The organism is Pedobacter sp. UYEF25, assembly GCF_054061655.1.
Map to the genome: position 1 here is coordinate 57672 of NZ_JBSSEL010000014.1, position 57671 is coordinate 115342.

The 57671-nt window shown below is 38.1% G+C and carries 49 protein-coding genes and 1 tRNA gene (2 of these 50 cut by a window edge); 16 read left to right on the forward strand and 34 right to left on the reverse strand.

Going from position 1 to position 57671, the window contains the following annotated elements; all coding sequences use genetic code 11:
• The 6 genes from ACVWYG_RS13685 to gltX all read right to left on the reverse strand — a co-directional run.
• Window positions 1–581, reverse strand: the 5' portion of a protein-coding gene (locus tag ACVWYG_RS13685) for a CheR family methyltransferase (RefSeq protein ID WP_457270795.1). 241 nt of this gene lie to the left of the window's left edge; 581 of the gene's 822 nt are visible here — the first part of the coding sequence; its start codon is at window positions 579–581; its stop codon lies off the left edge, out of view.
• Entirely contained in the window at window positions 582–953 is a 372-nt protein-coding gene (locus ACVWYG_RS13690) for a response regulator (protein ID WP_457270796.1), read from the reverse strand. It abuts the gene before it with no gap.
• A gap of 5 nt (window positions 954–958) precedes the next feature.
• On the reverse strand, window positions 959–4549 hold the full coding sequence (locus ACVWYG_RS13695) for a response regulator (RefSeq protein WP_457270797.1): 3591 nt from the start codon (window positions 4547–4549) through the stop codon (window positions 959–961).
• Window positions 4550–4566: 17 nt separating this feature from the next.
• Window positions 4567–5703: a hybrid sensor histidine kinase/response regulator gene (locus tag ACVWYG_RS13700; RefSeq protein WP_457270798.1), complete on the reverse strand. Its 1137-nt coding sequence runs from the start codon at window positions 5701–5703 to the stop codon at window positions 4567–4569.
• 108 nt (window positions 5704–5811) lie between these two features.
• The gene (ypfJ, locus tag ACVWYG_RS13705; RefSeq protein ID WP_457270799.1) at window positions 5812–6657 is read right to left on the reverse strand and encodes a KPN_02809 family neutral zinc metallopeptidase; all 846 of its coding nucleotides are present in this window, start codon (window positions 6655–6657) and stop codon (window positions 5812–5814) included.
• A 109-nt stretch (window positions 6658–6766) separates the two neighbouring features.
• Window positions 6767–8275 (reverse strand): glutamate--tRNA ligase, encoded by a 1509-nt coding sequence (gene gltX, locus ACVWYG_RS13710; RefSeq protein ID WP_457270800.1) that lies wholly within the window; start codon window positions 8273–8275, stop codon window positions 6767–6769.
• Window positions 8276–8410: 135 nt separating this feature from the next.
• Between gltX and ACVWYG_RS13715 the strand changes: the two genes are divergently transcribed.
• The 3 genes from ACVWYG_RS13715 to ACVWYG_RS13725 are packed head-to-tail and all read left to right on the forward strand — an operon-like array spanning window position 8411 to window position 10527.
• Window positions 8411–9616 carry a sensor histidine kinase gene (locus ACVWYG_RS13715; protein WP_457270801.1) on the forward strand — a complete coding sequence of 402 codons (1206 nt, stop codon included), beginning with the start codon at window positions 8411–8413 and terminating at the stop codon, window positions 9614–9616.
• Window positions 9597–10106 carry a DinB family protein gene (locus tag ACVWYG_RS13720; protein WP_457270802.1) on the forward strand — a complete coding sequence of 170 codons (510 nt, stop codon included), beginning with the start codon at window positions 9597–9599 and terminating at the stop codon, window positions 10104–10106. The genes ACVWYG_RS13715 and ACVWYG_RS13720 overlap by 20 nt, the downstream gene beginning before the upstream one ends.
• Complete coding sequence (locus ACVWYG_RS13725) at window positions 10096–10527, forward strand: hotdog fold thioesterase (RefSeq protein ID WP_457270854.1); 432 nt, start codon at window positions 10096–10098, stop codon at window positions 10525–10527. The genes ACVWYG_RS13720 and ACVWYG_RS13725 overlap by 11 nt, the downstream gene beginning before the upstream one ends.
• A gap of 415 nt (window positions 10528–10942) precedes the next feature.
• Here ACVWYG_RS13725 and ACVWYG_RS13730 read toward each other — a convergent pair whose 3' ends face one another.
• The 4 genes from ACVWYG_RS13730 to ACVWYG_RS13745 all read right to left on the reverse strand — a co-directional run bounded on the left by ACVWYG_RS13730 (window position 10943) and on the right by ACVWYG_RS13745 (window position 16288).
• Window positions 10943–11134 carry a cold-shock protein gene (locus tag ACVWYG_RS13730; RefSeq protein WP_354359232.1) on the reverse strand — a complete coding sequence of 64 codons (192 nt, stop codon included), beginning with the start codon at window positions 11132–11134 and terminating at the stop codon, window positions 10943–10945.
• A 105-nt stretch (window positions 11135–11239) separates the two neighbouring features.
• The gene (locus ACVWYG_RS13735) at window positions 11240–12163 is read right to left on the reverse strand and encodes a hypothetical protein (RefSeq protein ID WP_457270803.1); all 924 of its coding nucleotides are present in this window, start codon (window positions 12161–12163) and stop codon (window positions 11240–11242) included.
• Window positions 12164–12437: 274 nt separating this feature from the next.
• Window positions 12438–14936: a zinc-dependent metalloprotease gene (locus tag ACVWYG_RS13740; RefSeq protein ID WP_457270804.1), complete on the reverse strand. Its 2499-nt coding sequence runs from the start codon at window positions 14934–14936 to the stop codon at window positions 12438–12440.
• Window positions 14937–15037: 101 nt separating this feature from the next.
• A complete protein-coding gene (locus ACVWYG_RS13745) occupies window positions 15038–16288 on the reverse strand; it encodes an aspartyl protease family protein (RefSeq protein ID WP_457270805.1) in 1251 nt (416 codons plus the stop codon).
• Window positions 16289–16335: 47 nt separating this feature from the next.
• Between ACVWYG_RS13745 and ACVWYG_RS13750 the strand changes: the two genes are divergently transcribed.
• Window positions 16336–17661: a D-alanyl-D-alanine carboxypeptidase/D-alanyl-D-alanine-endopeptidase gene (locus ACVWYG_RS13750; protein ID WP_457270806.1), complete on the forward strand. Its 1326-nt coding sequence runs from the start codon at window positions 16336–16338 to the stop codon at window positions 17659–17661.
• A 1-nt stretch (window position 17662) separates the two neighbouring features.
• Complete coding sequence (locus tag ACVWYG_RS13755) at window positions 17663–18460, forward strand: alpha/beta hydrolase (RefSeq protein WP_457270807.1); 798 nt, start codon at window positions 17663–17665, stop codon at window positions 18458–18460.
• A 141-nt stretch (window positions 18461–18601) separates the two neighbouring features.
• Here ACVWYG_RS13755 and ACVWYG_RS13760 read toward each other — a convergent pair whose 3' ends face one another.
• The 17 genes from ACVWYG_RS13760 to ACVWYG_RS13840 all read right to left on the reverse strand — a co-directional run bounded on the left by ACVWYG_RS13760 (window position 18602) and on the right by ACVWYG_RS13840 (window position 38244).
• Entirely contained in the window at window positions 18602–19288 is a 687-nt protein-coding gene (locus tag ACVWYG_RS13760; protein ID WP_457270808.1) for a M15 family metallopeptidase, read from the reverse strand.
• A gap of 82 nt (window positions 19289–19370) precedes the next feature.
• Window positions 19371–19688, reverse strand: a complete 318-nt coding sequence (locus ACVWYG_RS13765; protein WP_457270809.1) for a hypothetical protein — start codon at window positions 19686–19688, stop codon at window positions 19371–19373.
• A gap of 56 nt (window positions 19689–19744) precedes the next feature.
• Entirely contained in the window at window positions 19745–20974 is a 1230-nt protein-coding gene (locus ACVWYG_RS13770) for an alanine dehydrogenase (protein WP_457270810.1), read from the reverse strand.
• A 144-nt stretch (window positions 20975–21118) separates the two neighbouring features.
• Window positions 21119–21535 carry a tRNA (adenosine(37)-N6)-threonylcarbamoyltransferase complex ATPase subunit type 1 TsaE gene (tsaE, locus tag ACVWYG_RS13775; RefSeq protein ID WP_457270811.1) on the reverse strand — a complete coding sequence of 139 codons (417 nt, stop codon included), beginning with the start codon at window positions 21533–21535 and terminating at the stop codon, window positions 21119–21121.
• Between the two features lie 363 nt (window positions 21536–21898).
• Window positions 21899–23296 (reverse strand): transglycosylase SLT domain-containing protein, encoded by a 1398-nt coding sequence (locus tag ACVWYG_RS13780; protein WP_457270812.1) that lies wholly within the window; start codon window positions 23294–23296, stop codon window positions 21899–21901.
• 193 nt (window positions 23297–23489) lie between these two features.
• A complete protein-coding gene (gene gatA / locus ACVWYG_RS13785) occupies window positions 23490–24911 on the reverse strand; it encodes an Asp-tRNA(Asn)/Glu-tRNA(Gln) amidotransferase subunit GatA (protein ID WP_457270813.1) in 1422 nt (473 codons plus the stop codon).
• Between the two features lie 18 nt (window positions 24912–24929).
• Entirely contained in the window at window positions 24930–25130 is a 201-nt protein-coding gene (tatA, locus tag ACVWYG_RS13790; protein WP_457270814.1) for a twin-arginine translocase TatA/TatE family subunit, read from the reverse strand.
• 37 nt (window positions 25131–25167) lie between these two features.
• Window positions 25168–25665 carry a Sec-independent protein translocase subunit TatA/TatB gene (locus ACVWYG_RS13795; RefSeq protein WP_457270855.1) on the reverse strand — a complete coding sequence of 166 codons (498 nt, stop codon included), beginning with the start codon at window positions 25663–25665 and terminating at the stop codon, window positions 25168–25170.
• Window positions 25666–25713: 48 nt separating this feature from the next.
• Entirely contained in the window at window positions 25714–26997 is a 1284-nt protein-coding gene (locus ACVWYG_RS13800; RefSeq protein ID WP_457270815.1) for a peptidoglycan DD-metalloendopeptidase family protein, read from the reverse strand.
• 269 nt (window positions 26998–27266) lie between these two features.
• Complete coding sequence (locus ACVWYG_RS13805) at window positions 27267–28058, reverse strand: DUF4292 domain-containing protein (protein WP_457270816.1); 792 nt, start codon at window positions 28056–28058, stop codon at window positions 27267–27269.
• On the reverse strand, window positions 28036–29727 hold the full coding sequence (locus ACVWYG_RS13810; protein WP_457270817.1) for a tetratricopeptide repeat protein: 1692 nt from the start codon (window positions 29725–29727) through the stop codon (window positions 28036–28038). The genes ACVWYG_RS13805 and ACVWYG_RS13810 overlap by 23 nt, the downstream gene beginning before the upstream one ends.
• A gap of 95 nt (window positions 29728–29822) precedes the next feature.
• Window positions 29823–31316 (reverse strand): lipopolysaccharide biosynthesis protein, encoded by a 1494-nt coding sequence (locus tag ACVWYG_RS13815; protein ID WP_457270818.1) that lies wholly within the window; start codon window positions 31314–31316, stop codon window positions 29823–29825.
• 61 nt (window positions 31317–31377) lie between these two features.
• Window positions 31378–31668 (reverse strand): acylphosphatase, encoded by a 291-nt coding sequence (locus tag ACVWYG_RS13820; protein WP_457270819.1) that lies wholly within the window; start codon window positions 31666–31668, stop codon window positions 31378–31380.
• A gap of 101 nt (window positions 31669–31769) precedes the next feature.
• On the reverse strand, window positions 31770–32717 hold the full coding sequence (locus ACVWYG_RS13825) for an NAD(P)H-dependent flavin oxidoreductase (RefSeq protein WP_457270820.1): 948 nt from the start codon (window positions 32715–32717) through the stop codon (window positions 31770–31772).
• A gap of 10 nt (window positions 32718–32727) precedes the next feature.
• Entirely contained in the window at window positions 32728–33894 is a 1167-nt protein-coding gene (locus ACVWYG_RS13830; RefSeq protein ID WP_457270821.1) for an amidohydrolase family protein, read from the reverse strand.
• A gap of 325 nt (window positions 33895–34219) precedes the next feature.
• A complete protein-coding gene (locus ACVWYG_RS13835) occupies window positions 34220–35536 on the reverse strand; it encodes a glycoside hydrolase 5 family protein (protein ID WP_457270822.1) in 1317 nt (438 codons plus the stop codon).
• A gap of 2 nt (window positions 35537–35538) precedes the next feature.
• Window positions 35539–38244 (reverse strand): TIM-barrel domain-containing protein, encoded by a 2706-nt coding sequence (locus ACVWYG_RS13840; RefSeq protein WP_457270823.1) that lies wholly within the window; start codon window positions 38242–38244, stop codon window positions 35539–35541.
• 404 nt (window positions 38245–38648) lie between these two features.
• Between ACVWYG_RS13840 and ACVWYG_RS13845 the strand changes: the two genes are divergently transcribed.
• The 4 genes from ACVWYG_RS13845 to ACVWYG_RS13860 all read left to right on the forward strand — a co-directional run bounded on the left by ACVWYG_RS13845 (window position 38649) and on the right by ACVWYG_RS13860 (window position 45163).
• On the forward strand, window positions 38649–41744 hold the full coding sequence (locus ACVWYG_RS13845) for a SusC/RagA family TonB-linked outer membrane protein (RefSeq protein WP_457270824.1): 3096 nt from the start codon (window positions 38649–38651) through the stop codon (window positions 41742–41744).
• Window positions 41745–41763: 19 nt separating this feature from the next.
• Window positions 41764–43128, forward strand: coding sequence for a RagB/SusD family nutrient uptake outer membrane protein (locus tag ACVWYG_RS13850; protein WP_457270825.1), 1365 nt, complete (start codon window positions 41764–41766; stop codon window positions 43126–43128).
• Window positions 43129–43294: 166 nt separating this feature from the next.
• Window positions 43295–44353: an isoaspartyl peptidase/L-asparaginase family protein gene (locus ACVWYG_RS13855; protein ID WP_457270826.1), complete on the forward strand. Its 1059-nt coding sequence runs from the start codon at window positions 43295–43297 to the stop codon at window positions 44351–44353.
• Between the two features lie 384 nt (window positions 44354–44737).
• Window positions 44738–45163, forward strand: a complete 426-nt coding sequence (locus ACVWYG_RS13860; protein WP_457270827.1) for a hypothetical protein — start codon at window positions 44738–44740, stop codon at window positions 45161–45163.
• 958 nt (window positions 45164–46121) lie between these two features.
• Here the strand turns inward: ACVWYG_RS13860 and ACVWYG_RS13865 are convergent.
• From ACVWYG_RS13865 to ACVWYG_RS13885, 5 genes are all read right to left on the reverse strand, one after another.
• Window positions 46122–47705, reverse strand: a complete 1584-nt coding sequence (locus ACVWYG_RS13865; RefSeq protein WP_457270828.1) for a right-handed parallel beta-helix repeat-containing protein — start codon at window positions 47703–47705, stop codon at window positions 46122–46124.
• Between the two features lie 338 nt (window positions 47706–48043).
• Window positions 48044–48211 carry a hypothetical protein gene (locus tag ACVWYG_RS13870; RefSeq protein WP_457270829.1) on the reverse strand — a complete coding sequence of 56 codons (168 nt, stop codon included), beginning with the start codon at window positions 48209–48211 and terminating at the stop codon, window positions 48044–48046.
• A 59-nt stretch (window positions 48212–48270) separates the two neighbouring features.
• Window positions 48271–48358: transfer RNA gene (locus ACVWYG_RS13875), tRNA-Ser, on the reverse strand.
• A 9-nt stretch (window positions 48359–48367) separates the two neighbouring features.
• Complete coding sequence (gene pyk, locus ACVWYG_RS13880) at window positions 48368–49798, reverse strand: pyruvate kinase (RefSeq protein WP_457270830.1); 1431 nt, start codon at window positions 49796–49798, stop codon at window positions 48368–48370.
• A gap of 129 nt (window positions 49799–49927) precedes the next feature.
• Window positions 49928–50347 carry an IPExxxVDY family protein gene (locus tag ACVWYG_RS13885; RefSeq protein WP_457270831.1) on the reverse strand — a complete coding sequence of 140 codons (420 nt, stop codon included), beginning with the start codon at window positions 50345–50347 and terminating at the stop codon, window positions 49928–49930.
• A 158-nt stretch (window positions 50348–50505) separates the two neighbouring features.
• Between ACVWYG_RS13885 and ACVWYG_RS13890 the strand changes: the two genes are divergently transcribed.
• The 3 genes from ACVWYG_RS13890 to rnc all read left to right on the forward strand — a co-directional run bounded on the left by ACVWYG_RS13890 (window position 50506) and on the right by rnc (window position 52837).
• Window positions 50506–50742: an acyl carrier protein gene (locus tag ACVWYG_RS13890; protein WP_008508386.1), complete on the forward strand. Its 237-nt coding sequence runs from the start codon at window positions 50506–50508 to the stop codon at window positions 50740–50742.
• A gap of 25 nt (window positions 50743–50767) precedes the next feature.
• Window positions 50768–52021: a beta-ketoacyl-ACP synthase II gene (gene fabF / locus ACVWYG_RS13895; protein WP_457270832.1), complete on the forward strand. Its 1254-nt coding sequence runs from the start codon at window positions 50768–50770 to the stop codon at window positions 52019–52021.
• An 84-nt stretch (window positions 52022–52105) separates the two neighbouring features.
• Window positions 52106–52837: a ribonuclease III gene (rnc, locus tag ACVWYG_RS13900; protein ID WP_457270833.1), complete on the forward strand. Its 732-nt coding sequence runs from the start codon at window positions 52106–52108 to the stop codon at window positions 52835–52837.
• A gap of 99 nt (window positions 52838–52936) precedes the next feature.
• Here rnc and ACVWYG_RS13905 read toward each other — a convergent pair whose 3' ends face one another.
• Entirely contained in the window at window positions 52937–53650 is a 714-nt protein-coding gene (locus ACVWYG_RS13905; protein ID WP_457270834.1) for a hypothetical protein, read from the reverse strand.
• A 188-nt stretch (window positions 53651–53838) separates the two neighbouring features.
• Between ACVWYG_RS13905 and ACVWYG_RS13910 the strand changes: the two genes are divergently transcribed.
• The 3 genes from ACVWYG_RS13910 to nadD are packed head-to-tail and all read left to right on the forward strand — an operon-like array spanning window position 53839 to window position 55956.
• On the forward strand, window positions 53839–54702 hold the full coding sequence (locus ACVWYG_RS13910; protein WP_457270856.1) for a YicC/YloC family endoribonuclease: 864 nt from the start codon (window positions 53839–53841) through the stop codon (window positions 54700–54702).
• A gap of 55 nt (window positions 54703–54757) precedes the next feature.
• Window positions 54758–55327 carry a guanylate kinase gene (gene gmk / locus ACVWYG_RS13915; protein ID WP_457270835.1) on the forward strand — a complete coding sequence of 190 codons (570 nt, stop codon included), beginning with the start codon at window positions 54758–54760 and terminating at the stop codon, window positions 55325–55327.
• Between the two features lie 56 nt (window positions 55328–55383).
• The gene (gene nadD, locus ACVWYG_RS13920) at window positions 55384–55956 is read left to right on the forward strand and encodes a nicotinate (nicotinamide) nucleotide adenylyltransferase (protein WP_457270836.1); all 573 of its coding nucleotides are present in this window, start codon (window positions 55384–55386) and stop codon (window positions 55954–55956) included.
• Between the two features lie 45 nt (window positions 55957–56001).
• Here nadD and ACVWYG_RS13925 read toward each other — a convergent pair whose 3' ends face one another.
• Complete coding sequence (locus ACVWYG_RS13925; RefSeq protein WP_457270837.1) at window positions 56002–56703, reverse strand: SAM-dependent methyltransferase; 702 nt, start codon at window positions 56701–56703, stop codon at window positions 56002–56004.
• A 275-nt stretch (window positions 56704–56978) separates the two neighbouring features.
• Between ACVWYG_RS13925 and ACVWYG_RS13930 the strand changes: the two genes are divergently transcribed.
• Window positions 56979–57671, forward strand: partial view of a DUF6600 domain-containing protein gene (locus ACVWYG_RS13930; RefSeq protein WP_457270838.1) — the beginning only. 819 nt of this gene lie beyond the right edge of the window; 693 of the gene's 1512 nt are visible here — the first part of the coding sequence; the start codon lies at window positions 56979–56981; its stop codon lies off the right edge, out of view.

Here is a 57671-nt window from a genome sequence, read left to right on the forward strand (position 1 = left end):
ATCTTCTCCCCCAATATCTGGTCAAATTTAGCGAGGGAATAGTTCGCAGTATAATAACTAGAGAAATCGCATTGACCACCAGCTTCCCTATAGTTTTCTGAATACAACTTTATATAATTAAGCGGAAAAATAGCTGCCTTGGCGCTTTCTAATACAGCAGGATTGATATCTGTTGCGTATATGATAGATTTACTTAACAAACCTAATTCGTTTAAAATGATAGCAAGAGAATAAGCTTCTTCGCCGGTGGAGCAACCCGCTACCCAAATTCTAATGAATGGATAGGTACCAAGATTGGGTAAGACATCCTCTCTCAGCGATTTATAGAATGATGGATCACGGAACATCTCGGTAACGTTTACTGTTATCTCTTCTAAAAATCTTTTAAAATAAGCCTTATCAGATTTTATAGCATATCTAAACTCGGCAAAACTTACAAAGTTATCTAGAGAATAGAGCCGTCCAATTCGTCTCTTTATTGATGCGTGAGAATAGCCAGAAAAATCATATCCATAATTCTCTAACACATCATCTAACAATGTTTTTACCTGTTCATTATCGATGCCATCTTCCGTAACCACCTAAATTAGATATTTCTTAATCTCTATCAACAAATCATCTACATTAACGGGTTTAGATAAATAACCAGAAGCACCTGCCAGTAAGCAATGTTCTTTATCGCCAACCATTGCTTGTGCGGTGATGGCTACAACAGGCAAATGCTGCATTTCTACATTTCTTTTCATAAATGCAATTGCCTCGTATCCATCCATCTCAGGCATCATCATATCCATTAATACTAACTTTATCTCAGGATTTTTCGCAATGCAAGAAAAACCTTCTTTTGCACTTATTGCAGAAAAACACAAAAACCCCTTTGCTTGAAGAACAGCTTTTAGTGCAAAAATGTTTCTTGGGTCATCATCAATTATCAGAATAAATTTATTAGGCATACTTTTTAAGAACGTTTAATATTTGGACGATTTTCATATAACCAAACCCGCAATAGCGAGCTGAGTTGATCCATGTCTACAGGTTTACTTATGTAATCTGAAGCGCCTGCGGCAATGCACTTTTCTCTGTCGCCCATCATTGCTTTTGCGGTAACGGCCAAAATAGGCAGGTTTTTATACCTCACATCCTCTCTTATTTTCTTGGTGGTTTCATACCCATCCATTTCCGGCATCATCATGTCCATCAACACAACGTCTACTTTGCTTATGTTTTCGTCTAAAATTTTAAGCGCTTCCTTGCCATCAGTTGCAGTTAAAACATGCATTTTATGTTGCTCGAGTATTTTAGATATTGAAAAAATATTTCTAACATCGTCATCTGCAATCAAAACCGTTTTACCAGCCAGTACATCCTGTAGTTCGCCAAAACGCTTCGAACGAATTATTTTTTCATTTCCTCTTTCTTCCACCAAATGGAGAAAAAGACCTGCTTCATCTAATATTCTTTGATAAGAATGTGCGGTTTTAACTACTATAGAATCTGCGTATTGTTTAATTCTTTTCTCCTCTCCCTTTGATAGATTCTTGCCCGTGAATATGATGATGGGTAAATTCTCCAAACCTGGATTTTTTTTAATCACCTCAAGTGTTTCGTAAGCAAGTCTATCTGGCACACCCATGTCTAAAATAACACAATTAACATCTGGCTTAGCGAGCACTTTAACACTCTCCTCTACATCCCTAACCAATTCTGTCTGAATGTTAAAGTTGCTTAAATAATAGCTCAATGCTTTTGCGTGTTGCTCGTTCTCTTCTACAATTAATACCTTTTTGGTCTTACCGCTTAGCGCATCTTCCAGCTTGCTAAACATTTCTTGCATGTGCTCAAAAGCAAAAGGCTTGTTAATAAACTCTACTGCGCCCTTTTGTAAACTTTCTTTTCTTACGTGTAAAGACGACATGATGTGTACAGGTATGGGACGCGTTCTCGGGTCAGCTTTTAGTTCTTCCATTACCTGCCATCCATCTTTTATGGGAAGTTGAATATCCAAAAGTATTGCCTGCGGCAAAAAAGTTTGTGCAAGTTCTATTCCTACATCACCACGAACGGCAACCAAACCTTTATAATCTTTATCTCGTGCAAATTTTAACAAAGTTTTTGCAAAACCAGTATCGTCTTCAACAATTAATATAACTTTATCGTCGGCGGTAATGTTGTCTCTGTCGTCGTCTACGTCTTGCGGAATCGCCATTGTTGTTAAATGCTTAACCACCGATTTAATAGCGTCTTTTTCAACCTGCTCTGGCTTTAGTTCACCTTTTTCTAAAATAACATGGTCGGCAATTGGTATAGTTAAGCTAAAATTGCTGCCCTTTTCTTCTTCGCTATCGAGTGATATATACCCGCCCAAAAGCCTAGCAAGTTCTCTACTAATAGAAAGGCCGAGACCTGTACCTCCAAATCTTCTTCTTGTAGAGCCATCTGCTTGTTGGAAGGCCTCGAAAATTAAACCTTGTTTGTCTTGAGGAATGCCCAATCCGGTATCAGACACCGTAAATACAATTGCGTTTAATGCATTGTTTTTTTCTAGTTTGAGCTTAACTGATCCGTTGGATGTGAACTTAACCGCATTAGAAAGTAGATTTTTTAAAATCTGCTCCAGTCGCATTCTATCGCTATTGAAGATGGTCGGAAATTCTGGATGCGCTTCTATAGTAAAGTCCAATTTCTTCTCGTTAGCCACAGGCTTAAACAAACCACGCATGGTGGCAATTATTTCTTCTGTTGCGATGTCTGACCTATCCAGCTCCATTTTCCCAGCTTCTATTTTCGACAGATCCAGAATCTCATCTATCAAACTTAAAAGTCCTTGACCTGAGCTTTGAATTACGGAAGCGAATTCTTGATGTTCTTTGTCCATTTCCTCACTCTCTGACATTAACCTGGATAGCAGAAGGATAGAATTTAATGGCGTCCGCAACTCGTGAGACATATTTGCCATGAACTCAGATTTATACTTTACACTTAACTGTAAAGCCTCGGCTTTTTGTTGAATATCTAAATTTCGCTCATTAATCATTTCATTCCGTTCTTCCAATAAGCTCGAACGTTCTTCTAATTCTTGATTGGCCTGTAACAACTCTTCTTGTTGTACTTTTAATTCTTCTTCTGAGGCTTGAAGTTTTTGTGTTTGCGCTTCTAACTCAGCATTCATTCCTTCCAATTCGCCGTGCTGAACTTGCAATTCCTCTGTTTGTGCTTGGGTTTCTTCTAGTAGCGATTGCAATTGCTGTCTGTTTTGGGCGCCAATAAGTGCTGTTCCAACATCAGACATCACAGATTTAAGAAGTTCTATTTCTACTGAAGTAAAAGAACCAGTGGTACCGAGTTGAATGCCTCCAACTGAAATTTCATTCCTAATAATCGGAATAACGATAATCTCAACAGGCCGAATGGTTCCTGTAGAATAGCTGATCGTGAAGTCATTTTGGGGAACGTCTTTTACCAAAATAACTTCGCCCGTTTTTACCGCTTGCCCTAACAAACCTTCTCCCAACTCCAAGGTTTGTTGAAGATTTTTAGATAAAGTTGCATATTGTCCCTTTAAATGTAAAAGACCATCACCTTTGAACATGTATAAAACACCAATTTGGGCGTTTACGTAAGTGGCTAAAAAATGAATAATATCTTCAGAAAGTTCAAATATATTTTTTTCTCCAACCATCCTGACGTTTAAACCCGCCACCCCCGCCTGCATCCATTCCTTCTCTGTTAAAGTATTAAATGAGTGTTTAAGCGCCTTAGCCATATTGTTTAGAGATCCGGAAAGCTCGCCAATGTCATCTTGTGTCTGGTTGTCCAACCGCATGTCATAATCACCTTTTGATATCCGATAAGCGATATCTTTAATGGCAATAAGTCTATTTTCAATTTCTGATTTCTGGCCCTCGATTTCTCGCTGAAGTCTAACTCTGTCGTCAAAATCGACCGACACTTTGCGGTAGAAAAACAAGGTTATGATGATGGCTAAAATAGAAGCTATAACGATTAACACGGGCGTATAAGTAGTTAATTTATTTAACTCTTGAGTCCTTTCACCGAGTAGTCGCCGCTCCTCTGCGCTCATCTTAGCCACTAATTTTCTCCCATCATCCATATACGACTTACCCCGCAGCAGAATGGATTCGTCTATTTGTTTTCCAGAAGCTTTTAAATCAATCGCACTTTGGAGCACATCAAATCGTTTGTTAAAAACCGTTTTAATTGCGCCAACATAATTTCGCTGAACAGGGTTCTCTCTAGTGTCATTCGCTACCTTCGCTAAAATTGAGTTTATGCTATCTCTTGCACCAAGAAAAGGCTCTAAAAACACCTTATTTCCGTTTAGAAGATAGCCACGCTGTCCTGTTTCTGCATCTATCATTTTAGAGAGTGCATGTTGGATATCCAAAATAACCTCGTCGCTCCCTTTTACCATATCGGTACTTTTTATCAGATTGCTGATGCTGATGTAAGAGGCCAGAGAACTTATAAAAAGAATAATAAGTGAAAGTCCGAGGCCTAGACGCAGATTGTTTTTTAACGTTGTCTTCATTAATTTATCAGAATATTTTAATCGAAGTTTGTTTGATTAACATCTTTGATGTCGACAGGAATATCAAAATAAAACTCGGAACCCCGACTTGGAGAGCTGTGCACCCCGATTGTTCCCTGATGCCTTTCTACAACAGTAGAACAGATGTACAAGCCTATTCCCAGGCCATTAAAATGTGCACTATTTTCTTCCACTCTGTAAAACTTTTCGAAGATGTAGGGCTGCTCCTCTTCAGGAATTCCAATGCCATAATCTTTCACTGAAATCCGCAGACGACCATCAAGTATGCCTATTGAAACGTTAATTTGATCTGTATTCGGCGCATATTTAATTCCATTGGTTATAAAGTTGATAACGACTTGCTCCAACCGCCCTTCATCTCCATAAACCAATTCATCACAATCTCCAATTTTGTGAATGGTGAAGTTAGGATAAGCGCTTTGCATCATTTCTATAGCATTGTCTACCACATTATTTGCAGGAAAATACTGCATGTTAAACTTAAGTTTACCGCTCTCTATTTTAGATATATCTAACAGATCTACAATAAGTTCGTTAAGCTTTTGGAGCTGGGTGTTTGCCTTATTCAAGTGACTAATTGCAGTGCTGGTGTCGCCTTTATTTAAACTGCGTTGCAGCAGCTGAATGTAGCCCTTAACGCTTGTTAAAGGAGTTTTTAACTCATGACTAGCAATGCTGATAAATTCGTCTTTTTTATGCTCTGCTTCTTTTCTAGTTTCTATCTCAGCCAACAATCGTGCTTGCATTTCATTAAGCTTTCTATTTTGCTCATAGATACGGTAGAAAGTCTTTATTTTTAGTAGTAAAATGCTAACATCTACAGGTTTAGTGATGTAATCTAAGCCGCCGCTGTGATAACCCTTTGTTATAAATTGGGGCTCTGTGTTCGCCGCTGAAAGAAAAATGATCGCAGTGTCTTTAGATTTGCTAAATCCAGAAATGGCTTCTGCAACTTCAAAACCATCCATTTCTGGCATTTGTACGTCCAAAATAATTAATACATAGCTCTGCTTCAAAACTTTCTTCAAGGCTTCTTCGCCAGATGAGGCTGTATCAACTTCGAAATTATGGGCTTGAAGCACTCTTTGCAACGAAATTAAATTTTCCGGCAAATCATCAACTAATAAAATCATTCTTTTTGTTGGATGTAAATGTTGAGTAGCAATCTAACAAATTTTGAAGCTAACAACGCAAAATGCTAGGATTAACATTGCACGTTGAGCAAATGTTTTTTATTTTTTTTATAAGAACTTATCGTTAAAGGTATCGCCTTGACTTACGTCGCCAGTTTCATATCCTTTTTTAAACCAGTACATACGCTGTTTAGAAGTTCCATGCGTAAACGAATCTGGATGGACTTCGCCGGTTGCTTGCTTTTGTAACCTATCATCTCCTATCGAATTAGCGGCATTTAGCGCTTCCTCAATATCGCCAGGATCTAATTTAAAGTCATTTAAATTTTTAGCATCATGTGCCCAAACACCAGCAAAAAAATCTGCCTGCAATTCTAATTTTACTGATAGTTTGTTGTACTCTTCTTCACTTAACTGACCACGTGCACGATCCATTTTTTCTGAGGTGCCCAGCAAGTTTTGCACATGATGGCCAATTTCATGAGCAATTACATACGCTTGCGCAAAATCACCAGCTGCGCCAAATTTATTCGCCAACTCGTCGTAAAAAGTTAGATCGATGTAAACCTTTTGATCTGCGGGGCAATAAAAAGGACCAACTCCTGCACTTGCGTTGCCGCAACCGGTTTGCACGGCATCTGTAAATAACCGCAAAGTGGGCTCTTCATAGGTTTTCCCCATTTTTGAGAATTCGGCTGTCCAAACTTGTTCTGTAGATCGCAGTATTAGTCCCATTTGATTGCCTGCAGAATCCGTTGGAAGACCTTTGGACACTTTTACATTTTCTGAATTTGAGGTTTGCGAGACCAACCCAGTAAAATCTTTCCCAAAGAAGAGCCCAACAACAACAACCAGAAGTCCAATGCCTCCGCCGAGAATGGTTTTTCCACCTCCGCCGCCGCTACTTCCTCGGCTGTCCTCTATATTGTTGCTGCCTTTTCCAAATATCTGCATGGTTAATATAATTATCGTTTGTCGAAGATAAAATAAAAACTTTTAAACCCATTAAAATTTAGCGAAACATCCCTTAAAAAAACGCGCTTACTTCGCTTGTAGTTCGGTATTAGGCATTAAAGACTTCCAACGCTTTTTCTATTCGCAATTGTGTTTTCTCTACCCCAAGTGCAGTCGCTATATCGAAAACACCAGGTCCAAATTTCTCTCCAACAAGCATTATCCTAAAAGGAAGCATCAATTCTCCGGGCTTAAAACCTTGTTTTTCGGCCAACGATTTAAATAAATTTTCTGCGACTTCTGCATTGGTTAAATCAACATGATCGGCATAAGCTTCAAAAAAAGCAGACTTTTCAGGTGTCCACTTAGCTTTTACTGCTGCATCATCATACGTTTTCGGCAATCGGAAAAAATAAGCAGACTGAGCAATAAAATCGGGCAATAGAAAGCATCGGTCTTTAATCATCTCCAAAACTTGAATAAGATAATTGTCGCTTTCCACTTCAATGTTCGCTTTCTGCAGTTCTACCTTTACCATCCTACACAACTCGGCTGCAGGTGTAATTTTAATCCATTCATGATTAAACCATTTGGCTTTTTCAAAATCGAACTTAGCTCCCGCTTTGCTTATTCGCTCTAAAGAGAATTTTTCTTCGAGTTCATTCAAGTCAAATATTTCCTGCTCAGTTCCGTCATTCCAACCTAACATAGCCAACATATTTACGAAAGCACCCGGCAAAAAGCCCAGCTCCTTAAATCCTGTTGTTACAATTTCTGTTTTGGGATCGGTCCAGTTCATGGCGTACACCGGGAAACCAAGTCTATCGCCATCACGCTTACTAAGCTTTCCATTTCCATCTGGCTTTAAAATAAGTGGTAAGTGTGCCCACTGCGGCATAGCATTTTCCCAGCCTAAATATTTCCAAAGTAGCATATGTACAGGCGCAGATGGAAGCCATTCTTCTCCTCTAAACGCATGAGAAATTTCCATCGCTTTGTCATCTACCACTACCGCCAAATGATAAGTAGGCATCCCATCCGCCTTTAACAAAACTTTGTCATCAATTCCACTTGTTTCGAAAGTCACATCTCCTCTTATCAAATCTTTAAAAGAAACATTTTCTCCCTCCGGAATTTTTATTCTAATGACATGAGGGGTATTCCTTTCTAAAAGCGAAAGCATATCTTCGTGGTTTAACGTAAGCGAATTGCGCAGGTGCATGCGTGTTGCCTGGCCATATTGAAAATTAGGAATCTCTTTTCTTTGCTCTTCTAATTCTTCGGGTGTATCAAAAGCATAATACGCATGCCCCTCAGTTACCAACTGTTCAGCAAATACTTTATAAGAAGCTTTACGTTCGCTTTGGCGATAAGGTCCAAAAGCGCCCGGATTGCCCGGACTTTCATCGGGCATTATTCCGCACCAGTTTAAACAATCAATAATATACTCCTCTGCACCATCTACAAATCTATTTTGATCGGTATCTTCTATTCTTAAAATAAATTTTCCGTTGTGTTTTTTGGCAAATAGATAGTTAAACAATGCGGTACGGACACCTCCCAAATGTAGGCCGCCCGTTGGACTTGGGGCAAATCTCACCCTTACTTCTTTTTCCATAATTGGGAATGTTGCGCTTTCGATCCCATACATTTGGTTCGTCGAAAGTTAATCGCCCTACCAAACGGGCAGGTGCTACAAAGATATGTTTTTTATGTTTTTTTCGTTTTCTTATTGTACTTTGCCTTCGTAAGCATGAATCCATACCAGAAAAAACGACGCTGGAAGTTTTTCCTCCTCATTTTTGCAATCTTAATTGGCATTGCGTCCATTTTTTACACCGATTCATTCGTGAAAAAAATGGAGCGCGAAGAAGCAACTCAATTTCAGCTTTGGCTGAAAGTTACAGAACGCTCTATGTTTTTGATGGATAACGACAATTATACCGGCATCATGGATGCTGTTCGAGAAAACATGAAGATGCCCGTTATTTTAACGGACAGTACAGGGAGAATTACTTCTTCAACCGGGTTGGACAGCACAAAAACGATGTATGCGGACAACACAAAACTTACTTACGATAGTCTGTATTTTGTACGCCAATTGGCGATGATGAAGAGACAACATCCACCTGTAACCATTACTATTTTAGGGGATAACTTAAATGCATATTACAAAGACTCCTTTATTTTAACACAATTGAGGTTTTTCCCATACATTCAAATGGGTGTCATTTTTTTGTTTCTATTAACTGCATATACAGCATTTAGCTCAGCAAGAAAAGATGAACAGGACCAGGTTTGGGTTGGTTTGGCAAAAGAAACCGCTCATCAATTGGGTACACCTATCTCTTCTTTAATGGCTTGGGTAGAATTAATGAAATCTAAGTTTGACGCAGAAGACGATCCGTTAATTGCTGAGATGGAGAATGACATCAGGCGATTGGAGATTATTACCGATCGGTTTTCAAAAATTGGCTCAAAACCGATGTTAGAAGACCATGTGGTTTTTACCGTAGTACATAATTTCATAGAATATTTTAAAGTACGCACCTCCGATAAAGTGAAGTTTTCTATCACTGGAGATGAACAAGTTAGGGCTTTGCTCAATGTGCCCTTATTCGACTGGGTGACAGAAAACTTGCTAAAAAATGCGGCGAATGCGATAGATAATGCAGGCACCATTTCTGTAAATATAATAGAAAATCTAGCAAAGGAACAAGTTTTTATAGATGTTACCGATAGCGGTCGCGGCATACCCAGATCCAAATTCGATGCCGTTTTTCAGCCTGGATTTACCACTAGAAAAAGAGGTTGGGGACTTGGACTTTCGCTTACCAAACGCATCGTCGAAAATTACCATAGTGGAGAAATTTTTGTAAAAGATTCTGAAATTGGAAAAGGAACAACGTTTAGAATTATCTTAAAAAGCAGCTTAACTTATGAACCGACCACAACCTAACGAATACCCAGCTTGGGGCGAAACTTACATCAGCAAAATAAAAAATGATGTTTTTGACGCACTAACAGGCCAAATTACTGAGCTACCAACCTTATTATTAAACAACCAAGACAAAGAAAATTTCGCTTACGCAGACGGAAAATGGACGGTGAAAGAACTGCTTGGGCATTTGATAGATACCGAGCGCATATTAACTTATCGGCTTACGTGTTTCGCAAGAAATGAGCAACAACCGTTAGTTGGTTTTGACGAAAATGCGTATGTAACAGAAGCTCATTTTGTAAATAGAAGTTACATAAAACTTGCAGAAGAATTTGCAGCTTTACGAAAAGCAAACTTGTATCTTTTTGAATCGCTAAAAGAGGGGGAATTAGATAGAAAAGGAATTGCTTCTGATAGAGCAATAACAGTTAGAGCTTTGCTATTTGTAATTGCAGGGCATGTTGAGCATCACATACAAATTTTAAACGAACGTTATGATGTGGTTTAAAGATTTCTCGGTAGAAGAATTGAACGGAAAACCAAAAAATCACATTGGGGGCTTATTAGATATTGTATTTACTGAGATTGGGGTTGATTTTTTAGTTGCTACCATGCCTGTAGATCAGCGAAACCATCAGCCTGCGGGCATTCTACACGGAGGCGCTTCGGTGGTTTTGGCAGAATCACTTGGCAGCGTAGCTTCTTTTATGTGTATAGATCCAGAGAAATATGTTCCAGTTGGTTTAGAAGTCAATGCAAACCACTTGCGTCCTGTAAAAAGCGGATTGGTGAGGGGCGTTTGCACTAAAGTACATATCGGCGCAAAAACTCACATTTGGGACATTAGAATTTACAATGACCGAGGTAAAATGAGCTGCATCAGCCGATTAACGGTTGCTATTATAAAAAATTTCGGCCAGCGATTTTAAATTTGTTACTACATTGTTTAAGCGCCTTGCTAACGCTGCCCATTGGAACGGCAATCATTCCATTGTTTTTTACCAAAGAAAGATCAAGTGGAAGCGGAAAAAAAGCGCCCAAATTAGTAAGGACTTCAAAATTAGAATTTCGCGCTTATGCGCCATATTGCTTAAATAACCTTTACGTTTTTCGACTGTACCCACTTTAAACAAATGGTCTTATCAACTAAAAAGGTTAGTGCTGAACAAAATATTTAGATAAAACACACATATATTCCATCTTTAACAACAGGTATTTAAGTAAGACACGCGAACCATATTTAACCGAATAGATTCGATAAAATTGTTGCCTGAATTAAAATCTTTATCAACAAAAAAGCCTGCAAATTAACTTTGCAGGCTGTCTTTTAAATATGATAATAAATTAAATTACTTTCACATTAACAGCATTTAAGCCTTTTTTTCCGTTGGCAACTTCATATTGCACTTTGTCGTTTTCACGGATCTCATCAATTAAACCCGTAGAATGAACAAAAATTTCTGCGTCGCCGTTAGATGGAACGATGAAACCAAAACCTTTTGTTACATTGAAAAATTTTACTGTACCCTCTTGCATTGTATTTAGTATTAGATTGAGCTGGCAATATAGGAGATAAAATCATTAAAACAAAAAAACATTTAACATTTTTTAACAGCCCTTTGAAAGTTAACCAACAGACTGTTAGGGCTTTTTATAAGCTTTTCCTGTAATTCCCAAGGTAATCTCCGTGTTGTGTGGTATGCCCAATGTAGTTCCCGGCTGCACGGTAAAAAAACTATATATATAAATATCTGCAATGGCTTGTACTACCTTTTTCTTATTCTCGGCATTTTCCGGCAATACCCCCAAAACATCCTTAATATGTATACGACCCGTTACATCTACTATTGCTCGGCAGAAAAAATAAAAGTCTTTATACGCTTTGTCTATCTTAATTTCATATTGTGGAAACATATAATCGTATGCTTCGGTTCGTTTTACCAACGGATCTACCGTAGTTATTTTCTTAGCACTGACCGTGTTGTTTTTTGCGGTAATTATAACTGGATCTGTTGCCGCAAAAGCGCTATCGACATTTTTATTTATCATTTTCGCCCTATCGCTTATAAATGCAGTATCGCCGATACTAGGTCTTTGAAGTATCTCTGCAGATGTTTTAAGCTTACTTTTGATGTAATCTTGAGCATAAAAAGTCATGTTCACATCAGAAGCCATACCTTTTACAATATTTCTGCCGTCTACCTCCACCCTTCTAAAAACCAAGCTATCTTTGCTCACATGTTGCACTTTAAAAAATTCCGCAGCAAAATTATATACATTTCCGTGATCATACTGCATGTAAAAACGCTGCATCATTTGCTTTTGCGGGCTCCAAGCCAACATGGTATCTTCTGCGGCTACTTCAATAATCCACGATGGCTTTTGCATAAATCCCTCTGGATTAAACGATAGCCCCGAGCTAAATCTCCGCTTAACTTCTGTATAACGAATGCCCTTTACCGGCGCAAAAGTAAATTCCCTAAGAGAAGCATCATTGGTTTTTGTATTATTACAAGCTGCAAATAAAAATGATAAAAATAAAAAAAACAGACAATAGCGAAACATAGGGGTTTTTATATGGTGCAAAATAAACAATAAAATTTTGTTTTGAAACCGATATGTAAGACTTGCATTATGCAATTTAAAGCCTGTTAATCCCTAATCGCTTTTTACCAATAATACATTTATCAGCTTCTTTTACTCATTCTGTCCAAATTTTTTATCGTCTGATGGATGGTATCCAAGTTTATTTTCTCAATAATCTTTTACATAGCGGCTTTGTAAAACAAAACGGGATAACCTTTAAAGGATTATCCCGTTATGAATAAAATTACTTTTACTACTTTTTAGGATTCAGAATGTCTTTAATTCTGATGCTTAAATCATCGTAATGTGCTTTAGAAATAGAATCACCGCCATTTGCCCTTGATCTTGTGGCAATCAACAAATTATTTAATTCCATTCTCACTATTGGTCTTATGTCAGAAAGGCCAACATTAATTGGAGTATATCCATAACCAGCCGCAGCATCGGCAGATAAGCTTCCCAGAAGATCAAGATCTTTTGTCATCAAGTTGCCTAAATCTTCTACATATGCCCTTTGTAAATTTCTTTTAAAATCATCAGGTCTTGCAGAAGAGAAGACAGAAGACCTTAAGTCGACAAACATATCTGTAAGTGTGTAGGCTTTTGTTGTGCCATTTTTAATTTGATTATCTAACAAACGCGCAATCCGAGTGGGAGAGAGCAATGAGCCCAATGTATTGGTTTGCACGGATTTGATCTTATTTAAAAGCGTACCATTGTCAAATTTTCCCAATTCTTCGGTATTGATCAACCAAAGTGGAGTGACAAAAAGATTTTTATTAAAAAACGATACCGCATCTTCTTGTGTCGCTTTAGGCAGGTAGGAATACACTGGCCCACTTTGTTCGTAGTTTTTAAAATTTTCACTTAAGCCACCTACGTTGGTTGCCACGTGCCCCATGTAGCGGTTAAATTGATTAACCACTTCATTATATACCTCTTTTAAATCGCTATAGTCTTTTCCTTGTCTGTAAGTCCATTTTTCTACATTAGGCAAGATGCGTTTCAAATTTGCGATGCCATAAGCACTTGCTTTCATGGCATTATCTCCCAAATCTTCACTTTGCAAGCGCGGATCTAAACTTGTGCCCTGTCTGCCGTAAAAATAAAGTGGATTGCCAGCGTTCTTTAAAGTCCATTTATCCAAGATATCTCTTTCTTGTTGCGGCGATTTATTGCCTGGAAACCAAGTATAACCCCATTTAATCGCCCATTTATCATATTCTCCTATTTCGGGATGTAATTTTGTAACACCATCGCCAGGTTGGGCGATGTAATTGAAGCGCGCATAATCCATTATAGATGGAGCCGTTCCGTGTTTATCAGTAAAGGTTTTAGAACGCAATGAGTCCACTGGATAAGCGTAGCTTGATCCAAAATTATGCGGCAATCCAAGAGTATGACCAATCTCATGCGACGACACAAATCTTATAAGTTCGCCCATTTCTTTATCGGTAAATTGTGCTTTACGCGCTTCTGGATTTACCGCAGCGGTTTGTACAAAGTACCAGTTGCGCAATAAGTCCATTACGTTGTGGTACCAGCCAATATGGGTCTCTAAAATTTGCCCAGTGCGTGGATCGCTAATGTGTGGCCCGTATGCATTTGCAATGTCTGAGGCAAAATACCTCAATACAGAATAACGAGAATCATCGACACTAAATTCAGGATCTTCTGCTTTAGTTGGTGCAGCTTTACCCATAATTGCATTTTTAAATCCTGCAGCTTGGAAAGCTACCTGCCAATCATTTATACCTGCAATTAAATAGGGAACCCATTTTTTCGGCGTTGCCGGATCAATATAAATAACGATGGGTTTTACTGGCTCTACCAGTTCGCCACGTAAATAAGCGGCGGTATCTTTAGGTACTAAATTCCATCGGTGGATATAGGCCGTGCGCTCCGCCTTTTGTGCATCTGTTCCATAATCCGTTTGAGATTGCCCAAAATAGCCAACTCTCTTATCCATTAGTCGAGCTTTTACCGGTGTTTTTGGCAACAACATCATAGAAGTGTTAAACTCAAAGGTCACCGCGGCATTGCTCGCATCAGTTGGCGAATCTTGTGCTTTATAGGTTTTTTCTGTTCTAACCTCCATATTGATTGGAAATGTTTTGATGGTATCGATGTAAGAACGGCCAGCATCATAAGATTGAATCTTATAAGCCTTTCTTAAGTCGTCTGTTGCACCAATTGCCATTACATCTCCATTGTAGAAATCTGTTACGTCTATTAGTACGCCAGTTGTATCTTTATTGTATGCTTTAATATCAAAACTGGCCAAGATTTGTGACAAGTTGGAGTTTTTAACAGATTGATACATATCGCTAGTAGAATCTGCGCGTACGGAAAAACTAGGCACACGAATAAAGATTTTCTTTCCATTACGTTCCCAATTCCAAACTTGATCATTCAGTTCTTCGCCACCGTATTGTTGGTTTCCGACCTTTATGCCTGCAGGTGCTTTTGACAACCGTGTTACCACCAACATATCTCTATTCAATAAGCTATCCGGAATTTCGAAATACCATTTGTCATCCACCTTGTGGGTTTTAAACATTCCGTTGAGGGTTTTCGCTTTATCGGTGACCACCTCTTTGTAAGGCTTTATTTCTTCTTGCTTTTTTGGTGGAGTTGCCGTGGCCGCAGCTCCTAGTTTGGCCGTTGGTTTTTTGTGAGGAAAAATGGTCTTGCAGCTAGTTATAGAAAGCGCCAATGCCGCAGCCGCTAAAATTTTAAAATCGAATTTCATAAAAATAAGTAAGTAGTTATTTTTTTTGGTCTAAAAAATAAAGATATAAGAATGTTGACGTTTTTGAAACTTGTAACTATAAAATTACTGCTTAGAAAAAATCATATTCGATTTTCGGGCGTAACGAAACGAAAAATTACCCTTCCGCCCCTGGCAATTTCAAAAATAATTGTTTTTTTCGTGCCAGATTTGAACATTTCTGTAAGTTCATCTAACGAATATCGACTTATGTCTGTTAGATTGATACTTAAAACTTCGTCGCCAGACAAAAGGCCGGCCCGATCTGCTGGCGAATCCTCATCTACTTCTGCTATTAAATAACGCTTAAATTTATCTTGATCTAGATACAAAACTGCGCCAACCATGTCATAATCGAAAGGCTTTGTGGCGTAGTTGTTAAGTTTCAAATAAACAGCATTATTTGCATAATCAAACTGGAGATCAAATCTTCTTAACAGTTCGGCACCAAGATTACCATTGCGTTTGCTGTCTGCAATTTTTGCGATGATGGCCTTATAATTTGGAAAACCTGCAACCACATTTTTGAACGTATGCCCACCAAAGTTGACGATATTAATTCTACCGACATAGCCCTTAATTCTGCCACTTAGGCTCATCCCCAAATTGGCAGGTATTTTTTTTTCGGGCATTGGAAAACTGCCATTATCCAACGTTTCCATCGATAATGCGTGACTTGCGCCGGTATCGATCAAAAATTTTGCGGCAACCTGGACACCATTCGATACAGCAATTTGCGCCATGATGTAGGGTCGTTGATTATAAATCTCAAGCGGAAACCGTTCGCCACGGAATTTTATTTTTGCATCGTCGCTGTAGATAATTAGTCGACTTTGACTATACCTAATGTCTACAACAAAACTGTCAAACAATGAAAAGCCTATAATGCCATAAATTTTTCTACCCAAATAGCCTGATAAATTAAAAAGATCGTCTTTTAACACAGCAGTCGGGATGCCGGATATCTTAGCGCGTCCGATCTGTGCATTAATGGTTTGAGATACATATGCCATTACCGTATCTGCACCTAATCCAGAAACCATAACTTTTTTAAGGACGTTAAAATCCATATCTCCCAGAATTATAGGGTCTGTGATAATCATTGGACCCACCCCCGTATCCAAAATAAAATCATAAGGGCCTTTTCCGTTTACAATTACGGGCAAGACAATAAGGTTTTTAACGCTTTTAAATGAGATTGACTGACGTTTTCTGTTTTGCGGAAGTAGGAAATCTTGCGCAGCGACAACCTTGGAAAAAAACACCAAAGTGCAGAGACAAAAAAATCCATTTTGAATGGTTTTAATTACAATAGTTTTGTATTTGGCCAACATTAAATTAAATTTAGCAATTTAGTTCAGATATTAACGAATGGTAAAAGATGTCGCCGAAACCGCATAAAAAATTGTCCTCATGCATTCTTTGTCTAATTATTTTTCTTGGAACTAGCTGTGGGATACGTAAAACGATCTCAAATAAGATTTCAAAGGAATTTAAAAGCGCTGCTGTTCTAAGAAACAGCACCTACGGTTTCGCCCTTTACGATTTACAAGGCAAAAAAATGATTTTCGAAAAAGATGCGAACAAATATTTTGTCCCCGCTTCTAATACAAAACTATTTACATTTTATGCGGCGTTGAAAATGCTGCCTCAAAATATTGCCGCTTTAAGGTACGAAGAAAGAAACGACTCCTTGATTTTTTGGGGAACTGGAGATCCATCTTTCCTCCAAACAGAAATAAAGGATCAAAGCGCGCTTAAGTTTTTAAAGGCAAGCGAGAAAAAGCTGTTTTTCTCACCTGGCAGATATCGTGGAAATAAGCTGGGCGCAGGTTGGGCTTGGGACGATTACAACGACTATTATCAGGCAGAAATTAACGAACTACCGATTATGGATAATACGTTACAAGTAACGGGGAATGAGCGCGGAACTTTTACGCTTTCCCCAAAAATTTTTTACAGCTGCTTCATCAAAGACAGCGCTAACAACAGTAATTTTTCTATTAAAAGAAATCTATTGAGTAATGAATTTCATTATAGCAATTCGGTGCCCTCAACCAACTATAAAGAACGCATTCCCTATTTGATAAGCACCCAAACTACGCTCAATTTACTTAGCGATACATTGCATAAATTTATTGGAGTGGTTGATACACCGATGCCAAGAGATGCGAAAACGATTATTGGTGCTGATAGGGATGCTGTGCTTACCGCGATGCTATTGCCTAGCGATAACTTTATTGCAGAACAATTGCTATTGTTATGTAGCAATGAAATAAGTGATACCCTGGAAACCAAGAAAGCAATAGATTATGCAGTAAATACCTATATGAAAAGCTTACCAGACAAGCCAAATTGGGTGGACGGTAGCGGGCTCTCCCGCATGAATTTGTTTACGCCGAGAGATGTGATTAAGGTTTTAGAACTCATTTATGATGAAGTAAATAACCAAAAAAAATTATTTGACATGTTGCCCGCTGGGGGCAAAACGGGCACGTTAAAAAATGCCTATCCAAAAACTGACGTCCCCTTTGTGTTCGGAAAGACCGGCACACTTACTGGCGTACACAATCAAAGCGGATATGTTGTTACCAAAAAGGGTAAGACTTATCTGTTTTCCTTTATGAACAATAATTTTATTGAGCCTACCAGCGCCATTCGTGCTGAAATAGTAAAAACCATTACTTTAATTCACAATAACTTTTAATATGAAATATTCCACCGTCCTACTTATTTGTTGCTTCATTTATCTTTCGGCTTCTGCTCAAAAACAACTAATCTTTAACTCTAAAAATCTGCCTCGTACCGATACTGTTTGGGTTTTTATGCCTCATAAAATACCGAAGAATAAAGTTTTGCCAACAGTTGTTTTACTACACGGCTATAGCGGAAATTACAAACAGTGGGATGGCATTATGGACGCGCAGAAGTATGCCGATGATTTTGGCTATATTTTGGTTTGCCCAGATGGTTTGTTTAGTAGTTGGTACATCAATAGTCCTGCAAAAAAAAATTCTCAGTATGAAAGCTTTTTCTTTGAGGAACTTCTGCCAAAAATAAAAACTGATTTCCCGGTAGATACTGCCAATGTCTTTATTACTGGATTAAGTATGGGCGGCCACGGTGCTTTATATCTTTTTTTAAAGCACCAAGAGTTATTTAGAAGTGCAGGCAGCACAAGCGGAGGCGTAGATTTAACTGATCCAATTGGCCAATTTGGGGTGCCAGATTTATTGGGCAAACCAAGTAAGGATAGTGACATTTGGTTAAAATATTCTGTTATTGGCAACATTGACAAACTGCAAGGAAGCAAAAAGCAAATTATTTTTGACTGCGGAAACAGCGACTTCTTTTACCACGCCAACAACAATCTGAAGAAAAAATGCGACAGCTTAAAAATAAACGCTACTTACACCACGCAACCTGGAACGCACAATACAGACTATTGGCGAAAATCCATTAAACAGCAATTTGCTTTTTTTAAGAGGATCGTTGAGGAGGAATGAGCAGCAAAGACTTAGAAAACCAACGCGCACTAAAATCTATGCTGCGTATGAGACTTGAAGAAGTATAGTTATGAATTAAGAAAGGCTAATCTTGTGGCAAATAAGTTAATCGAAATAGCATTATACAACGTTTCCTACAGGCTACAATTTCTCGAAAGGAATATCCATCAAGTCGAAATTACGCCAGTTTATAAAATCGAAATGCCACCATTCATTGCTCAAAACATTCATCTGATTCTTGCCCATAATCGATATTAAAAGTGCTCTATTTTCTTTAGCTTTCGACGAAACATCTTCATAGTTTGCTGCGGCAGCGTTAGAAAAGCTGTCATAAGGCGTTGGCATTTCCAACTCTTTGCCTGTTTTTAGATCGATCAAAGTACAGTCTATCGCACAGCCACGGTTATGTTTAGAACCTTTGGTAGGATTTGCTACAAAGTTTTTATCGCTTGCTTTTCTATAAAAATCCACAGTCACTGAATATGGCCTGTAGCCATCGTAAATCTTTAAGCCCAAACCTCGAGGTTTCAAAATAGTTTGAATCCTTTTAAGCGCATCTACTACAGGTCGGCGGGCAAATGCTCTTGCTTGCTGATACATCACCTGTCTCATAAAATTGTTCTTTGTTGCGTATCTAATATCCAGTACGATGGATGGTATTTCTTTCTTTATTTCTACAAGTTCGTTCTGGTGGTTTTCTATAGCGGCAGATAGGTATGCAAAATAGGAATCTACAATCTTTAGGTTTTCCGACGGATTATTGTCTTCTTGTGCATAAAGATTACAGGAAAGTGTAGCAAGAAACAGAAAGATTATTATTTTTTTCATCGTGTTAAGTTCATGCAGTTTTGGAAAGCTTTATTTTTCTAAAATACAAATTTGCAGACTTTAAAATTGTACCAGACCGTTCCTAAGTAACTAAATCATGTGCCTTTTGATCTGGCGTGGATTCTCGCATTTCCTTCATTTTTTTGATCCAAAACCTTTTTCCCAAATGCTTTCCCAACGCTAAGGGAGCAACAATGAACGAGCGTTTGTGCACTTTTAGAGTTCCTTCAGTTGCTTTCCGTATAATAAGCCTTGGCGAAGCGGATACCGGCCTTGTGGTTAAGGCCTGCGGGCGTATGAGCGAAGCAAAGGATTGCTGCAACCGATTTCCATCTGCCACAACGTTTCCTGAAAAAAAAGGTACTGTAAAAAATACACTTTGATTGAGGCCTTTTTTCACTTAAGTCTTTAAAGCTTTCTGCTGGATTGAACCCACTACTGCCTCTCTACCTCAAACTACCTATTAGACAACACCAATAACTCCAAATCTTTAAAGGGTAAATCAAACATATCGGCTAAATCCTTGTCGGTTACATTTCCTTGATAAATATATAGTGCTTCGCGAATCCCGGGATGTTCCCAAACCATATTCATTAACCCACCGCTCTCTCCAATGGCCAGTAAAATTGGCGCAAAAATATTGGTGAGTGCGTAAGACGCCGTTCTAGGTACGCGAGAAGCGACGTTTGGTACACAATAATGAATGACTTCGTGTTTTCTAAATACAGGGCTTGTATGATTCGTGACCTCCGAAGTTTCAAAACATCCTCCTTGATCGATGCTGATGTCTATCAATACAGAGTTCGGCTTCATTTTGGCAACGGTTTCTTCCATAACGATGCATGGACTACGACCATGTTTTGCTCTAATCGCACCAATAACAACATCGCAGGTAACAAGCGACTTGTGCAAAACGATGGGCTGCATGACGGATGTAAAAACTCTGCTGCTGCTTAAGTTATTCTGTAACCTCCGCAAACGATAAATTGAACTGTCGAAAACCTTAACCTCGGCACCGAGCGCAAGTGCTGTTCTTGCAGCATATTCGCCAACTGTGCCTGCACCCAAAATGACTATTTCTGTTGGCGGCACACCAGTAAATCCCCCAAGCATCAACCCCTTGCCGCCGGTTACGCTGCTTAGGTATTCTGCAGCGATCAAAATGGAGGTCGATCCCACAATTTCGCCCATTGCACGCACTACGCTTAGCACATTTCCTTCGTCTCTAATGTTCTCGAAACAAAGTGCGTTGATTTTTTTATGCATTAAAGCTTTGAGGTATTCTTGCTTAAGTGTTCCGGTTTGAAGTGAGGAAATTAACGTTTGTCCCTTGTGCATCATTTCAATTTCGGCCAACATGGGCGGCGCAATTTTCATCAAAATATCGCATGCAAATACTTCTTTTTTATCGTGCACAATTTTAGCACCTTGTTCTGCATATTCTCTGTCAGAAAAATTAGCTCCCAAACCTGCACCGCTTTCTAAAATTACTTCATGTCCGTTATTTACTAAAAGAGCGACGGATAAAGGCGTTAATGCAATTCTATTTTCTTGAAAAGAAATTTCTTTTGGAATGCCAACGCAAAGATCGTTTTTTCGAGCCTTTGTTTCTAGCGTTGCTTCTTGTGTTTGTCGCAGACCTTGCAACGCTATGTCGGCCATTCCGGCGCTAAATGCTGTAGCCATTGTTAGCTTGTTTATTTAAGGTTGTTGAAGTTACAAAAAAGTGTCGAAAATGTTTTGAGTAATTTTTAAACCAGGGGCCTATATAACCGCAACTTTTTAGGTGAGGAAGTAAAATAGCAAGAGTAAAATGCTAAACAGAACAGGCTAAATTTTTGAGAAATTAAAAATGCGTTCATCATTTTCCCCCACTTCTATTGTTACTTTTATATAATTTTGTGGCAGAAGTACCTCTATCTTTTCAGGCCATTCTATTAAACAAATGGCATTGCTGTCTACGTATTCTTCGAAACCAATGTCGAATGCCTCTTCAACCGTTTTTATCCTGTAAAAATCGAAGTGGAAAATTTGGCTTTTTTTGCCCTGATATTCATTTACAATGGAATAAGTTGGACTAGAAACAGTTTCTACCACGCCTAACGCGGCACAAAGTACTTTTATGAAAGTAGTTTTCCCAGCAGCCATTTCACCCTCAAACAAGAAAATTTTTTCTTCTTTCGCAAAGGACAAAAGTTCGCTTGCTATATTAGGTAATTTTGATAAATCGTTTGCGCTAAGCTTCATATACTCTAACCGATGAACAAAGATACTTTTTCTGTGAAATTTTTAATCGAGAATTATTGTTAAGCCTACTGAAGGGTGGCGAATGTATCCGCAACAATCAAACCACCATTGTCTAATTTAACAGTAGGTAGCGTGGAGTTGGTTCAACCCAATGTAAAATTAACAACTTGTCATTGGCGTTTATTTGCTCTGAATTATAGCCCCATCAATTATGTTTGTCTGGTTGTTCGTGGCATTGTTGCAAGAAGTAAAAAAACCCGGCATAAGCTAGAATGCCAATATGCCTTTTACCATTTAAGTTTTTATTGATTGATTATCAATTGGCATATAACACATTTGGTTGCCAATCTGAAGTGCTAAATGCTAGCCTTTGGCAATTTTTAGTAGCATACCTGGTTGAAGCAACGATTTTTTTAAACCGTTATCATTCTTTATTCCTTGTACAGTCGCCCCATCAAACCGTTCTGCAATATCAGACAATGTGTCCCCAGGTTTAACCCGATAATTTGAATAGGAAGAAGGTGCTGCTTTGGCCGGTGCCCCGTACTTAAAAATTTTAAGGCGTTGGCCTGGCACTATTGTGTTGCTTTTTAATTGGTTCCATACCTTCAAATCCTGTAGCTCAACCTTATATTTATCAGCAATTAAAGTTAAACTTTGACCAGGCAGTACTTTGTAGATAAATTCTGTGGTTCTTTTTGATTTAGAAACATTTGCTTTCCGAAGTACTCTAACATCATCTGTACTTGCAAGTATTACTTTAGGATCGGCATCTAAATAATCGGTATTTAAGACATTGTAAATCCCTGCAAAGTTTGCGTTTTCTAAACTTGGCATGATGATTCGTTTTGGCATTTCGCCTGTACCATTTACAATCTGTTTTTTATAAGCTGGGTTTAGGTCTGCTAGCGCATCACTAGAAATATTTAATACGGTAGCAAGCTGAGGTAGAGAAATAAATCTATTTACCAATACGGTATCGGTATTGAGATATAAACTGCACGACTGTGCCGTAATCTGGTGCCTAGTAGAAAAATTCATTACATACACTGCTGCGATAAAAGCAGGCACATAATTTCTGGTTTCTTTTGGCAAGAATTGCCTAATTTCCCAAAAATCTCTAGAACCTGCCTTGGCAATTGCTCTGGTAACATTTCCTTTACCGCAGTTATAGGCCGCAAGTGCTAGCAACCAATCGCCAAGCTCATCGTATGCATCTCTAAAATAGGCTGCAGCAGCATAACTAGCTTGTATTGGATCTTTTCGTTCGTCTACGTAATTGTCTATTTGTAATCCGTAAGCCTTGCCGGTAGCAAACATAAATTGCCAAAGACCGGTAGCGCCCACTCTAGACCGGGCATTGGGATTCATTTCTGACTCGATAATAGTCAGGTATTTAATTTCCTTCGGTACGTTGTAATCATTTAGCGCCTTTTCGAATATCGGAAAATAATAGTTAGACAAGCCCAACATCTTCCCAAACATATCTTTACGTTGACTGTAAATGTCTATATATTGCTGCACATACTCATTATATGGAAGCGGGACGGTTTTTTGTATGGAGTCTAAACGAAGTTTGTAAATATAGTTCTGGCCAAAGAGCAACTGATTTTCGACAGCCTCTGGCACGGCTCTAGCATTATCCACTAAAAAGCTTGCGGATTTTCTTAAGCTGTCTGGATTGATTTTTTGTTGGCAATATGCACCGGTTGCTAAGCTAAAGATTGGAAATAGATAGAGAATTCGTATTAGTTTGATCATTCGCTAATGGTTGATTCATTTAGTAAGCACCAAAACGTCTTGAAAAAGCTTATTTGATGATATTGAGTTCGGGCAAAACTTATTAAAAAAAACTAAAATGCTTTTCCCCGTTTTGCACATACACCATACGATAAAAATCAATAAAAATAAAACTATCTGATTATCAAACGATTAAATTTTTAAACTTACTGCATTAGCTTTTTAAAAACTGTTGAGAAAACGCCAAAAGTTCTTCTTCCTTAAACTGATTGGCTATGAATTGAATACTTAACGGCAAACCTGCTTTATTATTGCCTATTGGCAACGCTACGGCCGGATTACCAGTAAGTGAAGCGAGCACGGTAAAAATATCTGCCATATACATTACGAGCGGATCTTGCATATTGTCTCCAATTTTGAATGCCGTAGTTGGGGCAACTGGCAATAAAATTAAGTCGAAAGAATTGAATAGTGCATCCACTTTTTCCTTAATTAATCGGCGTACTTGTTGTGCTTTTTGATAATATGCATCGTAATATCCTGCACTTAATACAAAAGTTCCTAATAAAATCCTTCTTTGCACTTCTTCTCCAAAACCTTCTGATCGGGATTTTTTATAAAGTGCGGTTAAATTTTTTGCTTCGAGATTTCTATGCCCAAAATGCACACCATCATACCTCGATAAATTTGACGAAGCTTCTGCCGCTGTCAGAATATAATAAGTTGGCACCAAATAATCTAACAAGTCGAAAGAAACATAGGCTACCTGGTGCCCATCTTGCTCTAATCTTTTTATGGAGGATAAAATTGCGGCTTTTATCTCAGGATCTAGTGCATCACTATCGATTGTTTCTTTTAAAACAGCTATCTTTTTAATTGAGGAGTGCTCTAGCAGTTTTGAGTAAGATGGCACGTTCCTGGCTGATACGGTGCTGTCATACTCATCGGTGCCTGCAAGCACTTCTAGCAATAAAGCTGCATCTTCAACTGAAGAGGTGATTGGCCCAACCTGATCAAAAGACGAAGCATAGGCAATTACTCCATATCTAGAAATGCGCCCGTAACTTGGTTTAAGCCCAATTTGCCCGCAAAAGGCTGCAGGCTGCCTGACCGATCCACCGGTATCAGTGCCTAAAGCAGCCAAACACATGTCGGCCTGAACAGCTACTGCAGAACCGCCGGAAGAACCTCCGGGAACCAAAGAATGGTCTTTTGCATTTTTAACTATTCCAAAATGAGAGGTCTCATTTGAGCCGCCCATTGCAAATTCATCGCAATTTAACCGACCTATAATAATTGCATCTTCGGCTAATAAGCGTGCAACGACCGTCGCCGAATAAGGCGACACAAAACCATCGAGCATTTTAGAAGATGCTGTGACTGAATGGTCCTTATAACAAATATTATCTTTTATACCGATGACCAATCCGGCCAGCTTCCCAGCATTGCCGCTATCTAACTTTTCTTGTACAGCAGCTGCTTGAACTCTTGCAGAATGAAAAAACACCTCATTAAAAGCATTGAGGTGTTCGTTTAAGCCAATCTGCTCTAAATAATAATTGAGTAAATCTGCTATTTTTAACTGCCCTTTAGAAAGGATTTCTTGTATCTCTCGTAGAGAACTGTATTTCTTCAAACCGAAAACAAATGAGATTTAAACAGTCCTATCTCTGTTAGAGGGATCTACGTGATCGTCTGCAGGACCGTCCTTACCGTCCTTAAATTCTTTAACGCCTTTGCCTAGACCGCGCATAAGTTCTGGTATTTTTTTACCTCCAAAAAGCAAAAGTACCACCACCAAGATGATAACAATTTCTGGTGTTCCGAGCATTGCTGCTATTGTTGTGTTTAACATAATTTCTTTTATTTAAAACCGTTTAATTAATCTACCTCTACTTTACCGCAGGTAACGGCTCAATTACTGTACTTCGATTTTCTAAAACAGCGTCCGCAATCTTGGCGTCTACTAGATCGGTCTTTACTTTTTCAACATTGCTAAGGTGGGCGTGTGTCTCTTCGATTCCTGTAACAGCAGCTACATGGTCACCTGTGAGATCAGTTTCCACTTTTTCAACATTGCTCAGGTGGGAAGTTTCCTCATTTATTCCTGTAACGGCAGCAACATCAGCTGCAGTTGGATTATGATGTTCGCTGGTGTTTGCAGCTACCCCTTCATCTTCCGCCTTATCTATGTCCATCGCATTTATGTTGCGGTGTATTTCCCTCTTCACACCCTCTGAAGCATCCTTAAATTCTCGAATTCCTTTACCCAATCCACGCGCCAATTCGGGCAATTTTTTCCCGCCGAAAAGCAATAAAACCACTACCAATATAAGGATGATCTCTGATCCGCCCATATTTAAAAATTCCAATAACGTGCTTTGATACATCACAACTTTCTATTTAAACAAATATATAAATTAATAAACTCACTCTTACTATTTACTAATCCAGGCTTCTGGATTCAATTTTGTCTGCCCTCTCATTATTTCAAAGTGCAATTCTGCAACATCGCCGGTATTGGCCAAGACACCAATGGTCTCTCTCGTAGTTACTTTATCTCCTTTACTTACGCTAGTTGACCTTAAATTTTGATAAATGGTAAAATAACTACCATGCTGGATCACCACCACATATTTACCATAAATCACACTCACATACAAAACTTCCCCATCAAATACTGCCCTTACGGCAGCACCTTCTGCGCCAGTAATGTTTACACCCTCATTGTTCATCGTCGCTTTGTCCACCTTATGTACTCCAAAACTTTCTGTAATGGTACCTACAACAGGGTAAGGCAACCGTCCTCTATTGTTTTCAAATCCAGCAGCCAACTTTGCCGTATACGCATTGTCTGTTAACAGTTCCGTAGTCGTTTTCTCTTTTGTAACGGGCGCAGCTTCTACCGGCCTATTACTATCTTTTGCCCTTATTGCCGCTAACCTTGCTTCTTCTGCGGCTTTCCGTCTAGCTTCTTCTAACGCCTTTCGCCTTGCTTCTTCTATCGCACGCTGTATTGCCGCTCTAATTTCTCCATCAATCTTTGCTTGTTGCTTTTTGCGCGTCGCAATATCACTTTTAAAACTTTTCTCTTGCTTACTAAACTTATTTAAAACTACTGATTGTTTACTTTTATCTTTACCAAGCTTATTTTTTTCTTCTTCTTGCTCTTTTAAAAGACTATTTTTCTCCTTCAGCGTTTTACCTAAAACAGTTATCTTTCCGTTTAGTTTGTTCTGCGTATCTTCTATATATCCAGCTTGCTTTTTTCTATATTGGCTAAACTGCTGTAAATATTTTATGCGTTTATATGCCTGATTAAAGTCTTTGGCAGCAAAAATAAACATCATTTTATCGTAGGCATTTCTATTTCGCTGTGCAAACCTAATCATGCCCGCATAATCGCTTTTAAGGTCGCTTAATTGACCTTTCAACGTATTTACGGTGTTTGTGTTTGTAGAGATTTGATTATCTAAACTTTTTATTTCTGAGTTTACCGTACCAATCTTTTCTTGCCGTAATCTAATTTGAGCGTTTAGAGCATTGATCTGCTGCAAAGTTAATTTTTTCCCGCTAGAAGCCTTATTTAAATTTTTTTGTAACTGTTCTATTTCACGCTGGATAGCTTCCTTTTTTCTTCTGAGTTCATTTGCAGTCTGGGCCGAAACCGAGTGCGCGATGAACAAAAAAAACAATAAAAATAAGCCTCCCCTAAACTTCATTAGGCCAAAAGTATAAAATTTTTGATTAATCGCGCAGCGGTCTAAAAACATGATGCAAAGATAAGACGTGTTTCCAATTGAAAGAAGAAAACGCTAATTTCATTACAACCGCCTTTAAATTAGAATCAGCTTAACCTTATTGCCTTGCTTTTAAAAAAATGTTTGTACAAAGATTGCACTTTATGAGAGATTAACGGCGCTGGGATGGAAATAATTCATCAAAACTTCATGCTTTTAAATCAGATAACAGCTGGAAGTATGGCAAATTTTTAATTTATCAATTCAAAACGACTGGGCACATTAAATGGAAAAGTTATCGAACTATTTCCATCTACTTTTACATAATCTATCGAAATACTAATTTTCTTTGTGCCAGAAAGGGTATTTATTTTTAATCCACCCGGAAAAAGATAATCATGTAATTTCTGATAACTATTATAGGTTACCTTAAGCGCTTGGCCAGATTTCGCATCACTCAGATTAGTTTCCTCAACCCTATAAAGTGCATTAAACAAGAATTTATAATCCAGCTCATCTTTAATTCCACTCAACGTCCAAACACCATTTGCCTGCTTTACATTTGCATCTAAATTTAAGAAACCTGAGATGGCATTTCCTGTTAAAATATCTTGCAACGTGTTAAAATTTACTTGCTTATTGGTGAAGTTGTAAATGTAACTGAATGGCTTTTTGATGTATTTACCTTTCAAGCGATCCATAATTTTTATGCTATCTGGCGTAATGAGCGCGCGGGCAACCTCTACAACGCCGCCTACCGCAGTTATACTCACCCAAATAACCTGCTTATCCTTCATCCTGAAATTCATGGTTACGTCGTTCGCGTCTCCATCAATTACTAAATTGGCTTTTCCTTTTAGCGATAAAGTATTAAACTGAAGTTGTTTACTTTTTAGAAGATTTATGGCCTCGCCTTTTGTATCTGGAGGAACAACTGAATCGATCTTAGTTTTTGGTGCCATCACTACTGCTTTTTTGATTCCGCAAGCGGATATAAAAACTATAATGACTGCCATTAAACTACCGAAAATATTTCTTTTCATTTATCTTTTTAATTAAAATTTTTGAGGTGTTACCAGCCTCTTTTGCTAATTTCCATTTTATCAAAGCATTTTCGTATTCACCCAAAAAATATAGAATGTCTCCATAATGCTCGAGGTAAACACCATCGTTCGTTTTTTTGTTTTGTATTGCGGACTCTATAAATTGTTTTGCCAGCGCATACTTTTTTTGCTTAAATAACACGAAAGCGTAGGTATCCAATATGGCGGCATTTTTTGGTCTCGCCTTTGCCGCAGTTTCCGCATATCCTTGTGCAACTGCTAAATCTTCTTCGCGTAAAGCGAGAAAATAAGCAGCCTTGGTCATGAGTTGATAATTATCTGGCTCTTCCTTCATAGCCTGATGAAATGCATCCTTCGCGTCCTCGTATTTATTTTTGTTTATGAGAATATCTGCCTTTAAAGCATAAATCTGTGCCAATAAGCTGTGGTCTTCGCTCGCGAGCGATAAAGCATTTTCAACATTCGTCAAGGCCTCATTCAATGTTTCGGTGCGATACTGGGAATAGGCCAAAAAATAGTATATGCTGGCTTGGTTGGGGTAAATAGTCAGTGCCTCATTACATACTTTAATGGCTTCTGCGTATTGCCCGATCAAATTATGCGTGTTAATCAACCCTTCCCACACATTAAATTCCTGGTTGTTAATTTTAAGCGATTCCTCATATTTTTTAAGCGCTTCGACAAATTTTTCTTGCTTAAAAAGTGCATCGGCTTGTAGTGCAAGGGCTTTTGAATCGGTGGGATTTTGCCTCGCTAATATTTCTGTTAACACAGTCACATTTTTTAAATCCTGCGGATTGCTTAATTTCGAAAATAAGCGCCCAATAATTTGTACTTTTTCTCCTAATGGCATTTCTTGCTGCTCAAACGCTGATTTTAGAGCCTCAAAAGATTCAGACGTTTTTCCCATTTTACAGTAGGCGTCTGCAAGCGCAAGCAATATTTGAAAATTATCTGGATCTATTGGCGCCGCTTTTTCCAAAACCATTAACGCTTCATTGTTATTTCCTTTTTCCATCAACAGCTCTGCTGCGTATAAGTAATCCTTCGCACTTGCATTATTGCTATCCAATAACCTTACCATATCGCCTGGCTTTGCATGGTCTTGCTCCATTCGTTTGCGCGACGCGCTTAGCGCTGCAGATAATCCGAATTTTTGTTCGATTATTTTGTAAATCACTTTTGCTTCTTCTTCCTTATTGGTTAACAATAAAACATTTGCTTTCTCAAAGTAGTAAGCGCTATTTTGAGGATCCAATGCAATCAGTTTATTTAACACATTGTCTAATTGCGACATATTATTTGCCGCCTTGTAAATTTCTGCGAGTAGTTGGAGGTAATATTTGTTTTTGGGCTTTAAATTAACTGCCGAAATGGCATCTTGGTTTGCTTCTACCAAATGATTGATACGGAAATTTATTTTCGCCAACTCATAAAATGCTGCATCGTTTGATTTATCGATGGCCAAAACCTTATTAAAATTAAGCGCGGCAGCTTCATCATTTTCCATCAGCTTTTCTCTCAATCCAGCAAAAAAAAAGTCTTTAACCGCGAGGCTGTCTCGCTGAGCGAAAGCCTTCTCGTCGCTTTGCGCAAAAGCTGTTGAAGAAAACAGTAAAATAAATATAAATGTTGCCTTAAACATCATACTAGCTGGCCCTTTGGCGCAATATTGATTTAATAATGAGGCGGCTTCGAATCCCACTCCCTCTGCAAGATACAGATTTTCTCAAGCCTAAGAAATTATGAATTACGCCCTAACATTTTCAATAATTCCCCTTTTTCAAAATAGGCAATTAAACCCACGAAACAAATCAACATCGCATTGCCGACGTAAATATTTCGGTGAAATACGAAAAAAGACAAGAAAACAAGTGCGATGGCTATTAAAAGATAACTTCCAATCCTTTTTAAATCGTAAGGAATTGGATAATGCTTTTGGCCCAACACGTACGACATTACCATCATACTTGCGTAAGCAGCCAAAGACACCCATGCCGAAGCCATATAACCATATTTTGGGATCAGCACAATGTTAAAAAAAATTGTGATAAATGCGCCTACAACAGAAATATAAAGCCCGAATTTGGTTTGGTCTGATAGCCGGTACCAAATGGATAAGTTCATGTAAATTCCCAAACAAACATAGCCCAATAAAAGATATGGTACAGCAGGTAAGCCTACCCAATATTCTGCACGGTGAGCTGCATCTCGGGAGATAAAATATTTTAATATTTCAATGTTTGCAACCAAGGCTACAAATATAATGGCCAAGGCGATGCTGAAATATTTTAAAATCGTAGCGTAGGTATTTCTTGCGTTAGCATGTTTTGCATGGCTAAAGAAAAATGGCTCTGCACCCAGTCGAAAAGCCATGTTAAAAATACTCATAAAAATGGCTATTTTACATACGGCTCCATAAATACCAACTTCTTTTTCAGTAAGAAATCTGTCTAACAAAATCTTGTCTAAATTTTCATTGATGATAAAGGAGACATTTGCGGCCAAAATAGGCCAACTATATTGCAACATCTTTCTAAACATACCCTTATCAAAATTAAAGCGCACTTGTAAAATCTCGGGCAGGAGCAAGAGAAAGGTTATAATGCTCGCTGCCAAATTAGCCACGAATACGTAGCCAACCCATTTTTCACGATACCAACTCGAAAAAAAATTCGAAGTGGGCCAATGATGTTCAATGATGTATGGAATTACGTAAATAAAAAAGAGTGTAATTAGCACGAAACTTAGAATATTTAAAAATTTAATAAGGCTGTACCGAAAAGGTTTACCGTCTGCCCTTAATTTTGCAAAAGGGATAATTGCCATTGCATCGAAAAAAAGTAGAAAAAGAAAATATTGAACATATGTTCTCTGATCTTGATATTGAGACATGTCGTTATTTAACAACCATTTAGAAATAGGGTTTAAAAAAACCAAACCTGTTATCAAAAACACAAATGAACAAAAAGCAACAACCAAAAAAGAATTGTTGTACACCTGCTGCTTTTTACCTTCATGCTTGTTTAGGTATCTAAAATAGGTAGTTTCCATCCCAAATGCCAAAAACACATTAATGAGCGAGGCATAACTGTACATCTTGGTAAGCACGCCGTAGGCAGTGGCTGCATAAGTATGTGTAAAAACTGGTGTAAGAATGAAATTTAGCAAACGAGAAAATATCGTGCTTATGCCATAAACCATCGTTTGCCCAACAAATTTTTTATATACCGACAAGACGTTAGATATGAGAAATGAGAAATGAGAAATGAGAAACGAAATGTGAAATAATCATACTTTAACTTTTAGTTTTTTTTAAGATTTCGAATCCCTTATGGTCTTTAATTTCTCCCTCCACCAATTCCACTTCTTCTACCTTTGCCCCATCCGGTCCTTCCTTGCACCAGGCGACCAATTCGTGTAGCATAAAACTTTCCCCTTCTGCTTCGATGTAAACGGAGCCATCTTTTTCATTTCTTACAAAACCATTTATGCCCATTTGGTTGGCCACAGCTTTAGTGCTTAGTCTAAAGAATACACCTTGCACTTTCCCTTTTATCGTTATCTTTAAATGCTTTAATTCTGTCATAGTAATTTGAGATTCTCCCTTGATATCTTAGATAGAAAACCGACATTTTGGATAAACAAAAGTAAAACTAATTTTTTATTTTAGGCTTATGCAATAAAGGTTTACAATTCCTTTAATTGTTTAAGACTTACTTGAAATTCCTGCCAAATACTATGCAATATTTCCGCGGCTGGTTTTATTTCCCGCAATACTGCAGAAACTTGACCAATTTCGAGTTCACCATTTTCCATATCTCCTTCAAACATTCCAAGTTTTGCGCGCGCCTTTCCTAAAAGCTCCATTAACCTAATCCCACTCGCACCTTCGGCTTCTGCTTGAGCAATACGTTCTGCAAATTCGTTTTTTAGCAACCTAACTGGCACAAGCTTTTTCATTGCCAGTTTGGTATCGCCCTCATCGGAAGAAATAATTTTTTCCTTAAAATTAGCATGTGCGGAAGATTCCTCAGAAACTGCAAATGCCGACCCAACTTGAACAGCAGATGCGCCTAGCGCGAACGCAGCAAGCATTGCTCGTCCACTGGCTATACCTCCAGCTGCGATAACGGGGATTTTTACCGCGTCACAAATCATCGGAATTAAACACATTGTGGTAGTTTCTTCGCGCCCGTTGTGTCCACCGGCCTCAAATCCTTCGGCAACAATGGCATCAACTCCAGCTTTCTCTGCCTTTAGCGCAAACTTTGTATTTGCAACTACATGCACCACGGTAATCCCATTGGTTTTTAAAATGGACGTCCAAATCGCAGGATTACCAGCCGATGAAAACACGATTTTTATGTTTTCATCGATAATTACATCTATAATTTCTTTGATATTTGGGTACAATAAAGGAACATTAACCGCAAAAGGTTTATTGGTTGCTGCTTTGCATTTCCTTAGATGCGCGCGCAAAACCTCTGAATACATTGATCCAGCGCCAATAATTCCAAGTCCGCCGGCATTGCTTACCGCAGCAGCCAACCGCCATCCGCTACACCAAACCATGCCAGCTTGAATGATGGGATATTTTATCCCGAAAAGTTTACAGATGGGATTTATAGTTTCCATAAATTTTAAATTACAACAACTTTTCTACTTTGCTGCTTAAAATGTGAAACTCGTTAGACAACTGAATAAGGTTTAGCCCAGGTTTCTTACCCACTTCTATGCTGCCAAATTGCGCATCAAGATTTAAAAATTCTGCTCCGTTTCTCGTTGCCCAGATTAAAAGTTTTTCAAACGAGATATTCTTTTGTGTTTGCAGCGTTTGCATTTCTGCCAAAATATTTAGCTCATCGTTACTCGCCAAACTGTCGGTGCCCAAAGTTATTTTTACCTCTTCATCCATAAGCATATCAACATTAGGCAATGTATTTTCGATGTATAAATTTGCCCTTGGGCAAAGACACCAGAACAACTTTGAATTGGTCTGTTTCGCAAATCTAACATCAGCTCGGCTACTAAAAGTATTGTGAACCAACAATATTTTTTGCGTTTTGAACATTCCTATCCAAGATTGTAAAGAGGATTTTCCGCTTGCTTCAAAATCAGAAATGTTGATCCCTAAAAATTTGAAAAACGGCAAAAAATCTCCTGCTTTTTCTTCGAAAAATAAATTCTCAGCTTCACTTTCCTGATTGTGGATGCTTATGAAATCATTTTGATCAACTGCATATTTATTTAACGATTCCATCAGCTTTGTGGAAACCGAATAGGGCGCATGCGGAACAATGCTTGCTTTGAGCGGCAAAAAATCCTCCCGTAAAGCCATTGCATTTTCAATTATTTCTTCGGCCTTTGCCGGATTAAACCCCAAGGTTTCTATAAAAGTATGATAGTAAATATCGCTTTGAGTCTTTGCATTTTTTGATAAGCTGTTGTTACTGATATCGCCTACTGCAACGATGCCATTGCGCCACATTTCTGCATCAGCTGCCAATATAGCTTTATCAATATCTGCCAAATTTTGACCGCGTTTGGCCATTACACTTTCGGCAAATTTCACTAAGCCTATCCGCTTCGGAACAATTCCGATCATAGCAGATAATTCTATATGGCAGTGTGTATTTATAAAACCCGGCACTATCGCACCTTGATATTTTTTAACCTTTACGTGCGCTGCATCTGCTTGCGCGGCAGTAAAGATGTCTAAAATGTTTCCTTTTTCATCAACCGCGACCACTCCATTTCTTATTGGCGGAGCACTTACAGGAAAAAGCCAATCGGCAGAGAAATATCGTTGCATTTTACAAAGAAAGGAAATTATTAGATCATTGTCTTCCTGCTCCTAGCCTTAGCACACATCTTTTGAAGTTCATGTTTTTAACGTACCACCAACAAAGGAGTGAAATTTAATAACCCCTAATAAAGTTACTTTTTCTTGCAGAGTTGCGTCAAAATAGAAAATATAAATCCACCAATCTACTTTATAACTTGGGCGTTTTAACACGCTTTCCACTATATTTTTTTAGCCAAAAAAGCCAAAAAAGATACTGTTTCAATCGTTAAGCATAACTACCGTCCAGTTTGCGTACCACAAAGTTAAATCTTTGAAACAAAATTGATGATGCTTAATTAGCTTTATCTATTTCATGCGCATATTTAGAGATGATTTCTAAAGTGCTTTTATCCGTGTTGAATACAGAATTTAAACCTTGTGCCTCGCTATATGGATCTGCAGTGTAATTTACATCTCCGCGTTTCCACAGACCATCTTTCTGCGGAGTTCTTCCTTCTCCACCCCAACCCCAAAAATTCAGTCCTCCCAAAGGTTTTCCTGCTTGTATCGAATCCTTTAAGAGTTGAAAAACAAATTTATAGTATTCATCTCTCGCAACAGTAGGACTTCCAGGCGAATGTTTTTCACCATCTCTCACAAAACCAAATTCTTCCATTACCAAAGGCTTATTTAGCTTTTTTGCGAGCACCAAATGTTCAGAAAAATACTGCGTCGTTTTCTCTTTGGTTTGTTCCATCTCGGGTTTTTCAGCCTTATACCAACCCCAGTTTTTTGGCCACATGTGGAAAGTTATGTAATCGATGTACTTACTTCTATGCACTTCTTGGGTGTATTCAAGGTTATTTAGTGTGCCTTTACTGCCTTCGCTACCAGTGGTGACTAATTGTTTTGGGACAATGTTATGGATAAATCCTGCCGTTTGGTCTACCCACTTAGCAAAAATCTTAACCTTTTCTTCTGCATTTCCATCATTAGAAGGCCGAGGCTCATTGGCCAACTCCCAAGTCATTATGGTAGGATCATTATTGTATTTCTTTTTTGTATACACGTTTTTGCGATTTACCAACATGCTGATGTATTTTTGATATAGCGCCTGAGCCTTTTGATTGGTGTAAAACGTAGCCGAAAATTTTATGGCTTGGTCCCAGGTTTGGTCTTTATTACTTACAGGGTCTATCACGGGCTTTCCGGTTGTCCAAGAAACGTACTCTGCCATGCCGCCACTCCAATCCCAATAATTATTTAAAACCAATATGGCCCGCATATTTCTCTTCCCCATTTCTAGTAGCAAAAAATCCAGTCCTTCCAAAAGTTTTTCATTATAACTTCCATTTTTGAATTGGAACGGCGGACTTAAGGGCAAGCCATAATCAGACTCCTCTGATGCTGCAACGATACGTAAATTTTTGACCCCAAGTTCCTGTAACTGGTTTAATTCCCTCAACAAACGCTTTCTATTGCCATAATCTGTATCAGCGCCTAAATAAGCTCCATACCAAAAATTGGTCCCAACAAAATGATATGGTCTATCTTTAATGGTAAAGTTGGTATTTTTTACTTTTACAAAAGCCTGTTTTGTTTTACACGAAATCAGAACCGTGCCCGTAATCATGACACAAAGCCAGTTTACTAAAAATTTCTTTATCATCTTTATTTCTTAACTGAGATGGATTTTCCGTTGTATTTAATTGTCTTATCAATTTTTGAGCTTCGCAAATCTCCATTGCCATGATATGGATCAACAAAAACTACATTGATGGTTCGCTCCATTAGCATTCCGGCAAAGTGTCCCGTGCGCTCCCCAACCGTAAGTGTTTTATTTCTCTCATTCCAATTAAATCGAATGGTGCTAAAAATGCCTTTCGTGTAATTATTGTTGTCATTTTCATCCTCATAAAGGCTAAATGAACCATCTGCTCCGGTATAAACCCTAAGCTCTAACGGATCTGTCTTTTTCTCCGTTGCATATTGCAGATCTGGTCCAAAAGGAATAATTGCACCTTTTTTTATAAATAGTGGTATTTCGTTTAAAGGAGCCAAAGCGTTTATGGTTTCTCCACCATGGTATGTTTTACCCGTCCAAAAATCTACCCAACCCTTTCCCTTTGGCAAATAGAGTTTGCGCTGCGTTGCCGCTGAGTCCGTTACAGGATTTACTAAAATTGATGGTCCAAACATAAACTGATTGTCGATATTTCGAACTTTTACATCGGTTGGGAAATCCATCACCAAACCGCGCATCATTGTATAATCTTGATGATTTACCATCCCGTTAAGGGTATAAATATAGGGCATCAGGCGATACCTCAACTTGTTAAACTTTAATTGTGTTTTATAGGTTTCTGAATTTTCATCGCCAAAAAACCATATCTCTCTTTCTGTATTAGAACCATGCGCTCTAAAGATTGGGCAAAATGCACCAAACTGATACCACCGTGTATACAATTCTCGGTAAGCAAGATTTTTATTTCCTCCTGGATATTTTACCCAGAAACCACCTATATCTGTAGTCCAATAAGGCATGCCCGACATAGAGAAGCTCAAGCCTGCTGGGATTGAAGCCTTTAGATTGTCCCACTGGCCGGCAATGTCTCCAGACCAAATAACCGTCGAATATTTTTGCTGCCCAGCAAAAGCAGATCGGGTTAAAATAGCAACTCTTTTTTCTGGAGATGTTTGCATTTGCCCTTCAAATACAGATCTAGTATGTTCTAAAGGATAGGCGTTTAGATTGGCTGCTCCAGGGCCTTCAAAAGTTGGATTCATAAAATGGGACATATTCTCTGGTGTGGCATCATGATCTGGCATCTCGGGTTCAGCCGCATCCATCCACCAGGCATCTACCCCTTTTTTATATAGTTTTTGGTTAATTTGACTCCAGTACATTTTCCGAGCAGCAGGATTAAATGCGTCGTAATAGGAAAAATTATAATCTAAAAAATCTACTAAATTTTCCTTTAATGGCTTTGGATACAGATAGCCTGCTTGGTTAAGTGCTCTAAAATTGTCGCTATTGCGGTAAAACTTACCCCAAATAGAAATCATAAACTTCGTATTTAAGTCTTTATGCAAAGTATCTATCATTGCTTCCGGATTTGGATATCGAGCAGGATCGAAAGTGGCAGAACCCCATTGGTCGATTTTCCAATATTGCCAATCTTGTACAATAAGATCTAGCGGAATTTGTCGTTTCCGAAACGCTCTAACCGTATTTAAAATTTCATCTTGCGTTTTGTAACGCTCTTTACATTGCCAAAAACCCATAGCCCATTTTGGCAAAATGGTTGCCTTACCAGTTAATGTTCTGTAACCAGAAATAATTTTATCTATGGTCTCGCCACCAATTACATAATAATTAATCTCTTCACCAGCTTTAGACCAAAGCGACGTTTCTAAAGTCTTGTTTGGTTTTCGCCATTTAAGTTGAAAAGAATTGTTTTTATGAAACCTTTCCCACACCACTTCTACTTTATATTTTTTTCCTTTTTCTAGGTTAATGCGACCCATGTCTCGGGCGTTTGCATATGGCGCCCAGTTATTGAGCACTGATTTTCCGTCAATTTTTAAACTAAAAGTTCCATCCGAATAGCTATAAAAAGAATATTCGCCAGTTCTATCTGCAAGTAAAAAACCATTATACTTTGCCAATTTTACAGGTGCCTCTTTTGCCACCGCAATAGTGAAAGACTGGGCACTTTTAACAGATGGCGTTTCACTTTCTTCATTTCCGGTTATGGTAGAAGACAATCCCCCTTTAACGTTATTTTTATCAAATAGCAGGTTTGCAGGGATTGAAACAATAGAATCCGGATGGTTAAATTTTGTATAAGACAAATTGTTCCACAACAAACCATAACCTTTTGTCGACACAAAAAACGGAATATAAACCTCTGTGTTATGCTGATACAAATCTAAATCGTACCCTTTAATGTTTAGTAATCTATCTTGATGCTGTCCTAATCCATAAATTGCTTCGTCGGCAGGTGATTTAAATGTTTGGCGAATGCTATGCGTATGGTAATCCTCAAAGCTGCTGGGCAATATCGCTTTTCCTCCGTTTGTCTTTTCATCCAGCAAGAGCTTATTTTCTTTATCATAAAAAGCAACATGACCTGTAGTGGTATTGACTTTTGCAGTCATCTTTAATGTAGAAATAACAATTGTATTCGCTGATTGGCTTACCTTAACCAAAGGTTTTGGAAAACTACCTTCTAAAAACAAGCTCTTTTTCGTCGAAAATGTGTCAGCCAATGTATATCGGACATTGATAATATTGTCTGAAACAACCGTAATACCAAGCTTAGCTTTCTTGATTTTAACCACAATTGTGTTGTCTTCCAGCTTGTACCCATTCATTGCTTTTTGAGAATGAGCGGAGGAAAGAAAGCAACAGACCGAGATAAGACTCGCAAAAAATGACTTAGAGAAATGTATCATCTTAAAATTTTATAATTCCGGTATTAGTAGGAATTGGTTAGTACTTCAAAAATATACTTTACATGGATTAAAAGTTGATACTATTTAAGCCTTTAGTTTCCCATTTCGATAGTTAACATTGACCAGTATTTATCATTTTATCGCAATCAGCTATTAGAGGAAAATCCCAAATTCACGCTAAAAAAGCGAGTAAATTTTTTTAATAATATAGAAAAACAAATGTTGCACCCACGTTCTTATCGTTAAAAAAAGAAATATATTAAATGTACTATTTTCGTTACATTTAGACATAATTCTTCGACTATTTAATTAACCTAAATTTGATGAAAAAACTACTCTTAATTCTATTTTTACCTTTTTGGCTAACTTCTTTTGTCTTTGCGCAAAACAGGGTTATTAGCGGAAAAGTGACCGCTAAAAATTCCGAACCAGTTCGCGGCGCCAGTGTTTTAATAAAAGGTTCTTCTGCAACAGGCACGCAAACCGATGTATCCGGCAATTACAAACTCTCAGTTCCTGTTAGCGCTAAAACACTTGTTTTCAGCTCTCTCGGCTTCGAAAGCAAAGAAGTTCTCATTTCTGGTAAAACAGTTAATGTGGTACTAAATGAAGATAATAAGACTTTATCTGACCTAGTTGTTGTGGGTTATGGTACACAATCAAAACGAGATTTAAAAGGTTCACAATCATCTGTTGGCGCCAAAGATTTAGAAAACTTGCCGGTAACTAGTTTCGAACAGGCTTTACAAGGTAAAGCGGCCGGAGTTAGTATTTCCGCTCAAAACGGTAAATTAGGGCAAGGCATTACCGTTAGGGTTAGAGGAGCAGCATCAGTTACCGCAGGCAGCGAGCCTCTTTATATTGTAGACGGCATTCCAATAACTTCTGGTGATTTTTCTAATACTTCCGCGGCTACTAGCGCTCTTGCAGACATTAACACAAATGACATAGAAAATATTGAGGTTTTAAAAGATGCATCTGCTTCCGCAATTTATGGTGCCAGAGCGTCAAATGGAGTTGTGCTAATTACCACCAAACAAGGTAAAATTGGCAAGACTGTTATTAATTTTAGTGCCTTAGGCGGAATAAGTTCTCCATCTAATCATAGAAAGTTTTTAAACGCAGAACAATATGTACAAATTGAGCGGAGAGCTGCTATTGGGGCTGCAAATGTGGGTTTAGCAGATGGAACATATGCAACTTTACAAGAAGCGCTAGATGACAACGTGCCGTATGTAGAGGGAAGACTTAATAGATATTCGGCAGGTAATGACGATTATAAAACTTATAAAGTGAATTCTAACTGGGAAGCTGCATCTTTTCAAGACAAGCCAGCTACACAACAGTACGATTTGAACCTTACAGGAGGTAGTGCCAAGACTAAGTTTTATATGGGTGGGCAAGCGTTAGATCAAAATGGAATTATTGTTGGAAACAGTTATAAGCGTTATAGTGGCAGGTTAAACCTAACAAATAAAGTAACAGATTTTATTGAAGTTGGCATTAACTTAAATTTCTCAAACAGTATAAACAATAGGCTTTCTAACGACAATGCTTTCTCTAATCCAATTCAGGGAGTTGCATTATCGCCGATTACACCTTTTATAGATCCAAGATCTGGTTTGATAAGTGGAACATTACCTGGTGCAGCATCCAATTATCCCCTTTATTATAACCCTTTAATTGGCATTCAAAATGCAGCTTATAAAGCCACTGTTTATCGCACAATAGGTAAAGCATTCGCCAACATTAACGTTGCAAAAGGATTAAAATTTAGCACTGATTTCTCGATTGATAACTTAAATCAAAATGAAGAAAGTTATTATGGATCGTTAACGTTTAGAAATACCGGTACTGCCAATGGCGATGGTGAAAACATTTCTACTTTCGTGATCAATACCAATACAAACAACTATTTTTCTTACACTGCTAATTTCGGCGAGAAAAGCAAATTTGATGCGACGTTAGGTACAAGTTATCAGAAATCTACCGCCAAATACAGTAATATAGAAGGCCAAGATTTCCCAAGTGATGCTTATAAAAAGCTAGGGAGTGCTGCAACCAAGGTCATTGCAACCTCTAACGAAAGCGCTTTTAGTTTTCTATCCTATTTCTTAAGGGCAAATTACAAATATAACGACCGCTATTTAGTAGGTTTTAGCGTTAGATCGGATGGGTCTTCGCGATTTGGAGCAAACCATAAGTACGGTTATTTCCCTGCAGGTTCAGTAGCGTGGATTGCATCCGATGAAGATTTCCTTAAGTCAAACGCTGCGATCAGCCTATTGAAATTTAGAGCAAGTTATGGCCTGACTGGCAACGCAGAAATTGGTAATTATTCTGCGATTGGCCTATTTAGCGGTACGGGTGCTTATGGTGGTCAGGCCGGGCAAATTCCAACCAGAATTGCAAATCCTAATTTAACTTGGGAGAAAACCACCCAAGTTGACGTTGGAGTAGATTTCGGTATTCTTAAAAACAGAATAACGGGTGTATTTGATTTTTACCAAAAAAATACGTCAAATTTACTGCTTAATGTGCCTATTCCAGAAACAACAGGCTTCTCGACGTTGACACAAAACCTAGGCAAACTAAAAAATACAGGATATGAGCTTGGCATAAACACAGATAATTTTGTCGGCGCGCTGAAATGGTCCACCGCTTTAACTGCATCAATTAATAATAATAAAATTACCGATTTAAACGGACAAATTTTAAATACCAATGAGATTAACGCAGCCGTTGCCGGGCAACCAATTGGCGTATTTTATTTGCCTGAATATGCAGGTGTAGATAAAGCAAATGGCGATGCATTGTATTACTTAAATGGCTTGGGGACAAATGGCAGTGTTGATAGAACCACCACAAACGACATTAATCAGGCACAGAGAATTTTTGCCGGTAACCCAAATCCGAAATATATTTTTGGCATCAATAACAATTTATCCTACGAAAACTTTGATCTTGGGTTATTCTTTCAAGGGGTTTCCGGAAACAAAATTTATAATGGTGGCGGACCGTTTATGAGTGCAAATGCATCAAACGGATTTGACAATCAAACGGTAGACCAATTAAATTATTGGGATAAACCAGGTGACGTTACCCAGGTTCCAGAACCACGATTATTTGGCAATAACGGCACAGGAAACTCAACTAGATATCTATCGAATGGAAGCTATCTGCGTCTAAAAACCCTAACCTTGGGCTATAATTTTACTCCAGCAGTATTAACCAAGCTTAAGCTGAGCAAATTGAGACTTTATGCTACTGCCCAAAATTTGGCTATAATAACCGGCTACAAAGGTTGGGATCCTGAGGTCAACGCAGATTATCAAGCAACAAATATTAATCAAGGAGTAGACTTTTATTCAGCACCCCAGCCAAGAGTTATCGCTGTAGGTTTGAATATTGGGTTATAGTTTTAGAAAGAAATTAATTATGAAAAAGACATATATACATAATCTATTATTTGTAATGATGCTGTTAGCGACCGCCTCATCTTGCAAAAAAGCACTAGACATCAACCCTGTTGATTCTATTGAGCAAAGTAAGGCTTTACTGACATCCAAAGATGTAGAAGTTGCACTCGTTGGGACCTATTCTGCATTTGGGAATAGAAATTTTTATGGCGGACGGCCATTTTTAATGGCAGATTTTTTAGCCAATACCAATGCCATTCAGTGGGGTGGAACTTATGAAGAACTTACCCAAGCGATAAACAAATCCCTTTTAAAAACAAACGGATTTGTAGAGAATGTTTGGGCAACCGGGTATACAGCCATTAATGATGCAAATAATGTTATTGCCAATATAAATAAGGTCGATGCAGCGAAAAAAGACAAAGTAGAGGGAGAAGCTAAATTTATTAGAGGCGCCAGTTATTTCGAGTTAGTTAGCCTTTTTGGTAAAGCTTATAATGATGGTAGTCCGACAGCAAATTTAGGCGTTCCAATAGTACTTACGCCAACTAGCTCTATTACTGACGGGAGTTATGTAAGTAGAGCTACTGTGGCAGATGGTTACACTCAGGCCATGTCGGATTTAAAAGACGCCGAGACCAAGCTACCCGAGACAAATGGTTTCTATGCAACAAAATTTTCGGCAGCAGCTATGTTGGCAAGATTGTATTTGCAAACCGGAAATTATAAAGAAGCTGCTAGTGCAGCTGATCGAGTAATTAAATCTGGGAAATACTCGTTAACATCTGCTTTTATCAATGCGTTTCCAACTATGGGTTCTTCGCCCGGTGCCAACTCTACTGAAGATGTATTTGCAATCCAGATCACAAACCTAACAGGCTTTAATGGGTATAATGAATTTTATGGTTCATCTACCTACGGTGGGCGAGGCGATGCGGTAATTTCTCAAACCTGGATTGACAATACGTATGCTACAAACGACGATAGGATTAACGCATTTTACGATGATGGAGATATATTTACTTCAAAATATGCGAATGTTTATGGAAATGTTCCTATTATTAGACTGGCCGAAATGTATTTGATAAGAGCAGAATGTAACGCTCGTTTAGCACCAGCTACACCAATTGGCGCTACGCCGTTAAAGGATTTAGCGACTGTAAGAAGCAGAGCAGGGTTAACAACTGCGACCGCAACTTTAGCAGATATTTTGAATGAAAGAAAGTTAGAGTTAGCTTTTGAAGGTTTTGCATTGCACGATGCGAAAAGAACTCAAACAAACATCGGTTCTATTTCCTGGAATTCTAATGTACTCGTTTTTCCTATCCCGCAGCGGGAGATAGACGCAAATAAAAAACTGACTCAAAATCCCGGGTACAATTAAATTTTAGTGAATAAAGGAAGGTTCAAAATTCTAAAGTAGACTAAGGTCTAGCGTTAGAGTAAGGTCTATATTAAGGCTAGTTAAGTCATTGTAAACGACTAACAAACGCAGATGATTTTCGGAAGAAGGTTTTTAAACCTGAACATTCAAGACAAGACAAAATAGTATGAAAATAAACAGTCTAGTATTTTTAAGCTTAATTGGTACCACAATGTTTACCGCATGCAATAATCAAAAAGAAGGTACCTCTAATAACGACACCGATACCACTACTTATGCAATGGTGATTCATGGTGGAGCAGGTACCATTTTAAAAAGCAAAATGACTCCTGACAAAGAAGAAGCCTATAAAGCAGCTTTAAAGCTTGCTTTAGAAAGTGGATATAAAGTTTTGAAAGATGGAAAATCTAGCGTAGATGCAGTAGAAGCAACCATTAAGGTGCTAGAAGATTCACCTCTCTTTAACGCAGGAAAAGGCGCAGTATTTACACACAATGGTAAAAATGAAATGGATGCAGCCATTATGAATGGTGAAAATTTAATGGCTGGGGCCGTTGCCAGTATAGGTAATGTAAAACACCCAATCAGTGCTGCGAGGGCGGTAATGGAAAGATCTGAGCATGTAATGATGGCTGGACCTGGCGCAGAGGAATTTGCAAAGCAAGCAGGATTAGAAATTGTAGATCCTTCTTATTTTTACACCAAAGAAAGGTGGGATGGCCTTCAAGAAGCCATTAAAGAAGATTCTACAAAGGCAGTTTTAGACCACGACCAGAAAAAAAGTACTAAGCTCGGCGCCATCAACCACGATTATAAATTTGGAACAGTAGGTTGTGTGGCTTTAGATCATCAAGGCAATCTGGCAGCTGGCACTTCTACCGGCGGAATGACCAATAAAAAGTTTGGAAGAATCGGAGATTCACCCATTATTGGCGGAGGCACGTATGCAAATAACAAAACCGTCGCTGTTTCTTGCACGGGTTGGGGCGAGTTCTACATTAGAAATGTGGCAGCCTATGATGTGTCTGCCTTGATCGATTACAAAGGTTTATCTGTAAAAGATGCCGCGCAAACGGTAATAGATAAAATTGGCAAAATGGGTGGCGATGGGGGAATGATTGCACTTGATAAAAATGGCAAAATGGCGATGCCTTTCAACACTGCCGGCATGTATCGTGCTTCGATTACCAAGGTAGGAAAAATAGAAATATTGATTTATAAATAATGTCGTAAAAAAAAGTCTCCGCTTTAATTGCCCTTGTTACTTGCTTATGCTCTTCCTACATAACTTTTGCTCAAAAAATTTTAACAAAGGGCAGTTTGTTTATTATTAGCGGTGGAGAACGGTTAGACTCCCCAATTATAGATCAATACTTTATAAAACGAAGCAAATACAACCGCGTATTTCTGCTTTAGATGCAAAGCCACAATTCGATTGTATCGGGATTGTCGAAGGTCCAGCTTTGGTGGTGCATCAAAAACATGCTAGTGTGGTGGCTGCTATTCAAATTTTAATGTTGCCTAAATATGGAGGCTAGAATTGTACCTACTGTAATCTACTTGCAACTACTCCGTTAAATTTATTCTCTACCACTAATTGTAAAACACGGTGAAATATCTTACACTCATTTTATCATCAGTAGTTTTTATTATAGTTTCTTGCAAAGCGCAAGTGCCAATTGCCAAGCTTAATGGCGATAAAGTTACGTTGAATGCACGAACATATAAAGTTGAAAACGACGGGAAAAAGTACGTTTTTATTAAAAATACCTCTAACAGATTGGAGGATGTAAAACAAGTTGCACCAAATTTACCATCGGGTCTTACAACTAGTTATCATGTAACGATTGATAAGAAACTGCTTACTAAAATATGTGCAGAGATTATTTCTGCAGAAAGATTAAGAAAAATGCCGCAAGGAGTGACTGATTGGTTAGGAATAGATTTGAAGTATGATACCAAAGGTGCTCCACTAGAAATGAGTTTTGTGATTCGAAATACTTCATTAATATCTGCTAAGATTTGGAGCAAATAGAACAGGAAATTAAGAACAGTAAATTTAGAGTTATTTTCCTAAATGGGATAAGTCGCTATTTTAATGGAGCAAATTATTTTACAGCATATGTCCCGATTAAATATAGTGAGATGTTAAAAGCTTTGAGCACAAACTAAAAAATCCAAATCCAATTTGTGCATAAGCACATTGCGGCAGCGCTAAAAAACTCGTGCTATCATCATTAAAAGAGCCAAGCATTTTTCCACAGTTTCCTAGAGGCCCTATGGCATCTTCCATCGGCCTCCAAATTCGTCTGTTAGGTGTCTAGGTTACACCGCCATCTTTAGAATCTCGAATAATCATATTTCCCTATTCTTTTGAAGTTTCTAACAAGTTGAAATCGTTTTCATACATATATAGCTTCGGCCATAATTGCCCCTTCGTTTCTGCTATTTTTTCTCATCGTTTTCATCAATTTTTCGATCTAAAAATTGCCTTAACATCTGGCTGCTGCTCCGTTCCTTCTGGTCCAAAAAACTCATACGTAGCAACATATTCCTCATTGAGCAAAACAGCAAGACTTAGTGAGCCGATAATAGCCCGGAAGATGCAAAACTAAAATATATAGCTAAACCGGAAGGCTTTAGATTAAGTGAGTCGCTTATTTGTGCACACAATAATGTTGAAGAAAACAGCACCGTTATTGTTAATTTCGATCTAGATAAAGCTGAACTTTCTAGGCTTCTAATCATCACATTCAGTTTTAGTATTAAGAATCAATTAGGTAAACAGTTATTCTTAGGGTAGGCCGAATTATAAAGCTACCGAGCAAGAATATTCAACGCTTTAAATCCCATCATTAGCGATAACCTGTTGATTTAAATTACCTTTTTTAAAGAACAGTCGTTGCAAAAATTTTCCGATTTCAGCTATAACAAAGGAACCATTTTTAAGTCTGTTTATCTTCAATCCAGAAAATGGTTTCCGTTGGGCCTAACTACGGCGCCGATTCAAAAATACCTATCGATGGGTTCCTGCCTGGCATAACGTCATTCCCGAAAAAATCTTTTATCACAGAAGTCACCACGGGCACGCCGGCTTTTTGGCCAACAGAGCTGTCTAGTAGTTTAAAACATTTTAGTTGGTCAAATCCCGATAGCACTTTAATCGGCAGAGACACAAATTTTGGATCGTCTGTTTTTTTGTTTCCAGATTCTGGTATGTTTACATGATTGCCATAATAAATATTTGATTGATAATAATTTCGGGTACTTTTAGCGAGTTTGTAATCTACTGTTGTCTCAACATAAAAAATGTTGTTGGCTATTAGGGTACTATCTGCATACCCATTCCAGTTGCCCATTTCGATAAGGGTACTATCTATATTTGGCGATTTTTTATCCCGATAAATTACATTGTTATAGATTTTGGTATTATTTACCGGGCCAGCAATATGAATCACAGGAGAAAATCCCGCACTTTTTCCAACCGTTCGGTATCCATCATTAACACTGACGTTATACCGAACGATGGTCGCTCTATTTCCAATGTTTGCAGGCAGTTTTGAACTTCCATCATTACATACCAATAAAAATCCTCCCACATTATTATGGCTATAGTTATATTGGATAATCGTATTTCTACAATTCCAATCTGAATCGAATCCCTGTGAATCCCACGGGCCATCGGTAAAAGATACCTCGTTAAACTGAATTATAGTATTGTCGCAACTCCATGGCCAAATGCCTGCAGCAGCATCTCCCTCCGGAAATCGCTGACCTGCACGGCAAACATAATTGTGCTCAATCAAGGCTCCATCACAGCCGATCGGAACAATCCCGTCTCCTCCAATATCGCTAAGTCGATTATTCCTTATAACGACATTGCGAGAAGGAAACCATTCCGTTCTAGTCCAATAACCGCTACTTGTAATTCCGTTCCGATCTGTCCGTTCTATCTGACAATTTTCTATCAAAAGCCCATCAAATGCCGATTTCAATTTCATTCCACCGTTGGACCAATGAATTCCTGACCCGCCACCTTCACTCTTTCTATTACTGCCATTTACGTCGTGCACATATAAGTTCATAATTTCTGTGTTGTAAGAGATTCCAAAATTATCCAGTGTAATTTGAAGCCCTATCCGTTTAGCCTTTGGGTGTTCCCCTTGATTGGTGATCTCAAAGTTTTCAAACTTCAAAAATTCAGAATTAAAGATGAGAACAGCTTCAGAAAAAAGACCATTAGCTTCTATTTTAGGTCTTTCCCCTTTACCAAATGAACTAAATACAATCTTGTTGCCTGATTTTCCTCTGCAAGAAATTTTAAGATGGCCAGAATAGATTGTCGACGAACGAAAAAGCACAGAATCACCAGGCATTAAAACAACTTCGTTTACCTTGTTCAGTGTTTTCCAAGCTTTTTCTTTTGAAAGACCGCTTTGGTTATCATTTCCTCTTTTACCATCTACATAATAAGTTGCCGATTTGGATTGTATCACAAAAAACAAGTTTAACAGCATCATCACAATCATATATTTATTTCTATTGCCCTTGCTCAATGGTGGATATATTTTCTGCATTTTAGTTTTATCTCCTATTAAAAAATTTATTGCGACGCCCTTTAAGCAAGTTATCATTTAAACAATTAGTTTTCTAATCCGCGCAAGTGATCTGCTGGTTAATTATTTATAAAAACTTATAAATTAGGCCTGCTTTCGCTATCGACTATTATCATCTCACAACCTAAATACTACAGTTATCATAGGTGTTGAGTCTTTTTTAAAAGGTGAAGATTGCTGCGGGTTTAATTTTAATTATTTGCTGCCCTGTTTTTCCTAAAGCAAAAGTCATTTAAATGTGCCTAAAACTAACTCTGCAAATGTTTTTTGATTTCATCGACATCTTACTATCGTTCTAATTAAATAGAAATTTCTCCAATTTCCATCTGTACCGAGAAGTACAGATTTCTAAACTCAACTGCTAATAACTTACCAGGATTAAAGCGCCCCATTTGCAAGAGGTTGTAAAAGGACATGTATTGAGGCGCCTCTGGATAGGATAAATTATATTTTTTTGCGGATTCCATAAATAACAAAACGCCTTAAACATAAGTTTAAAGCGTTTTGGTGTAGTTTGATAACACATTGGCGGAGAGAGAGGGATTCGAACCCTCGGTACCTTGCAGCACACACGCTTTCCAAGCGTGCTCGATCGACCACTCTGACACCTCTCCGACTATTGCTTATTCTACAACAGAGATTTTAAGCATGTTTGTTTTTCCTTTTGCTTTTAATGGTGTAGATGCTGTATTTATTAAAATATCACCGGCTTCAACCAAGCCTTTGTTTTTTAGAAATTGGTTTACTTCAATAATGGTATTGTCTGTGCTTTCGAAATTATCATAATAAAAGCCTCTAACGCCCCACAATAAACTAACAGTATTTAATAAAGACCTATTGCTGGTAAATATGAAAGTAAGCGCTTTAGAGCGGTAACTAGAAATCTCAAAAGCCGTATAACCACTCAATGTCATAGAAACAATTCCAACTGCATTGGTCTGTTTCGCCAAAAAGCAAGCTGAATTACAGATGGCATCACCCAAAAAGGTTGGAGAAGATGGTTTTAAAAACTTATCTGGATTGAACGGATATTTATTGGTCTCGATGTTCTGAATGATCTTCTGCATGGTTTCGATCACAATCAGCGGAAATTCTCCCACTGAAGTCTCGCCACTTAGCATCACCGCATCTGCGCCATCCAATACCGAATTTGCTACATCATTTACCTCAGCACGAGTTGGCCGCGGCGTAGTGATCATGCTTTCTAACATTTGTGTGGCGATAATTACAGGCTTAGATGCAGCGCGACATTTCTCTACGATCATCTTTTGCAACAAAGGCACTTCTTCCATCGGGCACTCTACGCCCAAATCGCCCCTGGCCACCATAATGGCATCAGTTACGGCAATAATTTCGTCGATGTTTTCAATGGCTTCTGGTTTTTCTATTTTCGCAATTACGCGGGCAGTCTTTCCTCGATCGGCAATGATTTGTTTAAGCTCAATAATGTCTTCCGCCTTACGTACAAAAGACAAACCAATCCACTCCACATCATTCTTCAGCACAAATTCCAAATTTTCTCTATCTTCTGGTGTTAAAGATGGGATAGAAACTTTTGTATTTGGTAAATTAACGCCTTTTCTAGAGGTTAGCAACCCACCATGTACAATTCTACAAGTTACAGCCGTTTTTAAATCAGTTTCTAGAACCTCCATCTGTAACTTTCCGTCGTCTAATAAGATGATTTCACCTTTTTGAACGTCTTTCGGGAAATTCTCGTAGGTGATGTATATTCGATCTGCAGTACCGATACACTCTTCTGTGGTAATTACGGTAGTATGGCCATTAATTAAATGTATGCCACCTTCTTGTACTTTACCTATACGGATTTTTGGGCCTTGTAAATCGGCCAAAATGCCCACATTATAATCGTGTTTCTTATTAAGGTCTTTTATGGTATCCAAAGCCGCCTGATGATCTGCTTGGCTGCCGTGAGAAAAATTAAGACGGCAAACATCTAAACCGGCGTTAAACATGTTAAACAATACGTCGGGTTGCGATGATGCTGGGCCCAGCGTGGCAACAATTTTGGTTCTCGAATGAAAAGGTTTCATTTATGTAGTTGGTTTTGCAATGAAGTAATTTAGGGGATCGGATCCCCAGATTTCGAACTATGCTAATTTAAATAAAATATTTAAAAACGGGCAAATATAGTGTAATTAATACACTATGTGATAATTATTTTATAAGACTAGGTTTTCTCGGCTCCTCAGTTTGTGTGGGTCTATCTTGGCCGCAACCTGTATTTCTGGCATCCTATTTAAACTTGAAATCATCCTACTAAAATCTTCTTCATCTATGTATTCCATTATAATTAAAAAAAAGTCTACATTCGCCATTTCTGGGATGAGGATTCCGTCGCTACTTTTGTTACCCAACAAATAATACGACTGCTCATCTTCCTCGATAAAAAAATAATATTTAGAAAAATTTAAAGCATAAGCCTCTACCGCATGAAAAATTTCGTGATCTTCAATCTTTTCAAACTCTAACTCCAAATTGATGTTAATCTTGTGGCAGAGCGTATAATCCTTCAGTGGAGCCGTAATTGCAATAAGCGTAAAATCAAGGTCTAGGGCAAGCTTTAAGTAAGTCTTATTCAAAACAAATTTATTTATTAAACAAGTCGAAATTAAAAAACTAATTCTATATTCGCTTTATATTCGAGGCTTAAATTGGGCGTCGAAATAAAAAACATTTGAATATTGTAAGAATTTATTTTTCTTTGCACTGAATTATTTAACTATTAAATTATAAAATTATGTCTGATATTGCTTCAAGAGTAAAAGCTATTATCGTAGAAAAACTAGGTGTAGATGAGAGCGAAGTTACGCCAGAGGCTTCTTTCACCAACGACTTAGGTGCAGATTCTTTGGATACTGTGGAGTTGATCATGGAGTTTGAAAAAGAATTTAATGTAGCCATTCCTGATGATCAGGCTGAAACCATCGGTACCGTTGGTCAAGCGATTGCTTATTTGGAAAAAAACGTTAAATAAAAAACTTACGCATTTTTACGTATAGATGGGATTAAGAAGAGTAGTAGTAACTGGGCTGGGTGCGCTCACTCCAATAGGCAATAATATTCCCGAATTTTGGGATGGATTGACCAATGGAGTGAGCGGCGCTGCTCCAATTAAGAGTTTTGACACAGAAAAATTTAAAACTAAATTTGCTTGTGAGCTTAAGAACTTTAATCCCGAAGATTATCTAGAAAAAAAAGAAGCCCGTAAAATTGACCCGTTTGTTCAGTATGCTTTGGTAGCGACTGAGGAAGCGGTAAAGGATGCAGGCTTAGATTTTACAAAATTAGATACCAACAGAATTGGAGTGATCTGGGGAGCCGGTATTGGAGGTCTAAAAACCTTTTTAGATGAGGTCTCTAATTTCGCAAAAGGCGATGGAACTCCAAGATACAATCCATTTTTTATTCCGAAAATGATTATAGATATTGCTCCAGGGCATATTTCTATAAAGTACGGGTTGAGGGGTCCTAATTTTTCAACCGTTTCTGCGTGTGCATCTTCTACCAATGCCATGATAGATGCTTTTAATTACATCCGCCTCAACATGGCTGATATGATTATTACAGGCGGATCAGAAGCCATTATTAATGAGGCTGGTATGGGCGGCTTCAATGCCATGCATGCCCTTTCCACTCGTAATGACGATCCTGCTACCGCTTCTAGACCTTTTGACAAAGACCGCGACGGTTTCGTGGCCGGCGAGGGCGCAGGAACTATAATATTGGAAGAGTTAGAGCATGCAAAGGCAAGGGGAGCAAAAATTTACGCCGAGCTTGTTGGAGGTGGAATGAGTGCCGATGCAAATCATATTACCGCACCACATCCTGAAGGTTTAGGCGCAAAAATGGTGATGACAAATGCATTGAAAGATGCGGGCATGTCAACAGCCGATATTGATTACATTAATGTTCACGGTACGTCTACACCACTTGGAGATATTAGCGAAACCAGAGCCATCAGGGCTTTATTCGGAGAAGATGCTTATAATTTAAACATCAGCTCAACTAAATCTATGACGGGGCATTTGTTAGGCGCTGCAGGTGCAATTGAAGCAATTGCATGTATTTTAGCGGTACAAAATGACATTGTTCCTCCGACAATAAATCATTTTACGGATGATCCGGAATTTGATCCAAAATTGAACTTTACGTTTAACAAAGCACAAAAGCGTACCGTAAATGCTGCATTGAGCAATACTTTTGGTTTTGGTGGACATAACGCATCGGTAATATTTAAAAAATACACAGAATAAATTCTTTTAACTGTTTTTTCGTTGGACCTTTCCAAACAAATAACTGTATAATGATGCAATTCTACTTATTATGCCATTTGTTTAATGCCATTTTTAAAATTATATAAACTTTACTTTTCTCCACAAAAGGAGTTTGTAAAAAAGTTGAAGAATGTGTTGGGTTTTGTACCCACCAATATTTCGCTATATAAAATGGCTTTTAGACATCGATCTGCAGCGAGGCTGCTAAAAAATGGAACTAGAAGCAGCAATGAACGACTAGAATTTTTAGGTGATGCCATTCTCGGCTCCGTTATCGCAGAACTTTTATTTAAACAATATCCCTACAAAGAAGAAGGCTTTTTAACAGAGATGCGGTCAAAAATTGTGAACAGGGCGAATTTGAATCAGCTGGCAAAAAAAATAGGGTTTGACAGTATGATAAAATTTGATGAGCGCTCTGTAAGCATACAAACAAAACACAATTCTATGCTCGGTGACGCTTTTGAAGCCGTTATCGGCGCGATTTATATGGATAAAGGTTATGACTTTACTAGAGAATTTTTAGTCAAAAGAATCGTAAAACCACACATAGATATCCATACTTTAGAACTTACCGAAACAAACTTTAAAAGCAAACTGATAGAATGGTGCCAGCGCCACGGAAAAGATGTAGCTTTCGAAATCACGGAAAATGCCGAGGGGGAAAGCTCCAAACTTTTTACGGTTAATGCCATGGTAGATGGCGAAGCCTGTGGTTCTGGAAGAGATTACAATAAAAAGAATGCAGAAAAAATGGCAGCAGAGAAAGCTTGTGAAATTTTAGCATTTGACTAATTTAAGTTAAATGTTAGCTCAATTTTAAGCTTTTTATAGTTTTTAAGCCCCTTAAAGGTTACTCTATTTTACTTTCAGTGATAAAAATAATTTTAAAAGTTATTTCCCCTTTCCCAAAGTATCTGTAAACCTCTTTGTGCTTTCCTTAATGTACTTAATGTAATCGTAACTGTTCCAATTTGCAACCTCATCATAATCTGGCCTGCAGTTCAACATATAAATTTCTAAAGAATCTCCCCTTAAACTACTGTTACTTTTGATGATCGTATGATTAAAATATTTATCAATCTCACTTTGTTTTAGTTCATTATCGGCATAACGTCCAAATCTCCGAGCATTGCGGGGTGTTTTGCCAAATAACTCATACATCGCCGTCAACGGCGAAAACAAAAAAGATAAGAATGGAGGCTTACCTTCATAAAAAGAGCCCTTTCTTTTATACTCACTCTTAATTTCTGCCAAATCTTGTTTTTTAGTATCGCCAAACACATTAACGTCTTTTAACTGCAGGCTCGACCGAAGAAGATAAACCACTAAATCTGAATTACCGGTTACTACCATCCGCGCATCTGCATGGTCTCTTTTAGTTATTATTAAAGTATCTCCAGATTTAGCCTGAAGCTGAAATAGCCCCAAGTCATTACTTCCGACACCCATTTTTGTACGCACATTTGTTATATCTGCAAGCGCGATACGAAGATTAGATCCTTTTTCTATCACCACTCCTTTAACAATTTGCTGTTGGCTAAAAGTCGTTGCTGCTAATAAAATGAATGCGACAGTAAGTTTTAAAAAGCGTATTTTTTGCTGCATTTTCTATAGCTTTTTGATTTAAAGATAGCCATTTTAATAGACTCGCTTAGTTAAAAAATGTTAAGAAACAGAATTCGTTTTATGATTTATCCACCTCAAGGGTTCCATTTTTTTATATGCTGTCTCTTGCAGAAAAGCTGCCGAACAAATATGTTTCATTTTCTTTATCTTTGCGCATGATAAAATCCATGACCGGATATGGCTTGGCGACCACCGATTTGGCAGGCGCAAAATATAGCGTAGAAATTAAATCACTTAACAGCAAATTCTTAGAACTTAATTTGAAGTTTCCAAGAGCCATTTCTGACAAAGAACTGTTGCTCAGAAATATTTGCAGTAAGGACATAGAGCGAGGTAAAGTAAGTGTAAGTATTACAATAGACCGCGTAGATGGAGAAAATGCCGCTGCGCAAATAAATGCAAGCGTTTTAAGCAGCTACTATCGCCAGTTAAAATCAATTAATGATGGCTTGGGAGCCAACAGCACTAACTTATTGCAATTGGCCATGACCCTGCCAGAGGTTATCAATTATAAAGAAGAAAATATTAACGAAGAGGAATGGATACATGTTAACAAAGTTTTTATCCAAGCCCTAGAACAGTTTAACACTTTCAGAACGACCGAAGGATTGGCTTTGAAGGCAGATTTAGATTTAAGAATAGCCAATATTTTAGACTTTTTTAGTTCTGTTGAGGAATTAGAACCTACTCGCATTATTGCCATTCGAGAACGATTTAGTCAGTTTTTGGAAGAGGCAGTTAGCAAAGTTAACATAGATCAAAACAGATTCGAACAAGAGCTCATCTATTACATTGATAAGATAGACATCACCGAGGAAAAAACTAGATTAAGGAGCCACTGCGATTATTTCTTAAAAACCTTAGCTAGTAATGAAGCGAATGGCAAGAAATTAGGATTTATCTCACAAGAAATTGGGAGAGAGATAAACACAATGGGCGCAAAAGCCAATAATGCTCAAATGCAACAGTTTGTGGTTGGTATGAAGGAAGAGTTAGAAAAAATAAAAGAGCAATTGCTAAATGTATTGTAAAGGTCTTAGGTCTTTAAACTCTTAGATATAAAATTAAACGCATTATTAAAAACCCATGCAGGGAAAACTCATTATCTTTTCGGCGCCGTCTGGAGCAGGCAAAACTACCATTGTACATCATCTGTTAAAAAAAATTCCCGAGCTCAGCTTTTCTATTTCTGCAACAACGCGTCCGAAACGTGGCGATGAAAAACATGAAAGCGACTACTATTTTATAAGTACCGAAGAATTTTTGCATAAAGTGGCTCATCAACAATTTGTAGAATTTGAAGAAGTCTATAAAGGCACTTATTATGGCACGCTTCGTTCAGAAATACAGCGTATTTGGGACGAAGGCAAACATGTGATTTTTGATATTGATGTGGAGGGCGGACTTAGGCTGAGAAGAAAGTATGAAAACGATTCGCTTGCCATCTTTGTTCAACCTCCCTCCTTGCAGGTTTTAAAAAAAAGGTTGAGCGACCGCGGAACTGATAGTTTAGAAAAATTGGAAGAAAGATATGTGAAGGCTGAAAAAGAATTGTTGTACGCTGACAAATTCGATGTAATCTTAAGAAATAATGATTTAAGCGTTGCTTGTGCAGAAGCGGAGGATATTGTGAAAAATTTTCTCTCCAAACCTTAAATAATTTGATTTAAATATCTGCTATCACACAGCAGTAAATCTCTTTAATTCTCAAAATGAAAACTGGTCTTTTCTTCGGCTCCTTTAACCCCATTCACACAGGTCATTTAATTATTGCCAACTTTATGGCCAACCACACTGACTTGACAGAAGTTTGGCTTATTGTTTCTCCGCACAATCCATTAAAGGATAAACGAGCACTAACAAACATGTATGACAGGTTGGAGATGGCAAAACTTGCAACAGAAAATGCCGAAAACATTAGAGTGAGCGATGTAGAATTTTCGTTGCCCCAACCCTCCTACACCATAGATACCCTAGCCCATTTACATGAAAAATATTCTGAGCGGGAATTTGTGTTGATTATGGGCGCTGATAATCTAGCCTCTCTCAAAAAATGGAAAAACTATGAGGTCTTATTAAAAAACTATTCCATATTTGTTTATCCACGACCGGGTTCAAATGTTAAGGAGTGGGAAAATCACGCTGCGATAACCTTTACAGACACGCCCTTAATGGAGATTTCATCAACATTTATTCGCAGGGCAATAAGAGAACAAAAGAATGTCCAGTTTTTTCTTCCCGAAAGCGTCATTGAATTTATTGGCGACAAAGGGATGTATAAATAGATCTGTTTCTTGAAAAAAATGCTTCCCTATCTTCAACTTCTTTGTTTATTGCAATAAAAAAATACAGGGCTTTTTATGCAAATCTATCTCTTCTTTTCGCCAGGCAGATATGCTTTGGCTTTTAATAAACTCATCCTCACCTGTTAAATTACACGCAATACAAAGTTTTGTGTCTGGCTTACAGCTTTTTAGCACTTCTGCCAACAATGGATTGTTTCTAAAAGGAGTTTCTATAAAAATTTGGGTCTGCTTGTAGCGACTAGCAGAGAGGTCTAAATCTTTAATGCGTTTAGCGCGTTGTTCGTTATCAATTGGAAGATAGCCCCAAAAGGCAAAACTTTGACCATTAAAACCGGACGCCATCAGTGCGAGTAGAATTGAGCTAGGCCCAACTAAAGGAACTACCTTTATGTTTCTTCTATGCGCTTCTGCAACAATTTCTGCGCCTGGATCTGCCACACCCGGACATCCAGCCTCACTCATTAAACCCACATTTTTTCCTGCTTTTAACTCAATAAAAAACTGATTTAGATCACTTCGATTGTGCTTGCCATAATCATGAACAATCAAATCCTTTTGAGGCGTCTTCAATCCTGCCTCTTTCAAAAATCTTCGAGCGGTTTTACTATTTTCAACAATGTAGGTATCTATTTGATTAATCGTGTCAACCAAAAAAGGGGTAAAAGTCTTGTGTGCCGCTTCCTCTGCCAATGGAACTGGAATGAGAAATAAGGTGCCATTTTCCATGTCACGAAAATACACACAATTAAATTAATATGTGCGTGCAAACGGTAGATAGACACAAAATGTATTTTCGAGCAAGGGACATTGTAGCAAATAATATAGGGCATCTAACCTTTTTGCAAATAATTAAATATTGTTAGAAACGTTAAATAAGGTAAAATATAGCCAAATCAAATAAGTGGAGGCTAAAAAACAAAAACTATGCAAGCATATTAAACTTTTTAATGTTTTGGAACTCTAATTGCTATACACACAATAGGTTATTAAAATAAAAACAAATGAAAAAACTTAAAACTACGGCACTTGTGCTGGGGCTTTTTACGCTCCTTGCCGGAACCACAATTGTTAGGGCGCAAGACTATGGTGATGGAAATCAAAACAATTACAGCAATGATTCAAATGTATCTTTGCAAACATTTTACGACGAGCTATCGCCGTACGGAACCTGGATTCAGGATCCTCGATATGGATATGTTTGGCGGCCGGACGTAGATCAAAACGAATTTAGGCCTTATTATACCCAAGGAAGATGGGCAATGACCGAGTATGGAAATACCTGGGTTTCTAATTATGATTGGGGATGGGCACCTTTTCACTATGGCCGTTGGGTTTACAACAGTTATAGACAATGGATTTGGTTGCCAGACACAAATTGGGGCCCTGCTTGGGTAGATTGGCGCAGTGGCGGCGGATATTACGGTTGGGCGCCTATGGGTCCAAGGATAAATATTAACATAAGTTTTGGCCGAAGATATGTAGTACCTACCTATTGCTGGAACTTTATTCCGCAGCGATCAATCTACAGCAATTCTTATTCAAGGTATAATTATGGCCAAAATAACGTCTACATACGAAATACGACCATTATAAACAATACCTATGTATATAACAGAAGAACCTATTATGGCGGTCCGAGTAGGTCTGACATTCACAGAGCAACCAATAGAGATGTAACGGTTTATAGAGTTAAT

What these genes read in the sequence shown, in the direction of transcription:
- ACVWYG_RS13910 (WP_457270856.1), top strand. Translation starts at nt 53,839, where the DNA reads ATGACCGGATATGGCTTGGCGACCACCGATTTGGCAGGCGCAAAATAT.
- ACVWYG_RS13760 (WP_457270808.1), bottom strand. Translation starts at nt 19,288, where the DNA reads ATGAAAAAAATAATAATCTTTCTGTTTCTTGCTACACTTTCCTGTAAT.
- ypfJ (WP_457270799.1), bottom strand. Translation starts at nt 6,657, where the DNA reads ATGCAGATATTTGGAAAAGGCAGCAACAATATAGAGGACAGCCGAGGA.
- ACVWYG_RS13770 (WP_457270810.1), bottom strand. Translation starts at nt 20,974, where the DNA reads ATGGCTACAGCATTTAGCGCCGGAATGGCCGACATAGCGTTGCAAGGT.
- pyk (WP_457270830.1), bottom strand. Translation starts at nt 49,798, where the DNA reads ATGAAACCTTTTCATTCGAGAACCAAAATTGTTGCCACGCTGGGCCCA.
- fabF (WP_457270832.1), top strand. Translation starts at nt 50,768, where the DNA reads ATGGGATTAAGAAGAGTAGTAGTAACTGGGCTGGGTGCGCTCACTCCA.
- ACVWYG_RS13800 (WP_457270815.1), bottom strand. Translation starts at nt 26,997, where the DNA reads ATGAAGTTTAGGGGAGGCTTATTTTTATTGTTTTTTTTGTTCATCGCG.
- ACVWYG_RS13795 (WP_457270855.1), bottom strand. Translation starts at nt 25,665, where the DNA reads ATGTATCAAAGCACGTTATTGGAATTTTTAAATATGGGCGGATCAGAG.
- ACVWYG_RS13805 (WP_457270816.1), bottom strand. Translation starts at nt 28,058, where the DNA reads ATGAAAAGAAATATTTTCGGTAGTTTAATGGCAGTCATTATAGTTTTT.
- ACVWYG_RS13740 (WP_457270804.1), bottom strand. Translation starts at nt 14,936, where the DNA reads ATGAAATTCGATTTTAAAATTTTAGCGGCTGCGGCATTGGCGCTTTCT.
- nadD (WP_457270836.1), top strand. Translation starts at nt 55,384, where the DNA reads ATGAAAACTGGTCTTTTCTTCGGCTCCTTTAACCCCATTCACACAGGT.
- ACVWYG_RS13720 (WP_457270802.1), top strand. Translation starts at nt 9,597, where the DNA reads ATGAACCGACCACAACCTAACGAATACCCAGCTTGGGGCGAAACTTAC.
- ACVWYG_RS13835 (WP_457270822.1), bottom strand. Translation starts at nt 35,536, where the DNA reads ATGATAAAGAAATTTTTAGTAAACTGGCTTTGTGTCATGATTACGGGC.
- rnc (WP_457270833.1), top strand. Translation starts at nt 52,106, where the DNA reads ATGCCATTTTTAAAATTATATAAACTTTACTTTTCTCCACAAAAGGAG.
- ACVWYG_RS13870 (WP_457270829.1), bottom strand. Translation starts at nt 48,211, where the DNA reads ATGGAATCCGCAAAAAAATATAATTTATCCTATCCAGAGGCGCCTCAA.
- ACVWYG_RS13820 (WP_457270819.1), bottom strand. Translation starts at nt 31,668, where the DNA reads ATGACAGAATTAAAGCATTTAAAGATAACGATAAAAGGGAAAGTGCAA.
- ACVWYG_RS13925 (WP_457270837.1), bottom strand. Translation starts at nt 56,703, where the DNA reads ATGGAAAATGGCACCTTATTTCTCATTCCAGTTCCATTGGCAGAGGAA.
- ACVWYG_RS13890 (WP_008508386.1), top strand. Translation starts at nt 50,506, where the DNA reads ATGTCTGATATTGCTTCAAGAGTAAAAGCTATTATCGTAGAAAAACTA.
- ACVWYG_RS13865 (WP_457270828.1), bottom strand. Translation starts at nt 47,705, where the DNA reads ATGCAGAAAATATATCCACCATTGAGCAAGGGCAATAGAAATAAATAT.
- ACVWYG_RS13905 (WP_457270834.1), bottom strand. Translation starts at nt 53,650, where the DNA reads ATGCAGCAAAAAATACGCTTTTTAAAACTTACTGTCGCATTCATTTTA.
- tatA (WP_457270814.1), bottom strand. Translation starts at nt 25,130, where the DNA reads ATGTTAAACACAACAATAGCAGCAATGCTCGGAACACCAGAAATTGTT.
- ACVWYG_RS13825 (WP_457270820.1), bottom strand. Translation starts at nt 32,717, where the DNA reads ATGGAAACTATAAATCCCATCTGTAAACTTTTCGGGATAAAATATCCC.
- gltX (WP_457270800.1), bottom strand. Translation starts at nt 8,275, where the DNA reads ATGGAAAAAGAAGTAAGGGTGAGATTTGCCCCAAGTCCAACGGGCGGC.
- ACVWYG_RS13695 (WP_457270797.1), bottom strand. Translation starts at nt 4,549, where the DNA reads ATGAAGACAACGTTAAAAAACAATCTGCGTCTAGGCCTCGGACTTTCA.
- ACVWYG_RS13810 (WP_457270817.1), bottom strand. Translation starts at nt 29,727, where the DNA reads ATGATGTTTAAGGCAACATTTATATTTATTTTACTGTTTTCTTCAACA.
- ACVWYG_RS13750 (WP_457270806.1), top strand. Translation starts at nt 16,336, where the DNA reads ATGTCGCCGAAACCGCATAAAAAATTGTCCTCATGCATTCTTTGTCTA.
- ACVWYG_RS13700 (WP_457270798.1), bottom strand. Translation starts at nt 5,703, where the DNA reads ATGATTTTATTAGTTGATGATTTGCCGGAAAATTTAATTTCGTTGCAA.
- ACVWYG_RS13755 (WP_457270807.1), top strand. Translation starts at nt 17,663, where the DNA reads ATGAAATATTCCACCGTCCTACTTATTTGTTGCTTCATTTATCTTTCG.
- ACVWYG_RS13735 (WP_457270803.1), bottom strand. Translation starts at nt 12,163, where the DNA reads ATGTTTCGCTATTGTCTGTTTTTTTTATTTTTATCATTTTTATTTGCA.
- ACVWYG_RS13745 (WP_457270805.1), bottom strand. Translation starts at nt 16,288, where the DNA reads ATGTTGGCCAAATACAAAACTATTGTAATTAAAACCATTCAAAATGGA.
- ACVWYG_RS13850 (WP_457270825.1), top strand. Translation starts at nt 41,764, where the DNA reads ATGAAAAAGACATATATACATAATCTATTATTTGTAATGATGCTGTTA.
- ACVWYG_RS13855 (WP_457270826.1), top strand. Translation starts at nt 43,295, where the DNA reads ATGAAAATAAACAGTCTAGTATTTTTAAGCTTAATTGGTACCACAATG.
- ACVWYG_RS13780 (WP_457270812.1), bottom strand. Translation starts at nt 23,296, where the DNA reads ATGATCAAACTAATACGAATTCTCTATCTATTTCCAATCTTTAGCTTA.
- ACVWYG_RS13690 (WP_457270796.1), bottom strand. Translation starts at nt 953, where the DNA reads ATGCCTAATAAATTTATTCTGATAATTGATGATGACCCAAGAAACATT.
- gmk (WP_457270835.1), top strand. Translation starts at nt 54,758, where the DNA reads ATGCAGGGAAAACTCATTATCTTTTCGGCGCCGTCTGGAGCAGGCAAA.
- tsaE (WP_457270811.1), bottom strand. Translation starts at nt 21,535, where the DNA reads ATGAAGCTTAGCGCAAACGATTTATCAAAATTACCTAATATAGCAAGC.
- ACVWYG_RS13715 (WP_457270801.1), top strand. Translation starts at nt 8,411, where the DNA reads ATGAATCCATACCAGAAAAAACGACGCTGGAAGTTTTTCCTCCTCATT.
- ACVWYG_RS13725 (WP_457270854.1), top strand. Translation starts at nt 10,096, where the DNA reads ATGTGGTTTAAAGATTTCTCGGTAGAAGAATTGAACGGAAAACCAAAA.
- ACVWYG_RS13730 (WP_354359232.1), bottom strand. Translation starts at nt 11,134, where the DNA reads ATGCAAGAGGGTACAGTAAAATTTTTCAATGTAACAAAAGGTTTTGGT.
- ACVWYG_RS13840 (WP_457270823.1), bottom strand. Translation starts at nt 38,244, where the DNA reads ATGAATGGGTACAAGCTGGAAGACAACACAATTGTGGTTAAAATCAAG.
- ACVWYG_RS13830 (WP_457270821.1), bottom strand. Translation starts at nt 33,894, where the DNA reads ATGCAACGATATTTCTCTGCCGATTGGCTTTTTCCTGTAAGTGCTCCG.
- ACVWYG_RS13845 (WP_457270824.1), top strand. Translation starts at nt 38,649, where the DNA reads ATGAAAAAACTACTCTTAATTCTATTTTTACCTTTTTGGCTAACTTCT.